Source organism: Candidatus Dependentiae bacterium, from assembly GCA_026389015.1.
GTDB lineage: Bacteria > Babelota > Babeliae > Babelales > Vermiphilaceae > JAPLIR01.
On sequence record JAPLIR010000008.1, the window covers coordinates 1 to 41,924 of the forward strand.

A 41,924-nucleotide genomic window follows, 5' to 3' on the forward strand; every position below is an offset into this window, starting at 1 on the left:
AGACGAGTACCGGATTCTTACAATCACAAATCGACAGCACTTCAGATATGACAAATATGTTGAAGACAAGCACTGGCGAACTGCAATCACAAATAGATATGATTACGAGTATGACTGGTATGAGTGAAATTATATCATTGATATCGCGTGTAGAGGTTCTTGAAACCTGCTGTGATGCTGTCAAGACAAGTACCGGCTTCCTACAATCAGAAATTGACAGTATTAGTGATATGACTTCTATGTTAAAGACAAGTACGGGTGAGCTACAGTCACAAATAGATATGATTAGCAGTATGACTGGTATAAGTGAAATTATATCATTGATATCTCGTGTTGAGGTTCTTGAAACATGTTGTGATGCTGTCAAGACGAGCACCGGTTTCTTACAGTCTCAAATTGATAGCAACAGTGATATGAGCACCATGCTCAAGACAAGTACCGGCTTCTTGCAATCTCAAATAGATGTGCCTAATAATTGTTGTACGGAGTTAAAAACAAGTACAGGCTTCCTGCAATCACAAATTGACAACATTAGCCGAATGACTGATATGTTAAAAACAAGTACTGGATTCCTACAATCGGAAATAGATTCGATTTTATGTCCTGTTAATTGTTGTGATGTTACCTTTATGACTTCAGTGACTCTTGCTAATAACGTTGAAACAGGTGATTGGTCATTTGATAGTAAATTCATTGCCATTGGCTTAGGTACACAAAGAAACCCTTGTCTAGGTGACTCCTTTGATGCTCAGGTATTAAAGATTTATGAGCTCGTAGGTAATTCCTTAGTCTTAAGAGCGCAAACATCTATTGGCAACACTATATCTGGAGAAGTGTCAGAAGTTAGATGGCATCCAACCAGACATCGTTTGGCGGTAGGTAGGAAGTTCTTAGATGACGATGAAACCGAATCTCGTTTGCATATTTTTGATTTCAATCCAATAACTTTTAGCCTTGCTCTCAAGAGTAGTAGTGAACCGAATGATGTCTATGCGTTGTCATGGCGTCCGTTACCATTGATGAATGGTAAAGATGTATTGGCAGTTGGTAGAAATGTTTCTATAGCTGAATTGGCATTGTATACAGTCGATACTTTGGGCATACTTGCAGGTCCATTGTCACCTATAGATACGGATGGCACCATTTCAATAAAAGCGATTGACTGGAATATCACGGGTAGTTTTGTGGCTGTAGGTGTTCAGGTAAGTAGTGATAATAAGGCATTACAAGTGTACACGCTCAATCCGGGTGTTCCATCATTGACCTTGAATGTTGCATCATTAGTTGAGACAACTCCGGGTAATCCACTTACTAAGACATCGGCAACAGCAGTTGAATGGAGTTCTGATCCAGCAGATTACCTTCTTGTAGGTTTAGACGGAACATCAGGAGAATTGGTGCAAGTATTTAAACATGATGGTTTATTGGGTACTCTAACACACCTAGGCGGCATTACTGACTTGGACGCAGAGGTTCGTAGTATTGATTTCCACAAAAATGGTTCATGTATGGCGGTTGGCACTGAAGCCAGTGGCGCCAACGGTGAATTGAGTATTTATAATTTTGATAAGGCTTCTGCAGTATTCAGCCTAGTAGTAAATTTTGATAATTTCAGTGATATGGCTGTAGAAGACGTGCGTTGGTCACCTAATGGTGCATCCTTATTAGATGGTAGTGATAATAATGTATTATCAGTTTATAAGAGCCCATGTCCTCAAGTTACCATATGTGATTTAATTTCACGTATAGCGCTTCTTGAGACATGTTGTGATACCACGAGCTCTCGTCTTGACACCGTAGAGACTTGCTGTGAAAGATTAACTATACATACAAATCTAATTGAAACTGAATTGAGACTGCGTAGTGATGATTTTATTACTCGTCTTGACAGTCTTGATAGTTGTTGTGATCGATTGCAGTCAGAAATAGATGGTGTATGCACATTGACTTGCATTACTTCATCTCTGAGCTTAATCTCGAAATTTGCAGTGCTTGAAGCTAGTCTAGCTTCATTAAAGACGAGTACAGGTGAATTACAGTCGCAACTTGATGCTGTTGATTCTTACTGTCCAGATCAGGGTGCTTGTTGTGATATTCAGTTCCTTGTAGATGATGCCTTTAATGATAACGTTGCGACGGCAGACTGGTCATTTGACAGTAAATTCTTGGCAATTGGTTTGAGTAACGATAATACGCTTATTGATGTGAAGGTTCTCAAAATATATGAACTTGTTGGCATGAATCTTGTACTTCGTCAAGAGTTCCAGTTTTCTAAACTTCGTGATGTGAGTAGTGTCAGATGGCATCCAACATCACATCGTTTGGCTGTTGGTCGTATTTTGGCAAAAAATAATGCATTAGAACCGCAATTAAACATTCTTGATTTTGATCCGATTACCTATGCCTTAACAGTGGTGGGTGCTGCAGAATTTGATCGTGATGTGTATGCAATCTCCTGGCGTAAAAAGTCATTGAATAGCGGTGATGTTTTGGCAGTTGGTAGAAATCATCTTAATGAACTTGCGACGTATGTAGTTTCTAGTGCTGGGGTGCTTTCTGTTCCGATGACGCAGATATCTACACATGGCAAAGTACAAAAAGAAGCATTAGATTGGGATGCAACAAGCAAGTTTATAGCGGTAGGGGTTAAATCAAGTAGTCCACTACAGGCATTGCAGGTATATGCATATGATGAGGCGGGACCGTCATTAACGCTTAATGCTGTGGCGGCTATTACCGATCGTATTGATGGTACGAGTCGTACGGTGTTTGCGGTTGATTGGAATTTCAGAAGTAAATATCAGAATCTTTTGGCGATAGGATTGCAAGGTAACGCAGGGCAATTAATGCAACTTTATTCACATAATGGTATTGCGGGAACGTTAAGTTATGTCAATGGTATTGATGGGTTAGATGAATCGGTACGAGCTCTTGATTGGCATCCAAAAGGGACTTGTCTAGCCCTTGGCAAGAATGGAAGCATGAACAATGGTGGAGAATTTAGAACGTATAGTTTTGATAAAGCCTCAGGTATATTCACGCAAGTTAAAGAGTTTGATGACCTTGGTGATGTTGATGTGGAAACAGTGCGTTGGGCTCCAAATGGCCATTACATAGCGATAGGTAATGACAATATTTCTGCCAATATGATGCTTGGCATTCTTGATGGCGTAAGAGCTAGTGGCGTGCTCGGCAGTGTTTCTGTTTATCAAAATGATTGTATTTCATTAGCAGAGCTTGTGTATTCTATTGGAAGGCTCCAGAGTTGTTGTGATGCTTTACATACAGGTTCATGATAATGATATTGAATAACGAATCTATTTAATTATAACAAGATTTCAAGTAAACATTGAATGTTCGATATGTTTTTTTATATGGTTATTAAAGATTTTAAAGTCATCTTATTATAATGTAGCTGGACAGTGTTTTATTAATTTTTCTCAGAAAAAAGTTAATAAAACAATAAAAAATAGTAGTAATAGAGCATAGTCGAAGAGGTGAATGAATGAATCGTCACAGAAATATTTTTCTATATAGTTCCCTTTTGTTACTCAATATCGTATCTCAATCTTTATTAGGTATAGACATAGGGTCTGATACTGCAGTTAAGCGGTTTAATTCCCAACAAACACTGCATGATGGTGATAGAGTTGCCGGCTTTGCAGTATTCGATGGCGGTTTAATTGTTAATTCTGGTACTACGGTAATATGGGACTCATTATTTCCTGTTTCTGGTCCGATCGCATTACGTGGAACATTATCTCTGAACAATAATCTTTTGTTTCGTGATATAAGTTCACTACAAAGCTTGGGTACTATCTATGGTAATAATCATTCAATTGCCATTGCTGATTCCATGAATATTATTCCAACATTAGCACCAAGCTCATCTGTTCTTTCCGACGTATCTCTCAAGCTCAGTGGCGACGTTAAGTTAAATCAGGCAGGTATTAATTTTACTGGTAATTGTAGTATTAATGGCGGAGGTAACATACTGAGCTTTGATGATGCTAGTATATTTACTATCACCAAAGGATCTACTTTACGTATAGAAAATGTTTTTATAAAGAATATTGGGGATACGAGTTTTGTATTTGATGATTTATCTGCATCTCTAGAACTCAGTAATGTTACGTTTCAACTTGCTCATGATGTTGTACAGCATACAGGGAAGGTTGTTGTTGAAGGGCCAATGACGCTTATTACTAAGCAATTTAATTGGACAATAGATTCTGATGCACTCATGGTAGTGGATGGTATAACCTTATGGGTTGATCCAGTAGGAGTTTCATCAAGGGGCGGTTTAAAGTTTATTGGTCAAGAAAATCTTAAACTTCTTTCCAATGGTGTGGTAAAGGAGGCAGTAACGTCTCTTATGGATTCATCGGGGAATATGATTGATTTTCAAATGACAAGAGCTGTTGACACTGATCTTCTTGCGACTAGTACTGGTTTCTTGCAATCGCAAATAGATGCGTTATTTAATTATGGCACTGCATTAAGTACCAGTACTGGATTTTTACAATCACAAATAGATGAAATATTGTGCCCGGTAAATTGTTGTAATGTAACATTCTGTAGCTCTGCTACTGTTGATAATAATGTTGAGACGGGTGATTGGTCGTTTGATAGCAAATTCATCGCTATTGGTTTGGGTACACAAGTGAATGGCGTTCTTGGTGATTCATTTGACGCTAATGTATTGAAGATTTATGAACTGGTAGGTTGTACCTTAGTATTGAGAGCCCAAATTCCTATTGGTTGCACTATTTCTGGAGAAATATCAGAAGTCAGATGGCATCCAACCAAGCATCGGTTAGCGGTTGGTAGAAAATTCTTAGATGATGATGAGACTGAAGATCGTTTGCATATTTTTGATTTTGATCCAATTACTTTCAATCTTACTTTGAAGAGTAGTAGTGAGTCTACCGATGTTTATGCATTAGCATGGCGCCCAGTACCATTGATTAGCGGTAATGATATATTGGCAGTTGGTAGAAATATTTCAATAGCTGAATTGGCATTGTACACGGTAGATCCAACAGGTATACTTGCCGGTCCGCTGTCACCAATAGATACCGATGGCACCATTTCATTAAAAGCTCTATCTTGGAATATCACGGGTAGCTTTGTAGCTGTTGGCATACAAGTAACGAGTGATAATCTTGCATTACAGGTATACACCTTCAATCCGGGTGTTCCATCATTGACCTTGAATGCTGCATCATTAGTTGAGACAACTCCAGGCAATCCATTAACCAAGACATCAGCAACGGCAGTCGAATGGAGTTCTGATCCGGCAGACTACCTTGTTGTAGGTTTAGATGGGACATCAGGAGAATTGGTTCAAGTATTTAAACATGATGGCGGTTTGGGTACCCTTACACACTTAGGCGGCATTACTGGTTTAGATGCAGAAGTTCGTAGTATTGATTTCCACAAAGATGGTACATGCATGGCAGTTGGCACTGAAGCCAGTGGCGCCAACGGTGAATTGAGTACCTATAATTTTGATAAGAATTCTGCAACATTCACCTTAGTACTTAATATTGATACTTTTAATGATCTTGCTGTGGAAGATGTACGTTGGTCACCAAGCGGCCACTTCTTGTTGGCAGCGAGTGATGACAACTCATTGTCTGTTTATAAGAGTCCGTGTCCTCAGGTTACCATATGCGACATTATATCGCGTCTTGAATCGTTAGAAACATGTTGTGATGCATTAAAAACCAGCACCGGATTCTTACAATCAGAACTTGATACATGTTGCGAACAAGCGAGTGGATGTTGTGAAAGTCTCACCTCGCGTGTTGAGATTTTAGAAACATGTTGTGATGCATTGAAGACAAGCACCGGTTTCTTGCAATCAGAGATCGATACTATACAGTTACAAATAGATAACATCTGTTCGCTGACCTGTATATCATCAACCCTAACGCTGATATCTCGCGTTGAGGTTCTTGAAACATGTTGCGAAGCGCTGAAAACAAGCACCGGATTATTACAATCACAAATTGATGCTTTTGAATGTGATTGTACCTCGGAATGTTGTGATGTTCGGTTCTTGGTGCAGGACGCCGGCTTTATGGATAACGTGGCAACAGTAGATTGGTCTTCGGATAGTAGATTCTTGGCCGTTGGCTTAAGTAATGATGATACCTTGCTTGATCCTAAAGTGTTAAAGGTATATGAGCTTGTTGGTTCAAGCTTGGTACTTCGTCAAGAGTTTGAGTTCGATAAGCTTCGCGATGTGAGTGTTGTCAGATGGCACAGAACATTACCTCGTTTGGCAGTTGGTCGCATCTCGGCAAAAGATGATGCGCTTGAACCACAATTACATATTTTTGATTTTAATCCAATTACCTATGCCTTAACCGTAGTAGGTACTGCTGAAATTGATGAAGATGTGTATGCGCTTTCATGGCGTACAGTGTCATTGCTGAGCGGCGATGATTTGTTGGCCGTTGGTCGTGATAATATCAATGAAGTTGCGACCTATCGCGTGGATCCTTTAGGAGCATTATCTGCACCAATGACACTGATAAGCACGCAAGGTAAGGTGCAACAAGAAGCTATGGATTGGGATATAACAGGTTCATTTGTAGCCGTTGGTGTTGAGGCTGGTAGCTTAATAAATCCATTGCAAGTATTAGAGTATGATGAAGGAGCGCCGTCACTGACGCTCAATGCTTCATTCCCTGTGACAGATCTTCTTGATAGTGATGTGCGTACGGTGCTTGCCGTTGATTGGAACTTTAGAAAGAAGAGTCAAAATTTACTTGCTATCGGTTTACAAGGTGATGCGGGTCAGTTAATGCAACTCTACAGGCACGATGGTGGTGCGGGAGCACTGAGCTATGTTAGTGGCATTGATGGCTTAGGTGACTCAGTAAGGTCGCTTGATTGGCATCCAGAAGGAGAATGCATAGCGCTTGGAAAAAATGGTAGTATTAGCAACAGTGGTGAATTCAGAACCTATTCTTTTGATAGACTCACCGGTGTGTTTACGCAGATAAATGTGTTTGATGATCTTGGTGATGCTGATGTAGAAAGTGTACGTTGGTCACCAAACGGTCGTTTGGTTGCGATTGGTAATGATACCATCTTTGGTAATATGATGTTGAGCATGCTTGATACTACTAGAGCGTCTAATGTACCTGGTGCTGTAACTGTGTATAGAACTACTTGTCTTTCGTTGATTGAGATCATCTCTATAATTGAGGTGCTTGAAACGTGCTGCGATAGGGTTAGAACGAGTACTGGTGAGCTGCAATCGCAACTCGATGTTTGCTGTGGTAGTTTGACATCGCGTGTTGAGATATTAGAAACATGTTGCGAATCTCTCAAGACAAGTACAGGATTTTTGCAATCAGAGATCGATGTATGTTGTACAAATTCTTCTAGTGAATGCTGCGAAAGTCTCGCTTCGCGTATAGAAGTGCTAGAGACGTGTTGCGAAGCATTAAAGACAAGTACTGGATTTTTGCAATCTGAGATAGATGTGTGTTGTGGAAGCCTGACTTCACGTGTTGAAATATTAGAAACATGTTGCGAAGCACTAAAAACAAGCACCGGATTCTTGCAATCGGAGATCGACATGTGCTGTGGTCGACCAATGCCAATAGGTGATTGTGTCATCACGGTAACGGGCGATTTATGCTTAACGCCGGCCTTGTTACCCGTAGATCCTTTTACTGAAGTGGTATTCAAGTTTAGCCCATGTTTTAGCAATATGTGCGGTGCGCTAACGACTAAACCTAAGGTGATTATTGACCCATCACAATTTATTGGTGGACGTGTTCCATTGCCAGCTAATACTCGCGTGGTGTTTACGGGTGAAGGTATTGTGGAAGTACACGATGGCATCGTTTTTGATTTCCAAGGTACACCAAATACCGATAAATTCGATTGGCCGGGATTGGTAATCGAAGAATTGGCTATTATGGATTTCAAGACATCTTCTACTACGTGTGGATCGACAGAGACTACTGACTTTACACAAACGGTGACAGTAACCTTTGGTGGCTTGGGTGGTTGCTTCGTGGTACGAAGCGGTGCTCAAATGTTGTTGGATAATCCAATCAATGTGATTTTTGGTGAAACAGTTGATACGCAAATAGATCACCATGTTGATGCTGCAGGTGTTGTGCGTTTGACGCTGAATGATCTTACCAAGCAAACACCCGTATTAACCTATCATTTAGGTCAATTTGAGATCCTTTATAATAACCACAGTACTCTTGATATTCAGCATGGTACCGTTGAGTTTAATACCTTATATGGCCAGCAAAGTGAAGGTATCATAACGACGTGGCACTTCGTTGACAGTTCAAGTCTTCGTATTAGTAAAGTAGGGGATCCACGAACAGATGGCTTATTGCGCTTGGCACCAAACGCCCTTAATTTCCAAACTGATTTTGACAATAGAGACGGCGTCATCTTTGTGGGCAATACCCTCTTGAGTACTGGTAACATTGAGTTTAGAAGCTTTGATGGCTCAGGTAACATTCTAGTGGATACGGTGTTATTGATCCAAGATAAGCACTTTGCCTTTGTGCGTACTATGGTAGAGATTTATATGGAATTAACCTATGCCATTAATCGTGGCCTTGTCGAATCACCGGATGCTACAATTTTGGCACGACTTGGTACTATTCCGTTGATATCGCAGGATGGAACATTGGCTGCGTATTGTCCGTCACGTGATGGTTCGGTTGTTCAATTAAAACAAGGTGACCATGATGTGCGTTATGATGGCGCGTTAATAAGAGGTTCTAATTTTAACAATCAGGTATTTACTATATCCAATTGTAATGCAGCAACGAGAATAAACTAATGATGGGTGATAAATATAAGGTAAGCTTTATACATTTAGATGAGGCAGGTTGGATATGAAAAAAAGAGTAGTATGTTTTTTGATATATACAGCGCTGATGAGTAATTATGCGGTTGTGAGCGGTAGATCATGTGCTGATCGTTGTGATGCTACAACTGACGACGGTGGTAACATTATGTTAGGTAAGGATTATTATTTTTCATTGCTTGATAAAGCTGTTAAACGTCATTGGGCGGTACCAATACTTTTTAATTATTCAATAGTAAACGAAGTGTTTGGCGATGATTGTCAGCCAACAGGCATTGCAGATGGGGCATTTGGTGGTCGTGTACGATTGCGTGATATTTACTTAATATCACGACTTTCAGAAGATAATAAGGTTTTTTTTGATAAGAACGCTCCACGACCACTTTCTGAAGTGCGCGATGCTACGCTTACTGGCAATACCCCTTGGGGCGATGTTGCTCAGGATTTATATCTTACCTTAATAGCACCATTAGAGTTTGGTTTTAATGTGCAGAAACAAGAAGCAGGATGCAATATGATTCGAGAAGTGTTTGATAAAAAAGGTATAAAGTTTGCTGGCAGACAAGTGAATATTGGGTTTGGGGATGTTTCAATCTTTGGATTATTAGATCTTGGAGGATTGTGGAAGCATACTGATGGCTTACAATTTGGTGTTACGGTAGTTTTTCCTACCGGCAAGCAAGTGTGTCAAGAGACATTATTTGCACCGAACTTGGGCGACGGTGTGTATAAAATAGAGCCATTCTTTAACGCTGTTTTTAATACGCCCTCTACAGTCTTTAATCCAACCGTTAAGTTGGTTGGTTCATTCAGTCGTCAGCGTTCAACAGGAAATTCAGGTGGTACACGTATTGGTAAATTCACCTCATCTAATTCTGCGGGGCGTGTGGAATTAAAAAATGTGCCAGGCTTAAATTTTCCAGAAACAGGTGATTCTGGGCGGTTTGGAAAATACTGGGTAGAATCTTTTTCAGAGGAAGTTGATTCAATTATTCCAGAATTTGCTGATACAGCAGTGCCAGCATGTATTAAGCCTGGTGCGCGATTCTTGTTTGGGATTGGTAATTACTTTTATGATATCTTTGCTTATGGTTTCAGGCTTGGTCTTTTTTATGATTATTCATTCAAGCGTAAGGATTGCGTTACGGTTGATCCATGCTATGGTACTTTTGACATTTGTGCGGTAACGGCAAATACTTCAGAAAAGTCACATTCTCTTGGCGCTAACTTGACCTACAAGTTCAGAAATATGTTAGAGCTCAATGTGGGAACTCAAAATGTGATTGGTGGAAGAAATGTTCCACGCTTACACGAGTTCTTCGCATCAATTATTGCGGTGTTCTAATCTCATAGTCTCGTCTTGAAAAGGTTTATTATATTATTCAAAGTAGTGCAATAAACCTTTTTGTATTACCGTGCGTTTTTTTTGTGATTGTTTTAATTCAATAGCATTGTTTATCTTAAATTGTTATTTATCCTATTGATCGTTCTATAAGCATTTTTGGCACTCTATCGCTTGTATGAAATAATGGTTCTTGTATCATAAGAAATCATTTTATTATATGAGTGGCATTTATTTTTTTAGTTGATAGTATTGGTGCCGTATGTTGGTTCTAGGTAGAGTATGATAAGCGTATAAAAAAGCAGAGCATATGAAGAAACAAATTTTTTTTAGATTAGTAGTAATGTTAGGCATGTCTTGCGGTCTTTTTGGACAAACTATCCAATCAAAAGATTTTTCTGTCAGTGATATAAAAAAAATAAACAAGCCTGCGTATAACGTAAGTGCAGCATTAGCATTAGAAGAAGTAATGAAGAGCTCTGCTGCGCAGCAGAGTGTTAAAACTTTACAAGATCCAGTTACCAAACATACAGCTTCTAATCCATTGCAATCAGCTGTGGATGTTGCTTCTGCCGTCTCTAGCAAAGCTGATACCAAAGAGTCTGTTGTCAAAGAGCAAAAGACTCTTTATGTAGGTTCTCCTGTGAGCAGTATTACTGTTGATGAAGATGATGATAGGCGGTTTCTTGTTATTGGATCGGTGTATAGTTGTTTTTGTAGTGACACAGCGTTTGATGGTTGTCGGCAAGAAGTTCCTTTAGCGCAGGTACTTTTTACTACAACATTTGGGTTTCCAGGTTTAAGTATTTCTCCTAATAATCACCCAAAGCCATTTACGATAGGTGATATCTTTCTAGAATCGCGATTATCTCAACAAGGCAAGATGTATTTAGATACCATCGGTCCAACGGGCACCTCGTTTGGTAACGTTGCAAACGAGCAATATTTATCATTGCTAGCACCTGTTCAAGTACAATTTTATGCTTCTCAGAAAGAATCTGGCGCAAATGCAACTTTTATGTATCGATTCTTTTTGGGTGATTGTGACAATATTGCAGCATACGTTGGTTTAAATGTGCCGGTTATTTGCCGTACGCATGAATTGGAGCTGGAATTAAACTATGGCACTTTGCTTGACAGTAATGTTGGTGGCATATGTATGACAGGTACATGTACACCCTTTACCGATGCGGAATTAATGGCTTTGTTTAATGATGACTATGCGACATTTACTGTTGCTCTACAAGCGATTAAATGTCCTGCAGGTTGTCCTAACGGTTGTTGTAATTCGAACCAGAATACCATAGCTCAATTTTTTGGTGATTTTAATAGTGTAGAAGACTTTTTTATTCGTGGTGTATTAGCTCCTAAGGGCATAGAATTGGAAAGCAAACAGCAGAAAATAGGATTTGGTGATATTTCATTAGTGGGGTCCGTAGATTTTGCCCCGGGTTTTGATAATTTAGATGCATTGCAATTTGGTGTTAATCTTTCGATTCCAGTGAGTGGTCCAGTAAAGCCTGTAAAGGTCTGGCCTATCTCATTGGGTAATAATGCGTTTGCCTTAGACCTCTTTAGTAGTGTTATTGTAAATGGTGGCAAATACTGTAATCCAGCATTTTATCTTACTGGTTCATTTTTCGCCTCGGGTAAAGCCTATATTCGGGCGCCTCGTCTTTTGTCTTCCAAGGTGCCGTTGCCAACCAATACACTATTGATTAACACTGGTGTATTGACGCCAGTATTTAAAAATTATTTTGTAATGCCTTTTTCGGAAGTAGATACATTGGTTTCTGAATTTGCAGATACTTTTGTTCAAACACGAAATCGTCGAGGGTCATCTGTTATTGTTGGTGTTGGTAATTATTTTCAGCAAGTTTTGGATTGTAAATTAAGATTGGCGGTCTTTTATGATTTCATGGCCAAAGGTAAGGATAATGTGTGTATTTTAGAAACTCCTGCTACGGGAGATTATAATATAGATACGCTAGATCTGGATGTTGGCACTATTAAAACTACTCTTTCGGTCATATGTAAAACAGAATTTGCTCATCGTATTAGCTGGCATGCCGCCTATAAATTAGGATCATGTGGTGAGGTTATGGTAGGCTCGCAACATATTGTGACAGGGAAAAATGTTACCAAAAGCAACCAAGGATTTGTAACATTTGTTTGTACATTTTAACATGGGCATGTATTAAAAAAGTAGAGCGTATGAAAAAACAAATACTATATACATTAGTGATTTCATGTTGTTTAATACAAGCCGTTTTGGGGACAGATGTACACCAGGACAGTTTGTCTACGAATGATCTTAAAGAAGCAGTTATAGTCTCTAAGAAGCACGCAAATGATTCTGCTGCTGCTGCGCGAGGATTAGAAAAAAGTATTAAGCAATCTGTCAGTAAAATGATTCATCCTTTAAAATTTTCTGTTGATGTGGGTGAATCAACGATAAGCAGTAGTAAGCAAAAATCGGTTTCAAAAAAGAAAAATAATATCTATTTAGGTTCAGCTTACAATAATTTAGTAATCAATGAAGATGAATCAAATCGATTTCTTGTTGTTGGATCGGTGTACAGTACTTTTTGTAGCAGTACTGGATTTGATGATTGTCATCGAGCAGTTCCTTTATCGCAGCTTGTTTTTTCTACAACTACTGTGTCGCGTGACTGTGGTCAGAAAACGTTTCCCCTAAGAGACATATGGTTGTTCGGAAAACTGGCTGAACAGGGCAAGGTTTCCATTGATACTGACGTGCTCAATCCGGTTGGTAATGTGTCAGCGCTGGCGACATTAGCAGGAATGGACGCAACCTTCTTTGCTTATGAACAAGAGGTCGGTGCCAATGTGAGTTTTATCTATAAATTTTATTTTAATGAATGTGAAAACATTGCCGGATATCTTGGTCTAAATATTCCAGTGATCTGTCGCAGGCATGAATTGGATTTTCAGTTATCGGGTCGTAGTTTGGTTGGTGATGAGGCAATTAATTATTTTTTTAGCAGACAGAATGGTATTCGAGACTTTTTTATTCGTTCGATAATGAATGGAAAGCCACTGTTGGAGTATGAACCAGAGCAGAGTAAATTTGGCTTTGGTGATATTCAAATATTTGGTTCGGTAGATTTTGCGCCAGCTCTTAATCATTTCGATACACTACAATGTGGGATTAATCTATCGATGCCTTTTTCGGCGTCGGGTCTTACCACCCAAACAATATGGCCAATAATATTGAGTAATCGGTGTTTATCTTTAGATGTTTTTGGAAATGTTACTGTTCGGGGTAATCAATATTTGAATCCAACGTTTTATCTTACTGGTTCATTTAATTTCCCATTCTCAGATTATGTTAGAATTCAGGCTATTGTGTCGTCGTCAGACATCCGTTCACTTGCTTCCTTTATAGGAGATTATGTGTATCAACCTTTTATAGAACTCGATTCAACTATTGTTGAGTTTGCAGATTTGGTGGTTCTAGGTAAAATCAAGCTGGGATCACGAGCGATCGCAGGTTTTGGTAATTATTTTTACGCTGTTGATAATTGCGAGTTCAGATTTGGTATCTTTTATGATTATATGATAAAGGGCTCTAATACATTCTATTTACTGGCTGACGCCCAGGCGGCAGCCGGAGTTAAAGGGCGTCTTTATGATTCCAGTGCATATAAATGTAAACAAGAAGCCGCACACCGTATAAGTTGGCATGCGGCGTATAAATTTAAACCATGTGGTGAGATTATGGTTGGCTCCAACCATGTAGTGGCAGGTAAAAATACTGTTAGAAGAAACGATATGTTTATTACGTTTGCGGGTACATTCTAAGACAATATATTATTGTTGCTTGCCATCCCAAATCAAATACGCTTCAATGAAGTCCATGAGTTCACCATCAAGCACCAAGTCTGGCTGCGGTGATTCATGATCGGTCCTGTGATCTTTAACCATCTTGTAAGGATGTAAGACGTATGAGCGAATTTGAGATCCCCATTCGATTTTCTTTTTCTCAATGGCAGCTGTTTTTGCAGCTTGTTCTTCTTTTTGTTTTTGTACTAACTTTGCTTGGAGCATTTTCATTGCTACTTCTCTGTTCTGCATTTGCGAACGTTCATTTTGGCACTGCACAACGGTGTTTGTTGGAATGTGGGTTATGCGCACAGCTGATTCTGTTTTGTTAACGTGCTGTCCACCAGCGCCTCCAGCGCGGTACGTATCGATGCGTAAATCTTTTTGATCGATGGTGATTGCTATTTCAGAAACTTCCGGCGTGAGTGATACGGCTGCAAATGATGTATGGCGACGCTTGTTGGCATCATAGGGTGATATGCGCACTAAGCGATGAATGCCTTGTTCTCCTTTAAATAGTCCGTAAGCATTCTTTCCGCGAATAAATAAGGTTGCTGATTTAATGCCGGCTTCTTCGCCAACTTGGTGATCGAGAATATCGACAGCAATTTTTTCTCGTTCGCAAAAGCGAGCATACATGCGCAATAAGAGTTCTGCCCAGTCTTGCGATTCGGTGCCGCCTGCGCCAGAATTAATAGTTAAGAAGCAATTGGCATGATCTTGTTCATCATTTAGTAGGAGTGCTATTTTAAACAATGAAACTGCTTTGCGTAATGCGTGCATATCAGTTGATAATTTGCGTAGTTCTTGTTCGTCATCTTTAAATAGTTCAATGAGTTCTGATATTTCTTGATTCGTTTGTAATATGTATTGGTACTGATCGCGTTGTAAGCGTATGCGTTGTAATTCTTTGAGGATCTCGGTTTGTTTAGAGTTTTGCCAAAAGTTCTCTTGAACGCTTTGCGTGTGGAGATCTTGGAATGCCTTTTCTAGTTTTGCATTTTCCCAATACGCTTTAATTGTTGTTATGTCTGGTTCTATTGTCTTCAGTTGTTCTTGTAGTTCATCAAATAACATGATTGTATGTTCCTCTTTATTAAGGATAAGTGATCTGTATCAAAATAGTATAACAACTAACATAGGTAATAGAAGTATCGTAAAAACTCCTGGCGCTTCCTATATATAAGGGGGTGCCTTTATATCAATTGTATTGCTTGTCCATTTTTGAAAGGCTATGGTTACCCTGAATAAGGTATGTTTTGGTGTTGTTATAAAAGGAGCGTATATAATGGTGTATTACAATAGAGTAGTAATGGTGGGCCTTATATATTGTATATATAGTGTGTCGCATGCAATGAGCAATGAAGCAACAAGGGTAACCAAACCTATTTCATTATTAACTGTGGCGCTACAGAGTTCTGGTCAGCAAACCTTTATACATAATCCTGTTCCGGTTAGATCGTGTTCTTCTATTATTGTAGATGATCTAGAGTCATTGAGTATGGGGACGCCACCGGGTGGTTTATCTACTGATTCAAATAAACGTGTACAACCAAAGGTTGCCGCGCACTCATCATCTTATATAAGAGTCATTATACCTGGTTGTGTTATAGGTGGCTGTGTTGTTTTGGTGAAAGTGAAGAAGGACCAAGATAGGGCACTAATAAGGCAATAAGTGCTTCTATGCGTATATATCATAGGGTGAGGATATGTTTTTTAGGGCTACTTACCCTTAAAAATCACTCCTTTATAGTAATAGATGTATATCAAAAGAGGTTTTTGGCTCATTAAAGGCTCTTTTTACGCTACGGCTTTTGCATGTTTTTGTGATTTTTTGTTCAATTCTTTTAAAATTCCTATAAAAAATGAACAAAAAAATAAAAAGTTTTTAATGAAAAAAGAGCTGTTGGATAAAGGCGAAAATGCCTTATAGCTCGTGTTTTACATTAGTTTAAATGAAGCATTCTGCATGGATAAAAGTATAAATTTAAAAAAAAGTTTAAAAAAAAGTTTGACCTTATCCATTATCCATGATAAATTTTACTTCGAATCAGTTGAAACAAATCGCTCAGCAGCAAGTCCCAAGGGACCTGAAGTTTGAAAAAGATTCGTGGAAACAACTCGCTCAGCAAGAGGTCCTAAAAAGCCTCCCAGTTGAGAAAATCTTTGAAATTTTCGAGAGAAATAAAAAATTGCCTAACTGTTTTAAGGCAAATCCTTTTAATTTTTAAATTTGTGATGGAGAGTTTGATCCTGGCTCAGAATAAACGCTGGCGGCGTGCCTAACACATGCAAGTCGAGCGAGAAAACCTTTCGGGGTTAGTAAAGCGGCGGACTGGTGAGTAACGCGTGAGAATCTACCATTCAGTGAAGAATACCCTCGAGAAATTGGGGTTAATACTGCATACGTCCCTCCGGGGAGAAAGATGGCCTCTTTGCTGTCGCTGATTGATGAGCTTGCGTACTATTAGCTTGTTGGTGGGGTAATGGCCTACCAAGGCAATGATGGTTAACCGGCCTGAGAGGGTGTTCGGTCACATTGGAACTGAGATACGGTCCAGACTCCTACGGGAGGCAGCAGTGGGGAATATTGCGCAATGGGCGAAAGCCTGACGCAGCGACGCCGCGTGGAGGATGAAGGTCTTCGGATTGTAAACTTCTGTTAAGTGTGAAAAATGCCTTATTCCTAATACGAATAAGGGATGATGGTACCGCTAGAGAAAGCACCGGCTAATCTCGTGCCAGCAGCCGCGGTAATACGAGAGGTGCGAGCGTTATTCGGAATTATTGGGTGTAAAGGGCGCGTAGACGGCGCGTTAAGTTTACTGTTAAATCCTTCGGCTTAACTGAAGAAATGCAGCAAATACTGGCGTGCTAGAGGATGGAAGAGAGAAGTGGAATTCTTGGAGTAGCGGTAAAATGCGTAGATCTCAAGAGGAACACCGATGGCGAAGGCAGCTTCTTGGTCCATTTCTGACGTTGAGGCGCGAAAGCGTGGGGAGCAAACAGGATTAGATACCCTGGTAGTCCACGCTGTAAACGATAATCACTAGACGTTGGTCCTGTTTAACGGGATTAGTGTCGAAGCTAACGCGTTAAGTGATTCACCTGGGAAGTACGGTCGCAAGATTAAAACTCAAAGGAATTGACGGGGGTCCGCACAAGCGGTGGAACATGTGGTTTAATTCGACACTACGCGAGGAACCTTACCTAGGCTTGACATGCATTTGACAGTTGTGGAAACACAATCTTTCGGGCTTCGGTTCGGACAGATGCACAGGTGCTGCATGGCTGTCGTCAGCTCGTGTCGTGAGATGTTTGGTTAAGTCCTCTAACGAGCGCAACTCTTGCCATTAGTTGCTACTTTTAAGTAAAGCACTCTAATGGGACTGCCTGGGAAACCAGGAGGAAGGTGGGAATGACGTCAAGTCAGCATGGTCCTTATGTCTAGGGCTACACACGTGTTACAATGGCCAGTACAAAGGGCTGCTAACTCGCAAGAGCATGCTAATCCCATAAAACTGGTCTAAGTTCGGATTGGGGTCTGCAACTCGACCCCATGAAGTTGAAATCGCTAGTAATCGCATATCAGCAACGATGCGGTGAATACGTTCTCGGACCTTGTACACACCGCCCGTCACACCATGAGAGCTGTTTGTACCCGAAGCCATTTTAGCTAACTTGAAAGAGAGGCGAATGTCTAAGGTATGGGGAGTGATTGGGGTGAAGTCGTAACAAGGTAGCCGTAGGAGAACCTGCGGCTGGATCACCTCCTTTCGAGGGAGTAAATACCAGTTATTATGTCTTCGGACTTAATTAACTACATTGAGTGTGTAAATATAAGGGATTTGTCTTAAAACAGTGTGGCGCAGCTAAATCTGGGCCTATAGCTCAGTTGGTTAGAGCACCCCGCTGATAACGGGGAGGTCAGTCGTTCGAGTCGACTTAGGCCCACCAAGAAATTGTGGGTTGAGGTTGACGTGTCGACATATGCCTTTAGTTGGCATTGAGATGCAGTTCCCTGACCACTATCTTAGCAAGGTTAAGGGGGTGTAGCTCAGTTGGTAGAGCGTCCGTTTTGCACGCGGAAGGCCAGCGGTTCGAATCCGCTCATCTCCACCAAAAAACCTTTTAAAAACCTTGTGTTTTTCGAAGTAAGCTGTATAATTTATTTAAATTTTCTCTCGTTAATTAAAATTGAAAAAAAAGAAGCAGAAGCAGTAAATGATAAAAAATTACTTGTGATCTTTGAAATATTTGTAAATAAAGAGTCCTTATAGTAACCAACAGGTGAATCAGCAAGTTTGTAATTAATTGAAAAGGGCTTTTGGTGGATGCCTTGGTATCAAGAGGCGATGAAGGAGGCGGAAGGCTGCCATAAGCTTCGGGAAGCTGCCAATCAAGCTATGATCCGAAGATTTCCGAATGGGGAAACCCGTATTGGTAAACCCAATACATTCTTATCTGAATACATAGGGTAAGAAAGCGAACGGCGTGAACTGAAACATCTAAGTAGCGCTAGGAAAAGAAAACAAAGTGATTTCCCAAGTAGTGGTGAGCGAAAAGGAAACAGCCTAAACTTTTATCACGTGATAGCCTGTGTGCGTTGTGATAAAGGAGTTGTGAGATATAAGCGTTCAAGAAATACAGTTCTTGAGTTGTTATTAATATAATGTAGTTGAATGTTCTGGAAAGGACAGCCATAGAAAGTGACAGCCTTGTAATCAAAACATTATGTTAAGCAATAGTTTGTGTTCTCGAGTACCATAGAGCACGTGAAATTCTGTGGGAATCTGCCCGGACCATCGGGTAAGGCTAAATACTACTTGATGACCGATAGTGAACTAGTACCGTGAGGGAAAGGTGAAAAGAACCTCGGAAGAGGAGTGAAATAGAACATGAAACCAACTGTCTACAATCGGTGGAAGCGATATATACGTATGCGCGACCACGTACCTTTTGCATAATGAGCCAACGAGTTACCATACGCTGCAAGGTTAAGTTTTGAAAGAACGGAGCCGTAGCGAAAGCGAGTCTGAATAGGGCGAATAGTAGCGTGGGGTAGACCCGAAACCTAGTGAGCTATCCATGTCCAGGATGAAGTCTCAGTTACATGAGATGGAGGTCCGAACCGGTGTGGGTTGAAAACTGCTCGGATGAGGTGTGGATAGGAGTGAAAGGCTAATCAAACTGGGAAATAGCTGGTTCTCCCCGAAATATATTTAGGTATAGCCTTGTTGGATCTGCTATGGCGGTAAAGCACAGTTTTAATTGTGGGGGCGTAAGCTTACCAGATTTTTACTAACTCTGAATGCTATAGCATTAGAAGACAGGAGACAGACTGTGGGGGATAAGCTTCATAGTCGAGAGGGAAAGAGCCCAGATCATCAGCTAAGGTCCCTAAATACTCGTTAAGTGGTAAAAGAAGTGAAAACGCAATGACAGCCAGGATGTTGGCTTAGAAGCAGCCATCATTTAAAGAAAGCGTAACAGCTCACTGGTCAAGTATTTTTGCGCTGAAAAACGAACGGGGCTTAAACGAGTTACCGAAGCTATGGATTATAACAAGATTCGTCTTGTTTTAGTGGTAGGGGAGCGTTCCTTGATAGATACAAGTTTGACCGTAAGGACAGATGTCGTGGATCAAGGAAGTGAGCATGTTGGTATAAGTAACGAAAAAATAGGTGAAATTCCTGTTCGCCGTAAGTCTAAGGTTTCCGTGAGAACGGTTCATCCACTCAGGGTTAGTCGATACCTAAGCCGAGGCCAATTGGAGTAGGTGATGGACAGCAGGCTAAATATTCCTGCACCATTTAGTAGCGTTTGAGTGATGGAGTGACGCAGTAAGGTAGTTTGAATTGGCGTTTGGATGCCAATCTAAGCATTTAGAGGAGTCTCGTAGGTAAATCCGCGAGGCTGTTATCCTTGAGGTGTGATGGGTACGCTAATTTTTAGGAAGAAGCGTATTTGAATGATCCTACACTGACTAGAAAAGCTTCTAGCGAGCTATGTGAATGATCGTACCGCAAACCGACACAGGTAGACGGGCAGAGAATGCTCAGGCGTTGAGATAACTATCATTAAGGAACTCGGCAAAATTGCCTCGTAACTTCGGGATAAGAGGCGCCTGCAGTGTGACTGATTAACTTCAGGGAGCATTGTCAGGTTTCAACAAAGAGGCCCAACCGACTGTTTAACAAAAACACAGGGCTCTGCAAACTCGTAAGAGGAAGTATAGAGTCTGACGCCTGCCCAGTGCTGGAAGGTTAATAAGAGAAGTCAGCCGTAAGGTGAAGCTTTGAATTGAAGCCCCAGTAAACGGCGGCCGTAACTATAACGGTCCTAAGGTAGCGAAGTACCTTGTCGGGTAAGTTCCGACGCGCATGAATGGCGTAACGAGTTGGGCGCTGTCTTAATGATAGACTCAGTGAATTTGTAGTACAAGTGAAAATGCTTGTTACCCGCGAAAGGACGGAAAGACCCCGTGCACCTTTACTATAACTTGACATTGATTTTTGGATTAACTTGTGTAGGATAGGCGGGAGACTGTGAAGTTGAGGCGCTAGCTTCAATGGAGTCATCCTTGAAATACCGCTCCTGTTGATTTGAGAATCTAACTTTGTACCGTAATCCGGGCAAAGAACATTGTCTGGGGGGTAGTTTGACTGGGGTGGTCGCCTCCTAAAAAGTAACGGAGGCGTTCAAAGGTTCCCTCATGACGAATAGAAATCGTCTTTAGAGCGTAAAGGCATAAGGGAGCTTGACTGCAAGACATACAGGTCGAGCAGGTGCGAAAGCAGGACTTAGTGATCCAGTGGTTCTGAATGGAAGGGCCATTGCTAAACGGATAAAAGGTACGCCGGGGATAACAGGCTGATCTCCTCCAAGAGTCCATATCGACGAGGAGGTTTGGCACCTCGATGTCGGCTCATCGCATCCTGGGGCTGAAGAAGGTCCCAAGGGTTTGGCTGTTCGCCAATTAAAGCGGTACGCGAGCTGGGTTCAGAACGTCGTAAGACAGTTCGGTCCTTATCCGTCGTGGGCGCAGGGTATTTGAGAAGGGTTGTCCCTAGTACGAGAGGACCGGGATGAGTAAGCCTCTGGTGTTCCAGTTGTCCTCCAAGGGCAGCGCTGGGTAGCTAAGCTTATTAGAGATAACCGCTGAAAGCATCTAAGTGGGAAACTCGCTTCAAGATAAGATACCCCTAATTAAGACCCCTTGAAGACTACAAGGTTGATAGGCTGGATGTGTAAGTACCGTAAGGTATTTAGCTAACCAGTACTAATAGGTCGAAAGTTTTAATTACATTTGAAAAAATTATGAACCTCTTGGTGAAGAATGCTAAAGACTCTCTTATTACAAATATTTCGATCACAAGTGTAAATTTTGAAAAATTTCTGGTGGGTATAGCTACGGGGACACACCCGTTCCCATTTCGAATACGGCAGTAAAGTCCGTAGCGCCGAGAATACTTGGCTGGAGACGGCCTGGAAATGTAGGTACCGCCAGATTAAAATAAAAAACCTCGAAGGTAAAACTTCGAGGTTTTTTAATGTCTAAAATTTAACATTATCGAGCCTTTCTTTTATTCCGTATTATGCATATGGTACCCTTATTATAGATTGCAATGTTCTTTTAAATAACAGTTTGAATCTGGGGGGGTATTGTGAAATGCGTTAATAGACTTTTTATTATTTTTAATGTTATTGGTGTCCTGTCCTTATGGTCTGTTGCTTTAGAAGGAATGGAGAAAACCACACAAGAATCAGAAATTATTAGTACGGTTGCTATCGTTAGTGTTGTTACGAGTGTCGGTTGTGTTCTTTGTAACGAACTTCGCTATCAGGTAGCACAGTATTTTGTGAATAAATTGGAACGAGAAATATTAGCGGTAAATGACGATAATGCAAATTATAACCCCTGTGATATTTCTCTTTGGATAACTAAGCAAAAAAAATTAGCGAGTTTAACAGCAGATGCACGGGATCTTAAGGACTATGCACTTATAACTCGGCTGATGAGTGTTTTTCTTAGATAATTATTTTTGTTTTTTAAAGACTATTTACTCTTGTTTGAGTATTGAGTTATTCTTAAAACGTTAAAAATATACACTCATACGTTGTGGAGAAGAGCGATGAATAATAATATATGGAAAAAAAGTTTTATTGCGGTTTCTTTGTTATATGCACATTGCACTATTTCGTTGTCTGTTAGTGATATGCAAGATGTATATGTGACGCACAGACTTGCTACTGATACGGATGCTGATTGGGTTGTTGTTGGCGCTGGCCCTGCGGGAATTGCTACTGTTGGTGTATTGATGGATATTGGTATTGATCCGCAACGCATCATGTGGATTGATCCTGAATTTAATGTTGGTCATCTGAGTGCGTTTCCTCATGTGCCAAGTAATAATAAGACCAAAGAATTTATTGATTTTGTTAATGCTTGTGACTGTTTTAAGGAGTGTACAAGTCCAACGTTGGAGCAATTGCATGCTTATAATCCAGAAGAACGCCATAATCTTGAAGTAGTTATAAAGCCGTTGGTATGTATCACTGCCCATTTGCGTGAAAAGATTCAGTCCATCGAGGGCATGTTGACGGCATTGTTTTTCGATCAAGGGGTGTGGCATGTTGGCACAAGCACTGGGCAAGCTGTCTCTGCGCAGCATGTTGTTCTTGCTACTGGTTCTTATCCAAAGACGCTCGAATATAATAAACAAGGCATTATCACACTGGATAAAGCTCTCGATCCTGAAATTTTAAAAACATTGGTTGGGGCGGAGGATACGGTTGGTGTTGTTGGTGGCTCTCATTCAGCAATTTTGTTACTCAAGTTTTTATCGGAGTTGCAGGTTAAGCATATTTATAATTTTTATAAATATCCCATTTTATATGCGGTTGATATGGGAACGTGGACCTTGCATCCCAATGGTATTAAAGGTATTACGGCACAATGGGCACGTGAAGTATTAGAAAAAAATCCACCTGCAAATCTCACTCGTATTCAAGTAACCGATAGTACCTTGCCAGCATTAGTTGAGCAGTGTTCTAAAGTTGTTTATGCTATTGGGTATGATCGTAATCCATTGCCGGCGGTGAATGGTCAAGAGCCTATTGCTCAGTACAATGAACATAATGGCTTTATCGCCCCACGTCTTTTTGGTATTGGTATTGCATTTCCTGAGCAACGAGTCGATCCATTGGGTAATCAATCGTATCGCATTGGGCTTGATAGTTTTATGAGTTATGCGCAGCGGTTGATACCGCATTGGGTAGCTGGTGATGTAGAGGAACAAGTTAAACGCAGTGGTAGAATACAGCGTCAGATGAATCTGCTTGAAAAAATGGCTAGTTTATTTACTATCGAAGCATTATAATCATTAACGAAATTTTTAGTCAAAAAAGCTCTTGTGGGATTGTCCTACAAGAGCTTTTTTTGTATGTGGAATATGTACAATGAATGTATCGGGGTACTATAATGCGTATCAATAATCTGTTTTTACTGTTATTAACGCCGAATTTATTATCTTTCTATAGCGCTCAATGTTATCAAGGAGAGGCGTTATTCGTTCATAATTTGAGTTCTTATATCACTATAGCCGATTCAATTTTACAGCAACTTTATTCGTTAGCAAAACCATGCGAGAAGGAGAAGGTAGTGAGTCAATGTTCAACAAAAATACGACCTTTATTAACTCATTTTTCAGAACTTAGTATAAAAATTCCCTATGTTGTTTTGGGTGATTTGCCAACGCCGGTGCAGCATCTAAAAAGATTAGGTGCTCATCTTGGTTGTAATAATATGTATAGTAAACGAGATGATGTTACGGGAATACAGCTTGAAAATGGGCAGCGCCTTTTTGGTGGCAACAAGATTCGAAAATTAGAATTTTTATTGGCAGATGCATTGAATAATGGCGCTCAGTCAGTGATGACGTTTGGATGTGCGGGTTCTAATCATGCTGTTGCCACAACAGTATGTGCAGATTATTTAGGGCTAAAAAGTATTTCAATGTTGAAAACTCAGCCAAATTCACACGTTGTAAGGCGCAATCTTTTATTGATGGATTACTATGGTTCTGAAATTCAGTTCTGTCCTGATTCATCAGTGCGGGGACTTTGTGCAATGGTTACTTTTTTTCAGCAGAAATCAGCTTTTGGTGTTTATCCGTATGTGATTCCAACAGGCGGATCATGTCCCATTGGTGTACTAGGTTTTGTTAACGCTGTATTTGAATTGAAAGAACAAATAGAGCAAGGATTGTTACCCGAGCCGGATCGTATCTATGTCGCGGCCGGAAGTTTTGGCACCATAGCCGGATTGCTTTTAGGAGTGAAGGCGGCGGGTCTAAAATCACAGATTATTGGAGTTGCGGTTGAGCCAGAAGAAGTGCTGGGCGAGTTTAAAAAAATGATTATTCAGTTGTTCCATGGTACTAACAAGTTATTGCATGAATCTGATTCTACATTTCCACTTTTTGATATGACTGAACAAGAGGTGGTGTTATTGATGGCGCACGGAGGTACGGAATACGGATTGTTTACGCAGGAAGCAGCAGAGGCAATTGTGTTGCTTAAAGAACAAGAGGGTATCATCCTCGATGGTACTTATACGGGCAAAGCAATGGCCGGATTGATTGCAGATGTAACAGAAAATAATCATCACGATGATGTTATATTATTTTGGAACACCTTTTACGGTGATGATTATGCGTCTGTAATAAAATATACTGATTATGTAAAATTACCTAAAGCGTTACATCATTTTTTTGAGAGTAGTGTGCAGGAGTTTGATAATGCATAAACTTATTGCGTGCGCCATAACTAAATGCTGGTAATGTTGTTCCTTCTTTTATTATTACATTTTCAATAACGCTTTGCGCGCCAACGATAACTTTGTTTTCTAACGTTGCATTATCCAATACGGCATGAGGGTGTATTGTACAAAATTCTCCTATTTTAGTGTTGTTCAAAAGTTGTACGCCGGCGTTAATCACGGTGCCCCGGCCAATAGTGGCATTCAAATCTAGATGTACGGTGTGCGGCGCGGTAAACCGTATACCATTTGCCATCCAATAATGAATGAGTTCATTGCGTTTAATCTGTTCTACGGTTGCGAGTTCTTCAAAAGTATTTACGCCGTTCAGTAGTTCAAAAGGAAATGGCATGGTGATAACGGGTAATTGGTGGTTGCTGGCGATCTCCACCAAATCAGTAATATAGAATTCGTTCGTTTTTTCATTTTGTTTTATGGTGCTTAAAAATGTTTCAAGAAATGCTCGATTAATCAAATAAATACCGGCGTTAACATATGGATAATCGGTAATGCTGAAGGTGAAATGTTTTTTTTCTACAATTTTTATGCTGTCACCTTGTTGCACAATACGACCGAACGCATTAGCTGGGTCAACATTGTAGCTGGTGACAATGCTTATAGCAGCGTTGTTCTTCTGATGCTCTAGGCAAAGTTGTGTTATGATGTCGGGTGTGATGAGGGGCATATCGCCGTTCATCACTAATATATTATTAGCGTGCCAGGTTTCTTTTGAGCAGAGCAATGCATGGCCGGTGCCTAGTTGTTCGGCTTGTTTAGCAAAAAGGAGATTGGGGATATTTGCAGATTCTATTGCTTGTTGTACTAATTCTTTTTGATAACCAATGACAATGGTTGTTGGAATGGATAATTTTTGCATGAGCGCTACGGTATAGAGCACCATGGGTTGGCCACAAATGGGTGTAATTAGTTTTGTAATACCTGTTTTAAGACGAGACCCTTGGCCAGCTGCGAGTATTATTGCTTGTACTTCATGATTGTTGATAGCATTAGGCATAGCGGTTCCAAAAAAAAGTATAAACTGTATGAATAATATAGTACGCGTTAATAAGGTGTTTTTATTATTGTGCACGGCTCATTCTCCTTTAGTATGTATACAACATGGTAAAAGATTATAACAAAAATAGATGAAATTTAATAACATCTATTTTCTTGTTTTTATAGTGAGGTGTTGTGTATAGTGTAGAGAAGTTTTTCAAAAGAAGTGGTTTGACAATGATTAAGAGAAGGTGATCCATTTACGTAGTGCAGTATAATGATGATATTTTAAAATAAGGTGTAGAGCTATGAAAAAATTTTCTAGTCTTTTATTGTTGAGCTTAGTGGCGCAGTCAATGTTTGCTGAATTTGGAGAATCTCGCTTGTGGCAGCGAGCTGACGAGCCAAGAGTTGCTTATAATGCTCGTGTGAATGCTGCTTATCGAGAAACGTTGGGTAGATCAGGGCATAATATTGAAACTGATAACAATGGTGACGAAACTAATGTTGTTGGCTATGCAGGTTCGTTTACTAAACTATTAGAACATGACACAACGACGGGTCTTTTGTCAGCAACGGGGCTCGCTAATTATGAAAAATTAATAAAAGCATTAAAAAGTGGCATGCAAGTAGATTATAATGATATTGAGCGATCTGCGGGTTCATCTCGTCTTTTTGTTAATCCTCAATCTGGTTTTGCTTTGACGATGAACGGTATGGATTCTGCACAATTGTCAATGCTGTTATCTCCAACATTAACATCGGCTGAAGCTGCTGCAGATATGATAGAAACATATCTGAATGCAATATGCCGTGATGTGCTTTTTAGTGATTATGGTACCGGGGAAGGCACTGATATCGATTCAGTCAATGGTGGATCATTAACGGAAAATGCTGCAGCAATTTTGAATGATTTAGGTTCTGTGTTTAAAGGTCCTCGTAATGGCAGCAACGTTGTTGATGCTTCGGTATTATTCCGTGGTCTTACTACTGGTGACAAAACAGGCCCCTATGTTTCCCAATTTTCATTAATGCCTCTTTATCCGATGTTTGCAGCTGGTTGTATTGGTGCCGCAGCGGGTCTCATTGGTGTGCCAAATTTACCATTAGCAGCGTTTCAAGTTAATCAACGTTACCCAATAGCAAGCGATAGAGAATTTGGCGTAACGTGGGATGATTATGTTGCTCTTCAAAATGGCTTGATTCCAAAACAATATAATGCAAATGATTATAATGCTACGGCAACGAATAATCGTTATCCAATTAATGGTCGTGATCTCGGTAGTTATGTACATCGAGATGGACCTTATGAATCATATTATTATGCATTAAATATTCTTGCAACGAGAGGGTTTCCAATATCATCAGTGTTTCCTTATGCGGATGGCGATATTACTAATGAGGGTGCGGGATTAACCTTGGGTGCTCCTGATGCATTTGGGTTGTTAGGTTTGGCTGCTTTGACAGCATTTAGGGCTGCATGGGCACAAAAATGGCGTTGTCACAGACGTATCCGTCCAGAAGCTATGGCAGGTTTAGTTCATACAGCTAAGGTTAATGATACAAATGATTTTGGATTACATTCGTCATTATTTACCACGCATGCTGGTTATGATTTGTTGGCAATGGTTCGAGCGCACAATGAATTGCAAGCAACTGTATCGCATGATGCCATACAATTGGTTGATGCTGGGACATATTTGTTGAGTCAAATGTATCCAGAAGCGTCACCTGAGCATCCAGCATATCCATCAGGTCATGCTACGGGTGCTGGTGCATGTGTAACAATTTTAAAGGCAATTTTTGATAATGATACATTGATTAATACTAAATTTACTCCAGTCAAAGTTGATCCAACAGATCCAACCGCACTTGTAACACTATCAAATGGTGAAGGAGCCAATCTGTTAACGGTTGGCGGCGAGCTTAATAAGTTAGCATTCACTATTTCAATGGCACGTAACTTTGGTGGTGTACATTTCCGCAGCGATGCATGGAATGGCATGTTGCTTGGAGAAGCTGTAGCAATAACAGTATTACAAGATCATGCAAGAATATATCAAGAGCAAGGATTTACTGGTTTCCAATTGACTAAGTTCGATGGCACTAAGGTGCGTATTACGCCGGATGTTGTGCAAGTAATTAGTTAATTATTTTTTATTGTTATTAAACGAGAGAAGGGATGCGTTATAGTGCATCCCTTCTCTCGTTTAGTTGAAACTATTGTTTTCTTATTATGCCTGCCCATAGCAACATGAAGGCAATAATCATGATGCATGCAAGGAGATTGCCTTCATAAGCCATGGGATAAGCATTAAAGGCGGCTTGCTGCAGTGCTAGGCTTATGATGAATGTTCCGGCTGCAATTGGTACCACTGTGTTATCGTAGCGGACAATTATAGCATACGTTATGAGTAGTACTAAGCCCATCAGAGCTCCTGAAATAAGCCAATGGGAAATGTTCTCAATATGAGTTATGTCATTCATCATTACGCCAAAAAGTATAAAAATACTTGCGCATGCTACTTTATTGTTATGCCAATAATCAGAAAGGTGGTCGATAATAATGCATACAATAAGTAGTGCCGCCGTGAGGGCAATATAGCTTGTTAGCCAATGTATAAGAATGCCGATTAAGGTACTGTGGGTTGGCAGCGCTGTGTAATCGGCCCAGATAGGTTTTAGGGACGGTGCGTGTTTTTGTAATGCGGTGTATATGCCGGTTGCAAATGCGCCAGTGCTTATTCCTGCTATGAGTGCTAGGCTATGCGAAAGATGGTGGTATGGTTTTTGCCATGCATTGATATAGGTAAGAAGAATGCCCAATGAACCGGCTCTGAATAACATGCCAATTGAGGCCATGCCTACAAGGTTAAAAATCTGATTGTAAAAAGGTTCGCTGGTAGTAAGTTGCGCCATCATGGTTGGCCAGACGTTTATAAGATTAAGAGCGAAAAGTACTATCAATACAACGCTGTATCCTAATGTTGTTCCTGAAAATAAGCTGAAATGCTTTGACTTTTTGAGTGACATAACTAATCCAATACTTAAAAAACTATACAGTAATAGCATGCAGAGTAGTGATAGTATTTCGAGCATATGGTGGTTGTTCTTTTGTGTACGTTCCCACTCTTCTGGTACATGAATATAGCGACAACTATCGACTACCTTATCACCGGAAATTTTTACTGATATGTATGCTTGGCCTTGTTTCAAGGGGTAGGTTGCTTTGTTTGAAAAGGTGAAGGCCCAATCTTTGCGTGTGGGATTTTTAGTAGCGACAGCGGATATTTCTTGCAGTGATTCTGGACTCAGTTGATAGGTTGTCTGTAATTCTTGATGTGCTATAAGTCGCGCGTCTTGTTCAGCCAAATCTGCGCCTGGGAATGTTTCGGGAAGTTGGTGTTTGAAGCGAAACAATTGGTTGTCGCCGGTAATAGACATTTGATACTCTTCCGATCTTTCGGCTACGGTGCCATGCCATCTGACATAACGAATGGTCCAGCGTGGAGGTGCCAGATACGTTCCCAATAACGTATGGTATATTTCTGGAGATCCATGTTGCCAAATGAAGGCGTGTTGTAGCTGTACATCAAGTGAAGAGGTATAGTCGCCGGATACGTTTGATAGCGGTTGCCATGATTCGTTTAATAGTATGTTTCGATTTGCTAACGCTTGTTGCGCTGTTGTTAATGCCATTGAAGGGGTAACATTGAGAGGTTGTGCATCCTGTGACCACTGTTGCGTATAGAGCCAAAGACTTAGGCCAATAATGCAAGCAGCAATGAGAATGTTTTTTTTGTTTGAAGGTAGTGTTATAGGTTGTTGAAAAATGGTAGAAATTTTTTCAAGCAACTCTTGGTGGACTGGAGGTTGCCAGGATTCATTGAGTTCATTTTCTGGTAATGAATTCCAGCGTCCAACCTTCAATCGCGCATAAAGAACGATTAAAAGCGGTATTATTGCTAGCATAATGACCATTGCCTGATTGATCCAGGCATTGGGTGCTGTGGAAACAAAAAGAGGCAGCGCAAACCATACAACATCATAAGAGAAGTGTGATATAATTGTTGGGAGTAATCCAAATCTTAGGTAGATGCCACCGCTGATTAAAGAGAAGAATAATAGTTCGATGACGCGTGCATAAGCAGGTTGTGCTGGGTAGTTGGCATGTGCAGCGCCAAAAATGAGTGCTTGTACGATAAATCCTAAAGTAATCCACATACGTTGATTGCCAAAGCGCTTTCCAATGAGTGCAGCTCCAGCGATAGGAATTGCTCTGAATAAACATTCTTCCATGAATCCAGCACCGAGTGATAAAACAATCGACGAGAGCCATGGGAAATAATGTGCAAGAATATTAGGGTCAATAAGAGAGCTTGAGGGAATCCACCAATTAAAATAGGTGGTAGTGATACTATAAAAACCTACACCAAATGCTAAATAACATGGAACGAGCAAATAGCCTCCAATAGTGCTTCCGAGTATAGTAATCGAACTTGATGCGGGAGGTGACCATACGTCCCATAATTGTGGATGTTTTCCAAATGCAGCTCGTGTAAAACTTTCTGCTGTTATAAAAGCGAGGCTGTATAGAATCGTGATATACAATAATTGAAAGATAAGTGAAACCATATATTTTATGAGAAACCCTTGCATGGAAAGTTCGGTTTGATAGTGCATCCATGCGAGTGGCAACTGATTAATAGATACTAAAACATGTAATGTCGCAATAATAATGCCCCACGCAGTAGCTGTTTTCCAAAGAACCCATCGCCTTCTTAGAAGAAAAAATATACCGATAATGCAACCGCCAAAAATGTAGAGGAGTATCATAGCCATAGTAGCACCAGCGGCAATACTATTATTTGCTGAGCGCATCTCTTTGTAACGTAATTTAAATTCTTCGGGAATTTTAATGTAATGAGTAAGTTCGGTGAGCTTATCGCCACTTAGGATCAATTGCAGGCGATAATGACCATTGCCAATGGTGATGTCAGGTCGTTCATACGTAAATTGGTGATCAATTCTGCCACTTGGTCTTACTTCTTTTGATGTTTCAACAAGCTTATAGTTTGTGAGTTGGATACGCCAATTGTTGGTTGCTGCTTGTTCTGCAATGAGCTTCGCTTGATCTGTGCTGAGTGCGTGGCCAGGGCTATTTTCCGAGATTTTTTCTGCAAAGCCGTAGGGTGTACCATCAGGTTTAAATTTTATGCGAGTTTCATTTTTTTCGTATTCTTTAAAGTGGCGTACTTGCCATGTATAAGGAGCGTAGAGTTGATCTTTAAGCATCTGTGTAAAAGCTTGTTTACCACCCGCCTCAAGTTCAACAAACGTTTGAACTTCTTGATCAGACTCGAATGATGCGGCTTGCCAATATCCTATTGGGCCAAGGTTATACTGTTCTGATATTTCACGAGCTTTCTTGAGTGCAGTAGGTCTATCAAGTTCAAGATCGAGATTCACTATGGGGAATGCGGTTGAAAAATATTTAAGGGTAAAGAATGTGCTTGCAATTGCCAGTGCAGAAAAAAGTATCCAAAATAATGGCTTACGAAAAATGTTATACATAGAAATTATCCTTTGGTTGAGGTTTTATGATTTCTGAGTGCGATAAGGCATTCTAGCGCTGTAGCATTTATTGGTAGTTTGTCGAGAAAGTGGGCAGGTGTTTTGGTGCCGTTTACTTCATCGAGCACTCTTATACACTCTTCTGCAGAAGAATTATTACCTAATTTAGGGAGGATTACTTCCAATGTTATTGGTGCTTGGCGGGTGGGTGTTACTATTGTTCTACGTGCTACATGTGAGTTGCAGGGAATTTGTTTAAAGAAATCCCGATTTACAGAGCTTGATGGACTATGCCTTAATGATAATGATTGTTTTGTGTATGAACTATGGCAGCTTGATCCAGATATACCGTTACTATTGTTTTCTTGATTGTCCGCTTGCCCAGGGAGTGCGGAGACTTTTTCTGTGCTTCCGGTCGTATGTTCGCTTTTTTGAACAATATGTCTACCGGAAAAATTTAAGGAGTTATGTTTGGATGTTCTTGATGGTCTAGGAGATTGTAACGATAATAGTTTTTTGAGGGTTTCGTTTAACTCGTTATCATCCGCATCCTCTTTGTTTTCTTGCATACGCAAGGTAGGTAACTTTTTTGGTGGCAAGGGTGGTTTTTGTGTGGAATTATTAAATGATTGATTGTTGGCGTTTGTTCGTGACTGTACGCATTTGTTGCGAGAACTTATAGTGGGAGAGAAGAACATACTATGGTGTGTGGTGTGTAGGCAAAAGGCCAGAAGGAAAAATAGAATAGAGTATATATTGAGCATTGAATTGGTTTCCTCTTATAAAGATTGCGTGCATCGTATGTAAGGATAAGGATAACCATAAAATATGTAAAATATATGCAAAAAAAAGAGGCCCTAGTTTTAGAGCCTCTCAGTGTGCATTACGTAATACACGGTTAATTTATGCTGCTGGTTGAGTTTCTTCTGTCGTTTTTTTTGCAGCTTTTTCTTCTTCTTGTTGTTGTTTTTCTAATTCTTTGAAGAAATCTTCTAACATTTTCTTCATTTCTTCTTCGGTTGGCTCAGCTGGTGTTGCTTCTACAAGTTCTGCAGGAGTCGCGTCAACTGGTACAACAACTTCTGTTTCAGGCGTTGTTATTACAACATCATCTGCACAGATTGCTTGTGTGCCAAAAACCGTTAATGCTACGATTAAGGCTAGTGTTTGTTTGTTCATGATATACCTCCAATGGTATTATAAGGGTTAAATAATAATATTCTTAAAATTTTTTGTTAAAAATACTGTGACCATCTGCTATAGGACTTTGTGCGGTTGCTCGTCGTTGATTCGTTTTTAAATCTTCAGAAAGTAATCGGGCGTCATTTGTTAACAAGAGTTTTTGAGCGGTACTTTTATGTGCCATCGGTTTTTTAATGTTCTTGTTTTCTTCTATCATCATCTTTGTGAAGGCGCATGATAATGCCGGTGTGCCAAGAGAAAATACAGGTTCCGATGCAGTGCGATTTTGAGTATTCTAGTTATCGTTTTTATGTTCATTCGCTTCATAGTGAGCTGATTGGGTACGTCTTTGTTGTTCCATGGGAAATTGTGTTTTTTCATTGAACTGGGCGAATTTCATGCGCTCAAATGGTTGTTGCTCGGTAGTTGGTTGAGCACTATTGGTTTCAGGACTTCCAGAACCAGGCTCGGCACCTAAATCAACAAAGTTGCTGTAGTCGCAGAAAGTAATAATAGAAGGTGAGTTCTGAGTGATTGCCTTATCCATTGCGTGGGCAGATGCTTCGCATAGCGTTAAACCAATGATTAGATTTAAAAGTGTTAATTTTTTCATAGGGATGTTCTCCGTTATCAATTTATAATGTTACTGTTTTTTTTCTTCTGGCCGCGCTGATCTGGCTGTTTGATTTTTAGCATTATTCAAATTTTGCAAGAACTGTGTAATAGTATTCGAATTTTGATGCATAGAGAAAGGTTGAGGGCGTGCAATTAGAGTTATCCCCTCTTCTCTAACGCCGTGCACGGTGAATGTAACATCAGATCTAAATTGGGCGTCAGAGGATAGCTCTAATGAAAATAGCGGTGCAGATTGTGTTCGCTGATCATTAGGATTAGCTTGCTTAGCCTCGTGTTCGGGAGTACTCACCGGAGCAGATTGTGAACGTCTTTGGGTATTATCGTTTAGGGTCGTATTATTGTTTGTATTCCCCTTGTTATCTTGTTCCATTGCATGAGTGTTGATAACCCCACAAAGAGCAAGTGACAGCGCTAGATTGATTCGTATAATGTTTTTCATATAATCCTCCGTAATTATGTTAGTTATTTGTTTATATTAATAAGATTACCTTAATTAAAGGTAATGTCAATGCTATATTTTCAAATATAAAATATTTGATGGATTGAACTATAGGATTGGATGTTTGAACCAGGGAAAATAGTATGATATGGTTGGTGAACGTGAATTATGAGTAAAAGATGAAAAAGAAGAGGTTGAATCCTAAAAAGTCTTTTAAAAAATTAAGACCCGGTTCTTTGGTAAGAACCGGGTCTTTTCTTATTTCTTAAGTTAAGAAACGAGAACGTATGCGCTTAGTAGCGGTTGTTCATACGTGGGCCACGTGGACGTGAATCCATAGCTTCGCGTGGACGAGCTTCGTTCACTCTTAGTCTTTGGCCTTCAAGTTCTTGACCGTTAAGTTCGGTGATTGCTGTTTGAGCTTCGTTAGCTGAACCCATTTCAACAAAAGCGAAACCTTTAGGTTGGCCTGTGAACTTATCTTTGATAAGTTTAACTGAGGTTACAGTACCGAATTGAGCAAATAATGATCTTAATTTTTCTTCTGTTACTAGACGGGATAGGTTTCCAACGTAAATGTTCATTTTTATATTCACTTATCTAAAAAGATTAATATTATTTTTATCGTATCTTGAGTGTGTCCCACATGAACACTGATTCTTTTTTATTTTATATAACCATCTCCGTCTTAAAAACCGTATTATTCTTATCTCAATACTCTAAACATAACAGAAAAGTTACCCGTGCACAAGAGATAAACCCTTTTTCTGACTATAAATTCTTAGGCAGAAAACAAGGAGAGCAGCTCATATATGCTTTGGAAGCGCTTGACCGTGTCCAGTGGCGCATCAATTTTTTGGTTGTGGGCGACGATAAGTTGTTGAATGCCAAATTTTTCTGCTTCTCGGACGAAGAGGTTGATTTGGTTAATGGGCTTAATCTGGCCTGTGAGGCTCAATTCCCCTAAAACAATGGTTTTTTCGGGCAAGGGCTGTTGAAAGTAGCTTGATAGTAAGGCTAAGGCTATGCCTAAGTCCGTTGAACTCCCTTTGATTTTGAACCCTCCACTGACCTTAAAAAAGATATCTTGGGTCGATAATTTGATATGGAGGTATTTTTCAAGAATAGCAGCAATCAGGACTACCTGTTTTTGGTCAAGCCCCGAGACCACGCGTTGGGGTATTCCCAGCTTAGATTCAATAGTTAATGCTTGCAATTCGAGTAATAAGGGTCGAGTTCCTTCTATAACGCTGACAAGCACTGATCCTGGGCAATAGGAAATCTCGCTTAAGAGTTGTTCATTGATATTGGGGACTTCTTCAAGGCCATTGGCTTGCATTTCAAAGAACCCTAATTCATTAATAGTGCCAAATCGATTTTTGACCGATCGGAGTACTCGTGTCTGCCAGCGGTCTTCTCCCTGGAGATAAAAAACGGCGTCAACCATATGTTCTAAGGTTTTTGGTCCTGCAATCGTGCCTTCTTTGGTGATATGGCCACTAATAATAATGGTAATGTCATGCTCTTTTGCCAAACGCATGAGGTGGAATGCTGCCTCACGAAGTTGACCAATAGATCCTGGGCCGGCCTGCGTTTGGGCCATGTAGCAATTTTGGATTGAATCAATAATGAGTAGGTCGGGTTTTGCTTGCTGCGTTGTATTAATGATGCTTTCTAAATCAGCTTGATCGGAGAACAATAAGTTACTATTAATACAGCCAAGACGATCTGCTCGTTGCTTTACTTGTTGTAATGACTCTTCAGTAGAAAAATAAAATACGGTATAGTTTTCGGCTAACGCATTTGATATCTGGAGCAGAAGCGTTGATTTGCCGATGCCTGGGTCGCCAGTGAGAATAAGCAGGGAGCTTGGCATAATGCCGCCACCCATAACGCGGTCCCATTCTTTAATGCCCGAAAGCATGCGATCTTTTGGCTTGCTGTCAACGGTGCTGAGTTGAATCATGTTAATGGCAGGGGCAGAACCAGCCATGGCACCTTTTGTTGCACCAAGGGTTGGGCCGCCGGTTGTTACTTCAGTAAAGCTATCCCATTCTTTACATTCTGGGCAGCAGCCAAGCCACCTGACTGTTGTGTAGGTGCATTGGTTACACTTAAATGAAGTTTTTTGTTTTGCCATGATATTAACTTAGTAAAGTTTTGGTCGTTTATCGATACTGAAGCAGTTGCGGCACCGTGCTTGGTACGCTTCTTGAGCGCCTATTAAAATAATAGGGTCATCGTACTTTGCGCAATCGCCGTTGACTAGTCGTTGGGTGCAATGAGCATCCTTGCCACAAATGCAACAGATCGCATTGAGTTTGGTGATCGTATCAGCAATTGCCAGGAGCGTTGGGACACTGCCAAAGGGTACGCCACGAAAATCAAGGTCGAGACCAGCGATAATAACCCGTTTGCCTTCATCGATTAAGGTACAAATTATAGAGATGACGTCGGTCGGGAAGAATTGTACTTCATCGATACCAATAACATCGATGTTCTCTTGGTGAACGATGGTTAGTATTGAGGTCACATCATCAAGGGCTTGGGCAAAGAGTTTGTTGCCATCGTGAGAAACGACATATTCGATAGAGTGACGGTTATCGATGCTTGGCTTAAAGGTCATGACTCGTTGTTTTGCTATTTTTGCACGGCGTAGTCGGCGCATCAATTCTTCTGACTTTCCAGAAAACATTGGTCCGCAAATTACTTCAAGATGGCCTTTTTCGTGGGTGTAGGGGGTATGGTTGAGCATCGGTTCCTTTCAAGGTTGTTTTTCTACTAGCATAGAGATATGGCAAATTTTTTCAAAGAATGCTGTAATGAAAAAGGTTGTCAATAAAGCAAAAAATTGCCACTATGATAGAGAAAAACATCCTATTATTTCTAAATTAAAGATACGCATATGAAAAAGAATAATTCTACCAATTTTCCCAAGCCCAAAAAAACTCACAAAAAAAGTAAATTTCCTGTAGTTACTAAGTTTCCTAAAACAAGTAGCTTCCCTAAAGATAGTAAGTTCCCTAAAGAAACTGATTATTCTAAAACTACTAAGTTTCCAAAAGTAGTGAGACACCCTAAGCATCCTTATATTTCTGAAGATGAACAGGGCTTTAAAAAAGATATATATTCTAACAAACCTCAATCGTCCAAATTTAATAAACCGTCTAAGTTTACTAAACCTCGTGGGACGACCAAGCCTGTCAAGGCTACTAATCCTACCAAGCCGACAAAGACTCCTGTAGCATCTGAAGCAATGTCATTGAGTAAATATCTTGCTTTAGGTGGTGTTGGTTCCCGTAGAAAAGTGACTGAACTTATTAAAGAAGGTTTTGTTACGGTAAATAATAAATCGGTAACAGAGCCAGGCTACAAGCTTTTAGACAAGGATATTGTTAGAGCTAAGGGTGAGTTAGTCAAACAAGAAGAAAAAGCTTATATCTTACTCAATAAGCCTAAAGATTATATTACCACTGTTTCGGATGAAAAAGGTCGCAGAACGGTTATGGACCTTATTCGATTGACCAAAGATGTGCGCGTATACCCTATTGGAAGACTTGATCGAGCAACAACAGGTCTCTTGCTTTTAACCAATGATGGCGAATTGGCGTTAAAGCTAGCGCATCCTCGTTACAAAATTAGCAAGGTCTATTTGGTTGAGTTGGACAAACTATTGACCAGTTCAAACATGAGAAAGCTGGTTGAAGAGGGCGTTGAACTTGAGGACGGCAAGGTGGTTGTTGACGAAATAGTATTTCAACCGGGTGATAAAAAAACAGTTACCGTTGAAATTCATAGCGGTAAATATAGAGTTGTCCGTCGTATTTTTGAAGCTATTGGTTATGAAGTGCGCAAGCTTGACCGTATATCCTATGCTGGCTTGACCAAGCAAGGACTCCGCGTTGGCCAATGTCGATTTTTAGAACCGCAAGAAGTTGCGATGTTGAAGAAAATGGGCGGCATTAAAGAGTAGCGCTTATTCATATTTTTGCTAAAGTAACGCTTAATAATAAGAAAAAAATACTATCACATACTATTTAGGTTATTCAGATGTCAAACGCACATATCATTGTTGAGCAATCATTAGGATTACAAGGTCAAGCGGATTTAGTTGGCGCAAAAAATGCGGTACTCGTTATTATTGCTTCGTTAATTTTAACGCGTGGCAAATCTACGTTGACTAATGTTCCCTCGTCTGATGATGTGTTGCATATGATTGCGTTATTGCAAGATTTAGGCGCCGAAGTTGAATTTATACCTCAGTCCCATGTTTTGCACGTTGATACGACAGGTATTCATAAGTACAAAGTCAAATATGACATCATGAAAAAAATGCGGGCTTCCATTTTAGTAATGGGCCCACTATTAGCACGATTTGGCAAGGCAGATGTTGCTTTGCCGGGTGGCTGCGTGTTGGGTGCTCGTCCGATAGATTATCATCTGAAAAATTTTACTAAAATGGGCGTTACTATTGATATGCAAGAACACGCAATTTCTGCGTATGCAGCTAAAATAGTGCCTACCAAATTAGTGCTTGATTATCCGAGTGTGGGCGCAACTGAAAATTTGATGATGGCAGCTACACTAACCGACGGAGTAACGCGTATCGTTAATGCGGCGCTCGAACCGGAAGTGTTAGATTTAGTTGATGTTCTCCGCAAGATGGGTGCTCATATTAATATTTTGCCGCCTGCTACCATTGAAATTATTGGCGTGACGAGTCTGCATGCGGTTGAGCACGCTATCATTCACGATCGATTGGAAGCGGGCACCTTGTTGCTTGCGACCGCTATAACGGGCGGTGAAATTTATTTACCCCAAGCTTCAGAAGCCACGTTAGAAATGGTGTTGATGAAGCTGCAAGAGATGGGGCATAGCATCACGGTTGGAGAGCAAGGCAAGGGCGTTCGTCTGAAGTCTTGTGCTTCTCCACGCGCTGTGTCATTCAAAACAGCTCCCTATCCTGGATTTCCTACCGACTTGCAAGCCCCTATGATGGCGTTACAATGTTTGGCTGACGGGACCAGTATTATTGAAGAGACTGTGTTTGAAAATAGATTGCTTCACGTGCGTGAATTATCCAAAATGGGTGCTCAAATCAAGGTTGAGCATAATACCGCAATAGTCACGGGCATCGAAGCCTTGTATGGCACCAATGTCATTGCTACCGATATTCGTGCATCGTGCTCTTTGGTGATGGCGGGAATGGTTGCTCAAGGAGTAACGGTTATGACCGGCATTCATCATTGGCAACGAGGCTATGAAGCATTGGAAAAGAAATTGCAGGCATTAGGAGCAAACATCAGACTTAATGGCGCGGATGATGCTATTGTGCCCGATGCGCACGAAATGAGTCGCTTGAAAAAAGCTGGCATCTCTTCTCAATTTTTACGTTAAAAACTTCACATTAATTCAGCGAGCTCTTTAGTCACTTTTGCTTGACGGAGCTTGTTGTAATCTAGTTTTGTTTGATCAAGCAGATTCTGTGCATTGCGCGTTGAGCTATCCATCGACAGAAAGCGCGCGGCATGTTCTGCTATGAGCGATTGAAAAAGGAGATGTTGCAGATTTGCATTCATGCACTGGTGTGCCAGAATTTCTAAGATTTCGTCGGCAGGTTGTTCCCAAATATATTCTTCTAGGCTGTTTTCTTGCGCTTCGGGCAGGGAAGATGATTCTTGTGAAAAGGGAAGAAGCGTATACACTTGCGGCTTTTGGTTAAAAAAGCTTTTGAGCACGTTGCTTACGACAATCACCGAAGAAAAAGGTTTTTCAGCATCGTTTATGACTTGAGTGATTGTTTGTGCAATGGGAACAAGGGTTGTAGCCGTGAGTTTGTTGGGTGATGCGAGCACAGTGCCAAGGCGGTGTTCGTTTGCATAGGTCAGTGCGCGTTTTCCAATGGTGATGACGCTGGTCTTGGCAAGAGGATGTTCGTTCATATAATTTTCAAAAAAATTGAAAAGAGATGTATTAAAGTTTCCACATAACCCTTTTGATGAGCCAATTAAGATAATAAGCGTATTGGTTTCGTATGGTAACGTGCTGTGCGCATTGTAGGGGGTTGGAGAGGCACTTTGTATTTTGGTAAATAATTGATGAATATTTTGGCGATAATGCCGCAATGGCGCTTCTTTATTTTTTAAATGGGCATGCGTTGATATAGAGATGAGACGCATGGCGTGGGTAATTTTTTTTATTGTTTCAATTGCCTTGATGCGTTGACGTAATTGAACAAGTTGAACCATAAGGGCGCTCCGCAAAAAATGTTATTATGATTTTCAAATATATAGGTATTTTGTATGCCTGTATACTATACTACAATCAATGTATAAAAAAATTGGTTGTAGCTAGGTGGCGTATGATTATTGTTATAGATGCATATAACGTTTTAAAGCAAGCTTTGAGTGTTAATCATATTGCTGATGCAAGTAGGCAGCAATTTATTAATCAGCTGAGTCGCTACGGCAAGCTCAAGGGGCATTCGTTGATATGTGTTTTTGATGGTGGGCCTTATGAAAATGCACACAAAGAGCGCATCAATAGCGTGTATGTTGTCTATTCGGGGATGCATGAAAGCGCCGATGAGTGGATAAAGCAGTATATGGAGCGCTACAAGGCTCAAGATCTTTTATTGATTTCGACCGATCGCGAACTGAATCGTTATGTTAAAGCTCATGGTATTGAATCGCTTGATGCCGTCCATTTTTATGCCATCTTGCAGGCGACATTGCAATCATCGGGCACCGGGAAAAAGACAAGTGAGCAAAAACTAGTTAAGCTTGGAGATCAAGGAGAAAATGGGCTTGATGAGTTGATGGAGGAAGCCAGTAGAATAGTGGTCACCAAAACAGAAGATATGGCTGGAGTGGCCGCTACGCGTAAAAGTCAGGCGCATACAATGTCAAAAAAAGAACGAAAACTGTTGCAACAATTTAAGAAGTTATAAGTATGGAAAAGATAATTTACGGCCTCGAGCAGATTGATGATATTGTCGATATGCTTTATAAAAAAATGAATGATTATACGGTTTTTACGTTTTCCGGCACCTTGGGAGCTGGCAAGACCACTCTTGTTCGCGCCCTCTTGAGAAGGTGCGGTATTCAGGGTGTCATCACAAGTCCAACGTTTACCTATGTTAATCTCTATGAAAATGCTCAAGGTCAAACGTTTTATCATTTTGACGCCTATCGTCTTAAAAACATTGAAGATTTTAGGGCGGCCGGTTTTGATGAGTATTTATACAAGCCTCAAAGTTGGGTGTTTATTGAGTGGCCCGAAGCCGTTAAGCCCTTGTTGACCCACGCGGTGTGTTATATTGCCCTTGATTATAGTGACGATAAAAGAATAATGACCATTGAAACGAAGGCTTAACTTTTAAAATAGTTTCGTATTATTTTAAAAATCGGGGTAAAGTAGAGGGCAAGAGTTGTTAAAGATATGCCATTCTATTCTAACGCGAGCGTTGCATGAGTGATTTTAAGAGCCCTTTGGGCCAACGTCCTGATTATTTGGTTTGCACTTGTTTTGGTGTAATGTATTCGGAAATTTGTTTAGCTATTAAAAAAGGCTGCAAGGATTTTGAAAGTTTGCAAGATTCTTTAATGGTCGGAACCGGCTGCAGCAGCTGTGTTAACGAAGTAAAAGATATCTTAAAAGAGAGTCTTGCAGAGTAGTCTTAGCGCTTTGTTGATGATAACTTGATGTGCCTTGTAACCTTTTTTTGAAAAATTTAAGTTGAAATCAAGTTCGAAAAGCACTAATATATTCTACATTGCTGGGAGAGCAGAAAAAATTTTGACATCATGGCGAGATTCCCGAGCGGTCAAAGGGGACGGACTGTAAATCCGTTGGCTTATGCCTTCGAAGGTTCAAATCCTTCTCTCGCCACCAATCGTTTTTGAGTGAGCGTGGGAATAGCTCAATTGGTAGAGCGACAGCCTTCCAAGCTGTAGGTTGCGGGTTCGAGCCCCGTTTCCCACTCCTTGTAAAGCGTGAGAATGATGGGTATAGAAAAATAGAGTGCTGGCGTAGCTCAGTTGGTAGAGCAGCTGATTTGTAATCAGCAGGTCGTTGGTTCAAGTCCAATCGCCAGCTCCATTTTTTTAAAAATATTTTTTTGTTCTATTAGTTTCTGGAGTTGTCGTGTACAAATTTAAAAAAACACTCTCCTATGCTCTTTGCCTGTTTATTGCCCCATTCAGTACCTTTTTGTTATCAGAGT

27 protein-coding genes, 5 tRNA genes and 3 rRNA genes are annotated in these 41,924 nt (G+C 40.4%); 23 read left to right on the plus strand and 12 right to left on the minus strand.

The window, feature by feature from the left end:
- From NTX86_00540 to NTX86_00560, 5 genes are all read left to right on the plus strand, one after another.
- Positions 1–3,296, plus strand: a 3,296-nt coding sequence (locus NTX86_00540; GenBank protein ID MCX5921806.1) for a hypothetical protein, incomplete at its 5' end; no start/stop codon positions are given.
- Between the two features lie 209 nt (positions 3,297–3,505).
- Positions 3,506–8,836 (plus strand): WD40 repeat domain-containing protein, encoded by a 5,331-nt coding sequence (locus NTX86_00545; GenBank protein MCX5921807.1) that lies wholly within the window; start codon positions 3,506–3,508, stop codon positions 8,834–8,836.
- 55 nt (positions 8,837–8,891) lie between these two features.
- On the plus strand, positions 8,892–10,208 hold the full coding sequence (locus NTX86_00550; protein ID MCX5921808.1) for a hypothetical protein: 1,317 nt from the start codon (positions 8,892–8,894) through the stop codon (positions 10,206–10,208).
- 307 nt (positions 10,209–10,515) lie between these two features.
- Positions 10,516–12,390 (plus strand): hypothetical protein, encoded by a 1,875-nt coding sequence (locus tag NTX86_00555; GenBank protein ID MCX5921809.1) that lies wholly within the window; start codon positions 10,516–10,518, stop codon positions 12,388–12,390.
- Between the two features lie 29 nt (positions 12,391–12,419).
- Entirely contained in the window at positions 12,420–14,030 is a 1,611-nt protein-coding gene (locus NTX86_00560; protein MCX5921810.1) for a hypothetical protein, read from the plus strand.
- A gap of 9 nt (positions 14,031–14,039) precedes the next feature.
- On the opposite strand, the gene prfB is transcribed toward NTX86_00560, so the two are convergent.
- Positions 14,040–15,128, minus strand: coding sequence for a peptide chain release factor 2 (prfB, locus tag NTX86_00565; GenBank protein MCX5921811.1), 1,089 nt, complete (start codon positions 15,126–15,128; stop codon positions 14,040–14,042).
- Between the two features lie 211 nt (positions 15,129–15,339).
- Between prfB and NTX86_00570 the strand changes: the two genes are divergently transcribed.
- The 9 genes from NTX86_00570 (at position 15,340) to NTX86_00610 (ending at position 24,861) form a co-directional block, all read left to right on the plus strand.
- On the plus strand, positions 15,340–15,726 hold the full coding sequence (locus NTX86_00570; protein ID MCX5921812.1) for a hypothetical protein: 387 nt from the start codon (positions 15,340–15,342) through the stop codon (positions 15,724–15,726).
- A 560-nt stretch (positions 15,727–16,286) separates the two neighbouring features.
- Positions 16,287–17,828, plus strand: a 16S ribosomal RNA gene (locus tag NTX86_00575).
- A 103-nt stretch (positions 17,829–17,931) separates the two neighbouring features.
- Positions 17,932–18,008: transfer RNA gene (locus NTX86_00580), tRNA-Ile, on the plus strand.
- Between the two features lie 89 nt (positions 18,009–18,097).
- Positions 18,098–18,173: transfer RNA gene (locus NTX86_00585), tRNA-Ala, on the plus strand.
- Between the two features lie 186 nt (positions 18,174–18,359).
- Positions 18,360–21,358 (plus strand): 23S ribosomal RNA (locus tag NTX86_00590).
- Between the two features lie 90 nt (positions 21,359–21,448).
- Positions 21,449–21,563, plus strand: a 5S ribosomal RNA gene (rrf, locus tag NTX86_00595).
- The 16S, 23S and 5S rRNA genes sit together here with 2 tRNA genes alongside, the layout of an rRNA operon.
- 155 nt (positions 21,564–21,718) lie before the next feature.
- A complete protein-coding gene (locus NTX86_00600; protein MCX5921813.1) occupies positions 21,719–22,090 on the plus strand; it encodes a hypothetical protein in 372 nt (123 codons plus the stop codon).
- A gap of 96 nt (positions 22,091–22,186) precedes the next feature.
- Positions 22,187–23,434 carry an FAD-dependent oxidoreductase gene (locus tag NTX86_00605; GenBank protein ID MCX5921814.1) on the plus strand — a complete coding sequence of 416 codons (1,248 nt, stop codon included), beginning with the start codon at positions 22,187–22,189 and terminating at the stop codon, positions 23,432–23,434.
- Positions 23,435–23,535: 101 nt separating this feature from the next.
- Positions 23,536–24,861 (plus strand): pyridoxal-phosphate dependent enzyme, encoded by a 1,326-nt coding sequence (locus tag NTX86_00610; GenBank protein ID MCX5921815.1) that lies wholly within the window; start codon positions 23,536–23,538, stop codon positions 24,859–24,861.
- On the opposite strand, the gene NTX86_00615 is transcribed toward NTX86_00610, so the two are convergent.
- A complete protein-coding gene (locus NTX86_00615; GenBank protein ID MCX5921816.1) occupies positions 24,806–25,963 on the minus strand; it encodes an NTP transferase domain-containing protein in 1,158 nt (385 codons plus the stop codon). The two genes, NTX86_00610 and NTX86_00615, sit on opposite strands and share 56 nt — an antisense overlap.
- Before the next feature lie 214 nt (positions 25,964–26,177).
- On the opposite strand from NTX86_00615, the gene NTX86_00620 reads away from it, so the two are divergent.
- Entirely contained in the window at positions 26,178–28,019 is a 1,842-nt protein-coding gene (locus NTX86_00620; GenBank protein MCX5921817.1) for a vanadium-dependent haloperoxidase, read from the plus strand.
- Between the two features lie 70 nt (positions 28,020–28,089).
- On the opposite strand, the gene NTX86_00625 is transcribed toward NTX86_00620, so the two are convergent.
- The 9 genes from NTX86_00625 to NTX86_00665 all read right to left on the minus strand — a co-directional run bounded on the left by NTX86_00625 (position 28,090) and on the right by NTX86_00665 (position 36,455).
- Positions 28,090–31,443: a type II CAAX endopeptidase family protein gene (locus tag NTX86_00625; protein ID MCX5921818.1), complete on the minus strand. Its 3,354-nt coding sequence runs from the start codon at positions 31,441–31,443 to the stop codon at positions 28,090–28,092.
- 5 nt (positions 31,444–31,448) lie between these two features.
- Positions 31,449–32,207 (minus strand): hypothetical protein, encoded by a 759-nt coding sequence (locus NTX86_00630; GenBank protein MCX5921819.1) that lies wholly within the window; start codon positions 32,205–32,207, stop codon positions 31,449–31,451.
- 139 nt (positions 32,208–32,346) lie between these two features.
- A complete protein-coding gene (locus NTX86_00635) occupies positions 32,347–32,622 on the minus strand; it encodes a hypothetical protein (protein MCX5921820.1) in 276 nt (91 codons plus the stop codon).
- Between the two features lie 43 nt (positions 32,623–32,665).
- Positions 32,666–32,809, minus strand: a complete 144-nt coding sequence (locus NTX86_00640) for a hypothetical protein (GenBank protein ID MCX5921821.1) — start codon at positions 32,807–32,809, stop codon at positions 32,666–32,668.
- Between the two features lie 111 nt (positions 32,810–32,920).
- On the minus strand, positions 32,921–33,238 hold the full coding sequence (locus NTX86_00645) for a hypothetical protein (GenBank protein MCX5921822.1): 318 nt from the start codon (positions 33,236–33,238) through the stop codon (positions 32,921–32,923).
- 30 nt (positions 33,239–33,268) lie between these two features.
- On the minus strand, positions 33,269–33,700 hold the full coding sequence (locus tag NTX86_00650; GenBank protein ID MCX5921823.1) for a hypothetical protein: 432 nt from the start codon (positions 33,698–33,700) through the stop codon (positions 33,269–33,271).
- A gap of 293 nt (positions 33,701–33,993) precedes the next feature.
- Positions 33,994–34,284 (minus strand): RNA-binding protein, encoded by a 291-nt coding sequence (locus NTX86_00655; GenBank protein MCX5921824.1) that lies wholly within the window; start codon positions 34,282–34,284, stop codon positions 33,994–33,996.
- 197 nt (positions 34,285–34,481) lie between these two features.
- Positions 34,482–35,840, minus strand: coding sequence for a DNA repair protein RadA (gene radA / locus NTX86_00660; protein ID MCX5921825.1), 1,359 nt, complete (start codon positions 35,838–35,840; stop codon positions 34,482–34,484).
- A gap of 9 nt (positions 35,841–35,849) precedes the next feature.
- Positions 35,850–36,455, minus strand: coding sequence for a thymidine kinase (locus NTX86_00665; protein MCX5921826.1), 606 nt, complete (start codon positions 36,453–36,455; stop codon positions 35,850–35,852).
- A 150-nt stretch (positions 36,456–36,605) separates the two neighbouring features.
- Here NTX86_00665 and NTX86_00670 point away from each other — a divergent pair, with 150 nt between their 5' ends.
- A complete protein-coding gene (locus tag NTX86_00670; protein ID MCX5921827.1) occupies positions 36,606–37,673 on the plus strand; it encodes a pseudouridine synthase in 1,068 nt (355 codons plus the stop codon).
- A 77-nt stretch (positions 37,674–37,750) separates the two neighbouring features.
- Positions 37,751–39,097, plus strand: a complete 1,347-nt coding sequence (gene murA, locus NTX86_00675; GenBank protein MCX5921828.1) for a UDP-N-acetylglucosamine 1-carboxyvinyltransferase — start codon at positions 37,751–37,753, stop codon at positions 39,095–39,097.
- Positions 39,098–39,102: 5 nt separating this feature from the next.
- On the opposite strand, the gene NTX86_00680 is transcribed toward murA, so the two are convergent.
- A complete protein-coding gene (locus NTX86_00680; protein ID MCX5921829.1) occupies positions 39,103–39,948 on the minus strand; it encodes a F0F1 ATP synthase subunit gamma in 846 nt (281 codons plus the stop codon).
- A gap of 113 nt (positions 39,949–40,061) precedes the next feature.
- Between NTX86_00680 and NTX86_00685 the strand changes: the two genes are divergently transcribed.
- The 6 genes from NTX86_00685 to NTX86_00710 all read left to right on the plus strand — a co-directional run bounded on the left by NTX86_00685 (position 40,062) and on the right by NTX86_00710 (position 41,800).
- Positions 40,062–40,649, plus strand: a complete 588-nt coding sequence (locus NTX86_00685; GenBank protein MCX5921830.1) for an NYN domain-containing protein — start codon at positions 40,062–40,064, stop codon at positions 40,647–40,649.
- Positions 40,650–40,651: 2 nt separating this feature from the next.
- Positions 40,652–41,074: a tRNA (adenosine(37)-N6)-threonylcarbamoyltransferase complex ATPase subunit type 1 TsaE gene (gene tsaE, locus NTX86_00690; protein ID MCX5921831.1), complete on the plus strand. Its 423-nt coding sequence runs from the start codon at positions 40,652–40,654 to the stop codon at positions 41,072–41,074.
- Between the two features lie 95 nt (positions 41,075–41,169).
- Positions 41,170–41,376 carry a (2Fe-2S)-binding protein gene (locus NTX86_00695; GenBank protein MCX5921832.1) on the plus strand — a complete coding sequence of 69 codons (207 nt, stop codon included), beginning with the start codon at positions 41,170–41,172 and terminating at the stop codon, positions 41,374–41,376.
- Positions 41,377–41,507: 131 nt separating this feature from the next.
- Positions 41,508–41,593 (plus strand) — tRNA-Tyr (locus tag NTX86_00700).
- Between the two features lie 17 nt (positions 41,594–41,610).
- Positions 41,611–41,683 (plus strand) — tRNA-Gly (locus tag NTX86_00705).
- A 41-nt stretch (positions 41,684–41,724) separates the two neighbouring features.
- Positions 41,725–41,800 (plus strand) — tRNA-Thr (locus tag NTX86_00710).
- Positions 41,801–41,924: the final 124 nt, after the last annotated feature.

Bases quoted from the DNA above. Each gene is read 5' to 3' on its own strand.
- NTX86_00545 (MCX5921807.1), top strand. From the start codon at position 3,506: ATGAATCGTCACAGAAATATTTTTCTATATAGTTCCCTTTTGTTACTC.
- NTX86_00550 (MCX5921808.1), top strand. From the start codon at position 8,892: ATGAAAAAAAGAGTAGTATGTTTTTTGATATATACAGCGCTGATGAGT.
- NTX86_00555 (MCX5921809.1), top strand. From the start codon at position 10,516: ATGAAGAAACAAATTTTTTTTAGATTAGTAGTAATGTTAGGCATGTCT.
- NTX86_00560 (MCX5921810.1), top strand. From the start codon at position 12,420: ATGAAAAAACAAATACTATATACATTAGTGATTTCATGTTGTTTAATA.
- prfB (MCX5921811.1), bottom strand. From the start codon at position 15,128: ATGTTATTTGATGAACTACAAGAACAACTGAAGACAATAGAACCAGAC.
- NTX86_00570 (MCX5921812.1), top strand. From the start codon at position 15,340: ATGGTGTATTACAATAGAGTAGTAATGGTGGGCCTTATATATTGTATA.
- NTX86_00605 (MCX5921814.1), top strand. From the start codon at position 22,187: ATGAATAATAATATATGGAAAAAAAGTTTTATTGCGGTTTCTTTGTTA.
- NTX86_00610 (MCX5921815.1), top strand. From the start codon at position 23,536: ATGCGTATCAATAATCTGTTTTTACTGTTATTAACGCCGAATTTATTA.
- NTX86_00620 (MCX5921817.1), top strand. From the start codon at position 26,178: ATGAAAAAATTTTCTAGTCTTTTATTGTTGAGCTTAGTGGCGCAGTCA.
- NTX86_00625 (MCX5921818.1), bottom strand. From the start codon at position 31,443: ATGTATAACATTTTTCGTAAGCCATTATTTTGGATACTTTTTTCTGCA.
- NTX86_00630 (MCX5921819.1), bottom strand. From the start codon at position 32,207: ATGCTCAATATATACTCTATTCTATTTTTCCTTCTGGCCTTTTGCCTA.
- NTX86_00635 (MCX5921820.1), bottom strand. From the start codon at position 32,622: ATGAACAAACAAACACTAGCCTTAATCGTAGCATTAACGGTTTTTGGC.
- NTX86_00640 (MCX5921821.1), bottom strand. From the start codon at position 32,809: ATGGCACATAAAAGTACCGCTCAAAAACTCTTGTTAACAAATGACGCC.
- NTX86_00645 (MCX5921822.1), bottom strand. From the start codon at position 33,238: ATGAAAAAATTAACACTTTTAAATCTAATCATTGGTTTAACGCTATGC.
- NTX86_00650 (MCX5921823.1), bottom strand. From the start codon at position 33,700: ATGAAAAACATTATACGAATCAATCTAGCGCTGTCACTTGCTCTTTGT.
- NTX86_00655 (MCX5921824.1), bottom strand. From the start codon at position 34,284: ATGAACATTTACGTTGGAAACCTATCCCGTCTAGTAACAGAAGAAAAA.
- radA (MCX5921825.1), bottom strand. From the start codon at position 35,840: ATGGCAAAACAAAAAACTTCATTTAAGTGTAACCAATGCACCTACACA.
- NTX86_00665 (MCX5921826.1), bottom strand. From the start codon at position 36,455: ATGCTCAACCATACCCCCTACACCCACGAAAAAGGCCATCTTGAAGTA.
- NTX86_00670 (MCX5921827.1), top strand. From the start codon at position 36,606: ATGAAAAAGAATAATTCTACCAATTTTCCCAAGCCCAAAAAAACTCAC.
- murA (MCX5921828.1), top strand. From the start codon at position 37,751: ATGTCAAACGCACATATCATTGTTGAGCAATCATTAGGATTACAAGGT.
- NTX86_00680 (MCX5921829.1), bottom strand. From the start codon at position 39,948: ATGGTTCAACTTGTTCAATTACGTCAACGCATCAAGGCAATTGAAACA.
- NTX86_00685 (MCX5921830.1), top strand. From the start codon at position 40,062: ATGATTATTGTTATAGATGCATATAACGTTTTAAAGCAAGCTTTGAGT.
- tsaE (MCX5921831.1), top strand. From the start codon at position 40,652: ATGGAAAAGATAATTTACGGCCTCGAGCAGATTGATGATATTGTCGAT.
- NTX86_00695 (MCX5921832.1), top strand. From the start codon at position 41,170: ATGAGTGATTTTAAGAGCCCTTTGGGCCAACGTCCTGATTATTTGGTT.